We start from the raw sequence: 57671 nt of genomic DNA on the forward strand, positions 1-57671 counted from the left end.
AAAATATATGAAAAAAATTCTTTTGCAAAAGGTAATAAAATAACAATAAAAGCAAGTTGATATAATAAGTCAAAAACTAATAAATTTCTAAAACTTTTCTTTTTTAACAGTTTAAACATATTATCTCCTTTCTAAAAAATATATAGATAATAATACCATAAATAGAGATAATTATAAAGTAAATAATGTTTTAAGAATTTATTTATGGTATAATTGATTTGGAGGATGTTATGAGAATTAATTTAAAAAAAGAATTAAAAGGTGATATTTTAGATATTGGTGGTGGAAGAGAAGGAATAATAGGACGTCTATATACCAATCAGGTTATTTCAATAGACAATAGAAAAGAAGAGCTTGATGAAGCTCCTGATTTTTGTAATAAAATTTTGATGGATGCTACCAATTTAAATTTTAAAGAAAATTCATTTGATGTTGTAACATTTTTTTATTCATTGATGTATATGAATGAAGAAACTAAGAAAAAAGCTATATTTGAATCCTTCCGTGTATTAAAAACAGGTGGTATTTTATGTATATGGGATACAGAGATAGAAAATATTTATCCTAAACCATTTTTAGTTGAATTGGATATTCGTTTTGAAAATAATGAAGTTCATACAACTTATGGAGTAATAAGAAATGAAATACAAACGATTGATATGATAAAAAATCATGCAAAAGAATGTGGATTTAAACTAATTTTATCTGAATTTGAAGAAAGTATATTTTATTTAAAGTATTATAAATAATAAATTATGTAGAACAATTTATAATAAAAATATTTTTAAAAAATCATATTGACAAAATAGATTTTTCTTGCTATCATTTAGTTGTAAGTTAATTATGATAACTTAAATGAAATAAAATTAATGAGAGAAAGAGTATCTAGGGTTCCGAATCTATTTGCTGGTCCGAGCGATACGAATACTTTTTAAGTATTACACCTAAGGGAGAAAAGCCCAGGAGGTAGGTTTCGCTTGAAGCCTACTTGCTGGGCTTATTTATTTCTTATGTTTAATTTTAGGAGGTATTTTATGGAAAAAATTTACACTGGAAAGACAAAAGATATTTACAAGAGCGAAGATGGAAATTACGTTTTAAAGTTTAAGGATGATGTTACAGGAGAAAATGGAGTATTTGATCCTGGTGCTAACACTGTTGGTTTATCAATTGAAGGTGTAGGACATGAAGGTTTAAAGATTACTAAATTTTTCTTTGAAATTTTAAAGGAAAAGGGAATTAGAACTCATTATATAGATTGTGATTTAAAAGAGAATACTATGACCGTAAAACCTTGCAAAGTTTTTGGTAAAGGTATAGAGGTAATTTGTAGATTTAAAGCTGTAGGAAGTTTTATAAGAAGATATGGTTTATATGCAAAACCTAATGATGATTTAGATACTTATGTTGAAATTACATTAAAAGATGATGAAAGATGTGATCCTTTAATTACTAAGGATGCACTTGTTATGTTAAATATATTAACTGAAAAGGAATATGAAGACTTAGTAGCACTTACTAAAGAAATTTGTACTATTATTAGAGATGTTTTAAAAGAAAAGGGACTTACTTTATACGATATTAAGTTGGAATTTGGTAAAGTTGATGGAGAAGTTGTATTAATTGACGAAATATCTGGTGGCAATATGAGAGTCTATAATGGAGATAAAATTGTTGCACCAACTGATTTATATTCTTTTTTGCTTAAATAATCATAGCCGGAGAATATTCCGGCTTTTTATATTGTGAAACTACAAGGCTTTTAGATGCCAACCAGGTGATAAGAATTGAGAAAGGGATTAATATTTAAAATAATTTGGAGGTAATTATGAAAGTGGCAGTTATTATGGGCAGTATTTCTGATAAAGATATTGCTAAAAAAACTTGTGATATTTTAAAAAAATTTGGGATAGAATATGATGCAAGAGTTATCTCTGCTCATCGTTCTTTAGAATTTGCAATAGATTTTGTTAATAAAATGGAAGAAAATAAGATTGAATTAATTATAGCATTTGCAGGTAAAGCAGCTCACCTAGCAGGTGTTTTAGCTGGAATTTCAACGGCACCTGTTATAGGTGTTCCAGTTAAAGCTTCAACACTTGATGGATTAGATGCTCTACTTTCAACTGTTCAAATGCCTAAAGGAGTGCCTGTTGCAACTGTAGCAATAGATGGAGCTGAAAACGCCGGTATTTTAGCAACACAAATTTTATCATTAAAATATGATGAGTTAAAAGTTAAACTTAAAGAATATAAGCTTGAGATGAAAGAACAAGTAAAAAAAATGGATAATGATTTAGATATATAAATGGAGGATATTTTAATGGCATTAACATATAAATCTGCAGGAGTAAATAAACATGAAGGATATAATGAAGTAAATTTAATAAAAAAATTTATAAAAAATACTTATACAGAAGGTGTTCTTTCTGATTTAGGCGGCTTTTCAGGACTTTTTGAACTTGGAAAAGATTTTAAAAATCCTGTTTTGGTTTCTGGAACTGACGGAGTTGGAACGAAAGTAAAATTAGCTCAAATGATGGATGTTCATAATACAGTTGGAATAGATTGTGTTGCAATGTGTGTTAATGATATTTTATGTCAAGGTGCTAAACCTTTATTCTTCTTAGATTATATTGCTACCGGAAAACTTGTTGCAGAAAAAATGGCAAGTATTGTTGAAGGTGTTGCAGAAGGATGTATTCAATCAGGAAGTGCTTTAATTGGCGGAGAAACTGCTGAGATGCCAGGAATATATAAAGAAGAAGATTATGATATTGCAGGTTTCTGTGTAGGTGTTGTCGAAAAAGATAAAATAATTGATGGTAAGAAAAATGTAAAAAAAGGAAATGTTATTTTAGCATTACCATCTTCAGGGGTTCATAGTAACGGTTTTTCTTTAGTCAGAAAGATAATTTTTGATTGTAAAAACTTTTCATTAAACGATATGATAGAAACAGGAAAAACTTTAGGGGAAGAACTTTTGACTCCAACTAAAATTTATGCGAAATCAATAGTTAATTTGTTAGAAAAATTTAAGGTAAATGGTCTTTGTCATATAACAGGTGGAGGAATTTATGAAAATGTACCAAGAGTTTTAGGTGATGATGTTGATGCTAAAATTATAGAAAAAAATATTCCTCAAAAAGAAATTTTTTCACTTCTTCAAAGATGGGGAGAAATTTCAAAAGAAGAAATGTATGGAACTTTTAATATGGGGATAGGTATGTTAATCTTTGTAGAAAGAGAAGATGTTGAAGGAATAAAAGACTTATTTAAAGAAATGAATGAGGAAATTTACGAAGTTGGAGAAGTTGTAGAAGGAAATTCTAAAGTAATTTTATGTTAGTAAATTTTGGAGGAATTATGGATAAGAGAATTTTTGTTAAGAAGAGGGATGGATATAATAAGGAAGCTTTAGATCTTAAATACAATTTAAATATTGAATATAATTTAGGAATAAAAGATTTAGAGCTTTATATTATATATGACATTTACAATATCAATGAAAAAACTTATGAATTAGCTAAAAATTCAGTTTTTTCAGAAGTAATGATTGATGAAGTAGTTGAAGACATAATACTACAAGATGGAAGATATTTTGCTTATGAAACATTACCTGCTCAATATGATCAAAGAGCTGATAGTGCAGTTCAATGTGTATCTCTTTTAGATAACAATTCAAAAATTACTGTAAGAAGCGGAAAACTTATAATTTTTGATAGAGTTTTAAATCAAGATGAAATGGATAAAGTAAAAAAATATTTGGTTAATCCTATTGAATCAAGAGTTAAAGATATGAATATTTTGAGTTTTTCAATGAGTTCAGAAATGAAAAAAATGAAAGACTTAAAAGGCTTTTCTTCTTTTTCAAAAGATGAATTAATTGATTTAAAAAAAGAAATGTCTCTAGCGATGAATATTGAGGATTTAATTTTCATTCAAGATTATTTTAGGAATGAAGGAAGAATACCTACTGAAACTGAAATCTACGTTTTAGACTGCTATTGGAGTGATCATTGTAGACATACAACTTTTGAAACTGTGTTAGATGATATTAAAATTGAATCTAAGCTTTTCCAAAAAGAAATGCAAAATGCTTTTGATATTTATTTAAATGTTAGAAAAGAATTAAATATTACTAAGCCTATAACTCTAATGGATATGGCAAGTATATTCGGTAAATATCATAAAAGAGTATTAAATGATCAAAATATAGAGGTTAGTGAAGAAATTAATGCTTGTTCATTTTTTACTGATATTGAAAATAATGGAGAAACAGAAAAATGGTTAATTCAATTTAAAAACGAAACACATAATCACCCTACAGAGATTGAACCTTTTGGTGGAGCGAGTACTTGTGTTGGAGGAGCAATTAGAGATCCATTGTCCGGAAGAAGTTATGTTTATCAAGCAATGAGAGTAACAGGTTGTGGTAATATTTTACAAAAAAGAGAAGAAACTTTGAAGCATAAATTACCTCAAGTTGATATTTCTACAAAAGCCACAAGTGGCTACTCATCTTATGGTAATCAAATTGGACTTGCAACAACTTATGTAAAGGAACTCTATGATGACTCTTATGTTGCTAAACATATGGAAGTTGGAGCAGTTGTTGGAGCTGTTAAATACGGAGATTTCAAAAGAGAAACTCCTGTTAAAGATGATATTGTAATCTTAATTGGAGGAAGAACAGGTAGAGACGGTATTCAAGGAGCAAGCGGTTCAAGTTTAATTCATACAAATGATTCTCTTGAAACAGCATCAAGTCAAGTGCAAAAAGGAAATGCCATTGAAGAGAGAAAAATTCAAAGATTATTTAGAAAACCTGAAGTTACAAAATTGATTAAAAAATGTAATGATTTTGGTGCTGGTGGTGTTTGTGTTGCAATCGGAGAATTATCTGATGGAATTGAAATTCATTTAGATAAAGTTTTATTGAAATATGAAGGGTTAAATCCGACAGAAATTGCCACAAGTGAGTCACAAGAACGTATGGCAACTGTAATATCACCAAATGATTATGAAATTTTTATAAAAGAATGTGAAAAAGAAAATATAGAATATTCTAAAGTAGCAACTATAACCGATAGAAGAAGACTAGAGATGTATTATTATGATGATAAGGTTATGGATTTAAGCGCAGACTTTTTGGCAACAAGTGGAGTAAGACAACACTCAAAAGCATTATTATGCGATAATAATGGAAGCAATCCTTTTGAAAATAAGCTTATTTCTAAAGAAAATGTATTAAATGAATTATCATCATTAAATGTAGCTTGTCAAAAAGGAATTGCTCAAAGGTTTGATGCTTCAATAGGTGCAACAACCGTATTAATGCCCTTCTCAGGTAAAAATCAATTAACTCCTGTTCAAGCTGGTATTCAGGCATTACCTACAATTCATTCAACAAGTGATACAGCTACAATTTTGAGTTATGGATTTATTCCAAAGATATCTCATTACTCACCATTCTTATCAGCTATTTATGCTGTTTTAGAATCTGTTGCCAAAGTTTATGCTGTTGGTGGAGATAAAAGTAATTTATATTTTTCTTTCCAAGAATATTTTGAAAAACTTGGAAAAGACAGTAAAAAATGGGGAAAAGTTACTCAAAGCTTACTCGGAACTATCTATGCTCAAAATGAGATAGGATGTCCAAGTATCGGAGGAAAAGATAGTATGTCTGGAACATTTAACGAATTAAATGTCGTTGAAACATTGATATCTTTTGCATGTACTCCTGTTAAAATTAAGAATGTAATTTCTCCAGAATTAAAAACAATTGGAAATTATATATATTATGTTCCTATTGTAAAAAATTCGAAAGGATATCCTGAAATTAAGGAAACATTAAAAAGCTATGAACTAATAAATGAACTTATAAAATCAGGTAAAATTTTATCAGCATATGTTCAGGAAGAAGGTAGTGTAGTAAGTTCTCTAGTAAAAATGGCAGTTGGAAATGGTTTAGGTTTTACAGTTAATAAGGAAAATATTTTAAATTTTGATCCTGCATCAATTGTTGTAGAATCAAATTGTGAATTACCTTTTGAAAAAATTGGAATGGTTAGTGAAGAAATATCTATAAATGGAATTAAATTTGATTATGATGAAATATATAATGCATATACAAAAACATTAGATAAAATCTATCCTTTATATCAAAATTTAGACTGTGGAAATTGTGAAAATTTATCTAATTATAAAATTGAAAAAAAATATTTTAAAGAATATATTGAAAATGTAAATGTCTTAATTCCTGTATTTCCTGGAACTAATTGTGAATATGACGTAGAAAAAGCATTTATTGACGTAGGTGCTACAACAAAAACTGTTATATTTAGAAACAAAAAGGAAGATGATATTGAAAAATCAATTGATGAATTAGTAAATGGAATAAAAGATGCACACATTATTATGATACCAGGCGGATTTTCAAGTGGAGATGAGCCTGATGGAAGTGCAAAGTTCATAGTAAATGTTTTAAAAAACGAAAAAGTTAAAGATGCAATTCATAAACATTTAGATGATAAAAAATTAATTTTAGGTATTTGTAACGGATTTCAAGCATTAATTAAGTCAGGACTTATACCTTACGGAAGAATAAAGTCTTTAACTGAAGATGACTTAACATTATATAGGAATGACAGCTATCATCATATTTCAACAAGTGCTATAACTCGTGTTGCAAATTTAAATTCTCCTTGGACTCAAGATTTTGAAATTGGACAATTGCATGAAATTATGTTTAGTCATGGTGAAGGAAAACTTGTTGGAAACAATATTGAGAAATTTAAGGATTTATGTGCCTTCCAATACTGTGATTTTGAAGGTAATGCAAGTAGCAATGGAAAATTTAATCCTAATGGTTCACTATATGCCATTGAAGGTATGATTAGTGAAGACGGATTGGTTTTAGGAAAAATGGGACATAGTGAGCGTTATGGAACCGGTTTATATAAAAATAAAACTATAAAAGAAATTCAAAATATATTTGAAAATGGTGTAAACTATTTTAAAGGAAATAAATAATATATATTAGCATAAAATCAATATTTTTATATAAAAATATTGATAATAAAAAAGATTTTTAAGGAGAATAACAAGTGCGTGGAATAAATGAAGAATGTGGAGTTTTTGGTGTCTGGAATCATAAAGATGCTTCAAAGTTAACATATTTTGGACTTCATAGTTTACAACATCGAGGACAAGAAGGGGCAGGAATAATTAGTTCTGATGGAGAAAAATTATATAGTTATAGGAATTTAGGATTGGTTTCTGAAGTTTTTAAAGATAAAGAGCTTTTATATAGCTTAGTTGGGACATCTGCGATAGGACATGTAAGATATGCAACAGCGGGAGATAATAGTGTAAGAAATGTTCAACCATTTCTATTTGATTTTTATGATATGAGTGTTGCTATTTGTCATAATGGAAATTTAGTAAACGCTAAGAGCTTGAGAGTAGAGTTAGAAAAAAAAGGAGCAATTTTTCATTCTTCATCAGATACTGAAGTGTTAATTCACTTAATCAGAAGGAGTAAAAAAGAATCTTTCGAAGAAAAACTAAAAGAAAGTTTGAGTAAAATTAAAGGTGGTTTTACTTATTTAGTTCTAGTTAAGGATACTTTATATGGAGCAGTTGATCCAAATTCTTTAAGACCTCTAGTTATTGGTAAAACAGAAAATGGAACTTATGTTATGACGAGCGAAACTTGTGCTATTGATAATATTGGTATTGAATTTGTCTGTAATGTAAAAGCAGGACAATTGGCTATTATAAATAAAGATGGTCTTAGAATAGAAAATTACACTACTCCTGATAGAATTTCAATTGCTGCTATGGAATATGTTTATTTTGCAAGACCGGATTCTAATATTGCAGGAATTAATGTTCATACTGCAAGAAAAAATACAGGAAGAACTCTTGCAAGAGAATGCCCTGCAGATGCAGATATAGTTGTTGGTGTACCTAATTCTTCACTTTCTGCAGCAAGTGGATTTGCAGAAGAAAGTGGTTTGCCTTATGAAATGGGATTGATTAAAAATCAATATATTGCAAGAACTTTTATTCAGCCTACTCAGGAGCTTAGAGAGCAAGGTGTAAGAATGAAATTATCTGCGGTTAAAGGGGTTGTTAAAGGAAAAAGAGTTGTTATGGTTGATGATTCAATAGTTAGAGGTACAACATGTAAAAGAATTGTTAAACTTTTAAAAGATGCAGGAGCATCTGAAGTTCATGTTAGAATTGCATCTCCTCCTTTTGCATTTCCTAGTTTTTATGGAATAGATATTTCTACTTCAAGAGAACTTATTGCAGCTAATAAAACATTGGAAGAAATAAAAGAAATAATAGGAGCTGATTCATTAGGGTATTTGAGTGAGCAAGGACTTGTAGATTCAATAGGTCTTAAATTTGATGCTCCATATAATGGATTATGTATGGATTGCTTTAATGGAGACTATCCTGCAGGATTGTACGATTATGAAGAGGATTTTAATAATTCTTTAACTGATATTCAAAGAAGAATTTTAGAAAGAAAAAATAAATAATTTAAGGAAAGGTAAATTATGTTGAATATAGCTGTTTTTATTTCCGGTGGAGGAACAAATTTACAAGCCATAATTGATGCTGTCAAAGAAAATAAAATTAATGGAAAGATAAAATTGGTTTTTTCAAACAGAAAAAATGCTTATGGGCTAATAAGAGCACAAAGTGAAAGTATCTATACATTTTATTTGAATAGAAAGAACTTTTTTAGTAATGAAGAATATGATGAAAGAATACTTGAAGAGCTAGAAATAAATAACATTGATTTGATTGTACTTGCAGGTTATTTGAATATTTTATCTTCAAAGTTGGTTTCAAAGTATTCAAATAGAATTATAAATATTCATCCATCTTTGATTCCTTCTTTTTGCGGAGACGGATTTTATGGAGAAAATGTTCATAAGGCAGTTATAAAATCAGGTGTTAAATTTACCGGAGCTACAACACATTTTGTTGATGAAAATGTAGACACCGGAGCTATAATATTGCAAGATGTTGTTCCGGTTTTTATAAATGATGACTTTGAAACTGTTGCTAAAAGGGTTTTAGAAATAGAACATGAAATATTGGTGAAGACAGTAAAGGCATTTTGTGATAATAAGATTGTTTTTAAAGATAATAGAGCATTCATAGTGGAGGAATAAGATGTCAAAAAGAGTGTTAATAAGTGTTTTTGAAAAAGAAAATATTGTTGAATTTGCAAGTGAACTTGTAAAATTAGGATGGGAAATTATTTCAACTGGAGGAACTTATAAAATTTTAAAAGAAAGTGGACTTAATGTTATTGAAGTTGATGAAGTAACTAATTTCAAGGAAATTTTAAATGGTCGTGTTAAGACTTTACATCCATTTATACATGGTGGAATTTTATATAAACGTAATGAACAAAGTCATGTTGAAACGGTTGATAATCTTGGTATTTCTTCAATAGATATGGTTGTAAACAATTTATATCCTTTTGAAAAAGTTTTAAATAGTGAAAATAAAACACATGAAGATTTAATTGAGAATATTGATATAGGTGGACCTTCAATGATTAGAGCTGCTGCTAAAAACTATAACGATGTATCTATTGTTGTTGATCCTAAAGATTATTCTGAGATTATTGAAAGATTGAAGGAAGATAAATTGGATAAAGATTTTAGATTGTATCTATCTTGTAAGGCTTTTAATTATACTGCATACTATGATGCTTTGATTTCATCTTATTTCAATGATTTATTGAATATTGATTTTCCAGAAAAATTAACAATGACTTATAAAAAAGTTAATGATTTGAGATATGGGGAAAACCCGCATCAAAATGCTTCTTTTTACGAAAAAGTATATGTTAAGGATGATGAAAAAGCTGATTTCAAGCAATTACATGGAAAAGAATTGTCATATAATAACTTAACTGATATGTACTCAGCTATTAAAATTGTTAAAGAATTTGATGAACCTTGTGTAGTTGCGGTCAAACATAACAATCCTTGTGGACTTGCAATTTCAGATAATATTGATGATGCTTACGATAAGGCTTATGCTTGTGATTCAGTTTCGATTTTTGGAGGAATTATTGCTTTAAATAGAGAAGTGACTAAATATATAGCAGAAAAGATTAATAGTTTTTTTGTAGAAATTGTAATTGCAAATAAATTTTCTAAAGAAGCTATAGAAATTTTAACTCAAAAGAAAAATATTAGATTAATTGAAGTAGGAAATATTTCAGATTTCAAACTTCCAAAAACAACAATAAAAGAAGTTTTAAATGGTATTGTTGTTCAAGACTATGATAATATTTTATTTAAAGAAGATTTAAAAGTTGTTACAAAGAGAAAACCAACTGAAGAAGAGTTAAAAAATTTAATTTTCGGTTTTAAAGCTTGTAAAACAGTTTCTTCAAACGGAATAGTAATAGTAAAAAATAATGCTACTATTGGAATAGGACAAGGAGAAGTTAGACGTTCTTGGGCAGTTGAAGAAGGATTGGAAAGATCAAAAGAAAATCTTAAAGATGCAGTTTTAGCATCAGATGCATTCTTCTTCGAAGATACTGTTGAATTATTAAAAGAGAATGGAATTAAAGCAGTAATTCAACCGGGGGGGTCTATAAAGGATGAGAACGTAATAAAATTATGTGATGAATACGGCATAGCAATGGTATTTACATCTACAAGGCATTTTAGACATTAGGAGGAAGTCATGAAAGTTTTAGTTATTGGTAATGGTGGAAGAGAAGATGCTATTTGTAAAAAAATATCTGAAAGTAATAAATGTACTGAACTCTTTTGTTCAAAAGGTAATGCAGGAACTCTTAGATATGCTAAAAATGTCGAATTAAATACAAATGAAGAAATTTTTGAATTTTCAAAGAATAATGATATTGATTTAGTAGTTGTAGGACCGGAAGCTCCGCTTTGTGAAGGTATTGTTGATTTGTTTAAAGGTAGTAATATAAGAGTTTTTGGAGCGGATAAAAAAAGTGCAAGACTTGAAGGTAGTAAAGATTTTGCAAAAGAATTTATGAAAAAATATGATGTTCCAACTGCAAAATATGAAACTATAAAATCGATAGAAGAAGGAAAAAAAGCTATTGAGAATTTTTCATATCCAATAGTTATAAAGGCTGATGGACTTTGTGCAGGAAAAGGTGTTAGAATTTGTAATACTAAAGACGAAGTTTTAGATTATTTCAAAGAACTTTTTGAAGATAAGATTTTTGGAAAAGAAGGAACCACAGTTGTTATTGAAGAATTTTTAAAAGGGAAAGAAGCTTCTTTACTTTGTTTTGTATCTAAAGGAAATTTAATTCCTATGGAAAGTGCAAGAGACTATAAGAGAATTTTTGATAATGATGAAGGTGAAAATACAGGGGGTGTAGGCTGTTATTCGCCAAGTGAGTTATTTAATGAAGAATTAAAATTAAAAATCGAAAAAACTTTAGAAAAAATTTCAAATGGATTAAAAAACGAGCATTTAGAATATTCAGGAATACTTTTTATTGGATTTATGATTGATGAAGATGCTAAAGTATTGGAATTTAATGTAAGATTTGGAGATCCTGAAACGGAAGTAGTTTTACCTAGAATGGAAAGTGATTTACTCTTAGCTATAGAAAAATCTTTAGATGGTAGTTTAAAAAGAGAAGATTTAAAATGGAAAAAAGAAAAATGTTTAACAGTTATTTTAACTTCCAGAGGTTATCCTAAAAAATATGAAAAAGGAAAAGAGATATCTGGAATAGATTTGGTTGACAAAGATATTTATGTTTATCATAATAATACTAAGGTAAATGGAAGTAAAATATTGACTGATGGAGGTAGAGTTTTATCAGTTACTGCGCTTGGTAACAGCTATGATGAAATCAGAGAAAAAGTTTATAAAAACATTGAAAAAATATCATTTGAAACAAAACAATATAGAAAAGATATCGGAAAAATGTAGCATTCTATAAATCTCTAAAAAATATATGTGATTTTTTAAGTAAAAACTTTACATATATTTTTTTTTGTGATATAATATATTGGTAAATCCTTGCTCGATAAAAAGAGCCAGAGACCATAAGGAGGTGAATGTAATGAGAAAATATGAAGGAGTTTTTATTTTCAAACCAAATTTAGAAGATGAAGTAAGAAACCAAGCATTTGATAGAATTAAAGCTGCTATTGAAGCTAATGGAACTATTACAGAAATTAACGAATGGGGAAATAGAAAACTTGCTTATGAAATTAACTACATTAGAGAAGGATATTATATTATAGTTAATTTTGAAGCTGCTGCTGAAGTAGTTGCTGAAGTAGAAAGAAGATCAAGAATATCTGATGCTGTCATTAGATATATGGTTGTTAAGCAAGAAGCTTAGTGGAGGAACTTTATGAATAGTGTAATTTTAATAGGTAGATTAATTAAGGATCCAGAATTAAGATATACTCAAACATCTAGTAGCAGTTATGCTAGATTTACCATTGCAGTAGATAAGGGAATGTCTAAAGAAAAAAAACAAGAATTAGAAGCTAAAGGTCAACAAACTGCTGATTTTATAAATATAGTAGTTTGGGGAAAACAAGCTGAAAATTGCCAAAAATATCTGCAAAAAGGTAGAAATGTAGCAATTCAAGGTAGACTTCAATCTGGAAGTTTTACTGCTCAAGATGGAACTAGAAGATTTGTTACAGAAGTTTGGGCTGAAAGAGTTCAGTTTATTGACTGGGGAGATAGAGTTCAAAAATCTGCTACAACACAAGGATTTGGTTCATTTGATACAGGTATGGATGATGGATTCGATTTACCTTTTCAAGATGCATCAGATGAAGAAATTCCATTTTAATTTTTAAAGGAGACAAAAATATGCAAAGAAAATTTAGACCAAGAAAAAAAGTTGTTGCATATTTCTCAGATAACAGTAAACCACTTGATTATAAAGATGTAAACACTCTAAAAAAATTTATTAGCGAAAGAGGTAAGATTTTACCAAGAAGAGTGACTGGTGCTACTGCTAAACAACAAAGAGAAATTACAGCAGCTATAAAAAAAGCTAGACAAGTTGCGCTATTACCATATAGTGCAGAATAATAGATATTAAGGGGAGATGAAGTCTCCCTTTTTTATTGTGATAATGGCACTTAATATTATTAGGAGAAGTTATGAATACGAAAAAAAGAAATTTATTTATTATTGCAGGACTATTATGGTTATTTGCAGGAATAATGGTTATGAAAGTTGGAATACCTTTTTTAGTTAGTGATGATAAAATGTTCATATTTGGATTATTGGGAGCAATAGCTATATTTTTAATATTTTACATAATGATATTTTCAAAATATGTACATAAGCACAAAAATAGGATTTTAAATGATAAAAGAGAACTAATGAAAATTTGGGAGTTTTTTGATAAAACAAGTTATATTTTGATGATCTCAATGATGACTTTTGGAATGGTATTAAGATTTAGTGGTTTGTTACCAAATTTTTTCTTTGAATTCTTCTATACAGGATTAGGATTTGCACTATCACTAAGCGGAATTTCATTTTTATTTTTAGCTTATAAATATATTGATATTTAAATCAATTGACTTTTAAAACTATTAATGATAAAATGAATGTATAATAAGACTTTAATTTGATAATATGCTTATTGAGAAAGAGGTGAGCTTATGAATAATAAATTATCCGTAAAGAATAATGTTGAAAAATTTAGAGTTGAAAAGGAATTTTCACAAAGGGAATTAGCTAATTTGATTGGAGTTTCAACTGATATTATCGTTTCAATAGAAAATGGAAGTTTAATTCCTGACATAAGACTTGCTCTTACCATATCTACTGCATTAAATAAAAAATTTGGAGAGGTTTTCTTCTTCAATATTGATTGTAAAATATTTTAACTAAAGTACACTCGCATGAGTGTATTTTTTATATAATAATAATTTTTAAAGTGTCTCTGATAAATAGCTTAGATTATATTTGTTTTTATATATTATTTTATGATACAATTAAACTAGTATAAATTAAGGAGTTTTTATGAATCAAAAAGTTATTACTGTTACTGTAAATATAGATATGAATGAAAAGACTTTAGAAGATAAAGTCATTGAACTTGAAAAATTAGTTGAGGCTTTGGACGGAGAAGTAGTTTTAAGTTTGACTCAAAATAAATCCTATATAGATAAGGCTTTTTATGTTGGAAAAGGAAAAGTAAATGAAATTAAAGATTATTGTGAAAAATTAGAGGCTGAATTTGTAGTTTTTAATAATGAATTAACAGGTTCTCAAGTAAAAAATCTTGAAGAAATTATAGGGATTAGAGTTATTGATAGAACTAATTTAATTTTAGATATTTTTAGTGAAAGAGCAAGAACAAAGGAAGCGAAGCTTCAAGTTAAACTTGCAAAATTAAAATATACTTTACCTAGATTATCTGCACTTAGAAGTGGCTTTTCAAGACAACAAGGTGGAATTGGTGGTAAGGGTATAGGCGAGCAACAAATAGAATTGGATAGAAGAACTATAAATAGAGAAATTTCAAGTATCACTTCGCAACTTAAAGAGATTGAGAAAAATAGAAATGAAATTAGAAAAAAGAGAATTAATTCAAAAGAGCCGATTATTTCTCTAGTAGGATATACAAATGCTGGAAAGTCAACTTTGATAAATAAGTTGATTTCATATGGTAAAGATGAAAATTCTGAAATTAAAGAAGTTTTTGTTAAGGATATGTTGTTTGCAACACTGGATACTTTTGTTAGAGAAGGTTCACTTTTAAATGGTTCAAAAGTAATGTATGTAGATACTGTAGGATTTGTTTCTGATATTCCACATAATTTAGTTGAAAGTTTTAAAGGCACGCTTGAAGAAATAAAATATTCGGATTTGATTTTGCATGTTGTTGATATTTCTAATGTTAATGTGGATGAACAAATAAAAATAACTAATGATATGATAAAAAAACTTGAATGTGAAGATAAAAATGTAATTTATGTTTTCAATAAAGTAGATAAATTAATAGATGAAAATATTAAATTGCAATACGCAAATATTGAAAACAAGGTATTTATAAGTGCAAAAAAAGAACAAGATATTGTTTTGCTTCTAAAAGAAATCGAGAAAAATTTGTTTTCATCATTAGTTAAAACAAGATTGTTGATTCCTTATGATAAGCAAAAAATTATGAGTAATATTTTAAATGTTTATACACCGGAGTTTGTTGAGCATGGGGAAAATGGTAGTTTTTTAGAAGTGTTTTTAAAAGCGGAAGACTATTCAATTTATAAAGGATATGAAGTAAATGGAAAATAACGAAACTTTTTTAAGTATTCATAGTAATCAATCATATAGTTTTATAGTAAATAAATCAGAATTTATCGGACATGCTTTTTATGTTGAAAGTGTTGATGAGGCAGAAAAGTATATTTCTGAAATAAGAGATAAATATAAAGATGCAACTCATAATTGTTTTGCATATATAATTGGAGTTGATAAGTTAATACAAAAATATTCTGATGATGGAGAACCATCAGGAACAGCAGGGATTCCAATGCTGGAAGTTTTAAGAAAAAAAGACCTAACTAATTGTTTGGTAATTTCTACAAGATATTTTGGTGGAATTTTACTTGGTGCAGGAGGTCTTGTTAGAGCATATACTAAATCCACTGTTGGGGCACTGGAAGAATCAATAATTGTAAAAAAAGAACTTTTTTATAATATAGACATAATTTTAGATTATGTTTTTTGGGGGAAAATTGAAAATATTTTAAAAAATTTCGGACTTGAAATTATAAATATTGAATACCTTGAACAAGTTAAAATCAATTTGTCGGTTAAAAAAGAAAATTTTAAAAGGTTAAAAAATATTATTACTAATGAAACATCGGACAATTGTATTATAAAGATTAATGGAGAAAGTTATGGCTCAGTTTTTATCTAATTATATATAAATATTTTACAAGTTGATTAAACAAGTGTTTGGTTATATATTATTTAATAAGATTTATATTATTATTCCTTGTATTAAAATAACTTTTATTGTATAATATCTAGTAATGATATAAAATTTGAATATTATTTTGAGGAGGGTTTTGACTTGTCTGATAACAAAACAAATGACAACATTGTAGTTATGAAAGGCATTACTAAAATTTTTGGCAAGAACAAAGTTTTAGATGAAGTTGATTTTGAATTAAAAAAAGGAGAGATTCATGCTCTTCTAGGAGAAAATGGTGCCGGTAAAACTACTTTAATGAATATTCTTTATGGCTTATATTCACCAAATTCTGGAGAAATTTATATTAAGTCAAACAAATATACCAATATGACACCGAAGATTGCAGTTGAAAATGGTATTGGAATGGTTCATCAGCATTTTATGCTTATAGAGCCTTTTACTGTTATCCAAAATATCGTTTTAGGAACAGAGGATACTAAAGGTTTGTTTATTGACCTTGAAAAATCACGTAAAAAAGTTCTTTCTATAATTGAAAAATATGGTTTTAATATAGATTTAGATTCTAAAATTCAGGATATTACAGTTGGTTCTCAACAAAAAGTTGAAATTTTAAAAGCTCTTTATAAAGGTGCTGAAATTATTATTTTTGATGAACCTACAGCTGTTCTTACACCACAAGAAATTGAGGAATTTATAAATATCTGTAATAATTTAAGAAATGAAGGAAAATCTATTATAATAATTACACATAAGTTGGACGAAATTAAAAAGATGGCAGATTATTGTACAATTATTCGTCGTGGAAAGTTTATCGATAAAGTTACTGTTTCTGAATCTTCACAAAAAGAACTTGCTGAAAAAATGGTTGGTAGAGAAGTTAGTTTCAGTGTAAATAAAAAAGAAACTGAAATAGGGGAAGTTGTCTTAGATGTTAAAGATATTAATGTTCTTAACAATAGAGATTTACCTGCTTTAAGTGGATTGAGTTTAAATGTAAGAAAAGGTGAAATTTTAGGAATAGCGGGGGTTGATGGAAATGGTCAATCAGAACTTATTGAAGTTATAACTGGTTTAAGAAAAGTAGAGTCTGGGAATATTTTTATTCTTGGAAAAGATATAACAAACAAATCTGTTTATGATATTATTGAAAGTGGAATTAGTACAATTCCTGAGGATAGACATAAACATGGCTTAGTATTAGATTTTTCTGTTTCTGAAAATATGATTTTAGAAAAAAGAGGTAAAGCTCCTTTTTCTAAAAAAGGAATTTTAAATTTTAAAGAAATTGAATCATATACTCAAAAAATGATTGATAAATTTGATATAAGACCGAATGATATTCATGCTACTGCAAGAGGATTATCTGGTGGTAATCAACAGAAAGTAATTTTAGCAAGGGAAATTGATAACAATCCCGACTTGTTAATAGCTGCACAACCTACAAGAGGTCTTGATGTTGGAGCTATTGAAATAATTCATAAATATATTGTAGAACAAAGAGATAAAGGTAAGGCTGTTCTATTAATTTCATTTGAATTGGATGAAGTTATGGACTTATCAGATAGAATCGCTGTTATCTACAAGGGAAAAATAGTTGGAGAAAGATTAGCAAAAGATGCCAACGAAAATGAATTAGGACTTATGATGGCTGGAGGTGTTATTAATAATGAACAGTAGAAAAAAGATATTAATGCTTTTATTTTCCGTATTGATTGGATTTGTTGTAGGATCTATTGTTATTATGATAGCCGGATTTAATCCTATTGAATATTATAAAATAATGATAGAAACAACTTTTTCAAGACCAAAATTTTTTGCTAGAACATTAGTAGATGCTGTACCTATAATAATTGGTAGTATAGGTGTTTCATTGGCATTTAAGACTGGTGCCTTTAATATCGGTGCAGAAGGTCAATTTATAATTGGTTCTTTAACAGCTGCATTCTTTGGTTACTTTTTGAAATTACCTCCGATTATTCATCCTATAGTATGTATTATATTAGCTGGTTTAGCAGGTATGGCTTGGGGTGGATTTGCTGGTTGGGTTAAATCAAAATTTGGAGTTCATGAAGTAATAACTACAATTATGTTGAATTGGATAGCATTATATTTTTCTAATTTAGTTGTAACTTTTGGAAAATTTTATAATGAAACAGGACAAACTTCAAATGATATTCAATCAACTGCAAGTATAAAAATGTTTCAAGGTTTAAAGAATTCTTCTATTCCGTTTATAAAAGATTTCTTTTCAGCTGATATAAATTTTGGAATTATATTAGCTATTATTTTAGCTTTTGCAGTTTATTATCTATTAAATAAAACTTCTAAAGGTTATGAATTAAAAGCTGTAGGCTTAAATCCAAATGCTGCAGAATTTGGTGGTATAAATGTTGGAAGCAATTTAGTTTTATCAATGGGGTTATCTGGAGCATTATGTGCCATAGCGGGAGCGGTTAAAGTACTTGGATTTGCGGGAAATGTTGCAAGATTGACTGTTGCTGAAGGTAATGGTTTTGATGCAATGTCAGTTGCTCTTTTAGCAAATAGTCATCCGATAGGATCAGTATTCTCAGGCTTCTTCTTTAGCGTTTTGAAAAGAGGGGGATTCAGGGTTCAACAATTATTAGGTGTTCCTTATGAAATTGTTCAAATTATTATAGGTATTATTGTTTTATTCATTTCAATGCCTTTAGTTATAAAAATTATATCAAGTAAATTTAAAAAAATTGGAGGTAAAAAGTAATGAGTTTATTAAAAATAGCTTTATTTATATCTGATACATTATTATTTGCAACTCCATTATTATTTACTGCTTTAGGTGGAATGTTTACAGAAAAAGCAGGTGTTACTAATATCGGTTTGGAAGGTATGATGACGATAGGGGCTTTTGCTGGAGCTGCGGTTGGATATTTCACAAAAAGTGCATTATTAGGATTTTTGGCAGGTGGAATTGCAGCATCATTAGTTGCTCTTATTCATGCTATTGTTAGTATAACATTTGGTGCAGATCAAGTAGTTTCGGGGATTGCTATAAACTTCATTGGTCCAGGAGTTGCATTATTTATTTGTTCACTTCTATTTGATGGAGCAAAGCAAACTATTCCTGTAGCTGAAGGTGAAGGAAAAATGCTAAAAATATTTGATAATTTAACAGGTGTTGACTTTATAGATAAAATATTAGGACAATATGTTACTACTTATATAGCTTTAGGATTGGTTGTATTAATATCAATATATTTATATAAGACAAAATTCGGCTTGAGATTAATCGCAGTTGGAGAACATCCAAAAGCTGCAGAAACATTAAATGTTAATGTTTATTTGTATAGATATTTTGCTGTAATAATTTCAGGTTTATTAGCAGGATTTGGTGGGGCAACTATGAGTTTGGCTACTGTTTCAAATTTTTCACAGTCACTTGTATCAGGACATGGATTTATAGCATTAGTTGCTGTTATTTTTGGAAAATGGAAACCATATGGTGTTTTAGGAGCATGCCTGTTTTTTGGTGCAGCTCAAGAATTGGCGATTTTATTGCCTGGATTAAATATTAATATTCCGGAGCCGATTTTACCAATGGTTCCATATATCAGTACATTATTGGTACTTATTTTCTTCGTTGGAAAGTCAAAAGGACCTTCTTCAGCGGGAGTTCCATATATAAAATTGGAAGATTAATTAAGAAAGGCATACTGTTCGGTATGTCTTTTTGTTGTAAAACAATGATGGATTTAGTAAATAAACTAATAAGAAATATTTAACTTTTTAATTTAAAAAATTGGGGGATAATTATGATAACAATAAAAAGCAAACAAGAAATAGAGGGAATGAAAAAGTCTGCTGAAATTCTATCAAAAATTCATATAGGTTTGAGAGATATAATAAAGCCAGGAATTACAACCTTAGAGATTGATAAATTTTGTCATGAATTTATGTTAAAACATGGAGCTAAGCCAAAACAAATAGGATATCACGGATATCCTTATGCAACTTGTACATCTGTTAATGACGTAATATGTCATGGGTTTCCAAGTAAACAAGTTTTGAGATCGGGAGATTTAGTTACTGTAGATATGGTTGTAGATTTAAATGGTTATTTATCAGATAGTGCATGGAGTTATGCAGTTGGAGAAGTGTCTGATGAAGTTAAAAATCTTATGGATGTTACAAAGGAGGCAATGTATAGAGGAATTGAAGCTGCTGTAATTGGTAATAGGATTGTTGATATAGGAAAAGCGATTCAAAGTTTTGTTGAGCCTAAAGGATATTCAATAGTTAGAGATTTTTGTGGACATGGAATAGGAGTAGAAATGCACGAGGATCCCCAAGTTCCTCATTATATTACTGCTACAAGAGGAGTTAGACTTGTTGAAGGTATGGTGATAACTGTTGAACCTATGATTAATACAGGTGATTGGAGATGTACTATTGATGATGATGGTTGGACAGCAAGAACGATTGATGGTGGTCTTTCTTGTCAATATGAACATACATTTGTTATTACAAAAAATGGTCCTTTAATTTTAACAGATCAATCATTGTATGAATAGTATGATAAATATTTAGTAATATATATAAAAATATTATTTATTATTGCATTTTTTAAAAAATAGGAGTATAATCATATTATAGATATTGTAAAATTAATGAAAAATATAATATAGGGACAAAAAATAAATGATGGGACAAAAAGATATAGATTATATAAAAAAGTTTGCTCCTGACTTAGTAGATAAATTTATTTTTAGATATAAAATTTTAGAATATATTTCACTAAACGCCCCTGTCGGGAGAAGAAATATATCAGCCTATTTAGGAGTTGGAGAACGTATAGTTAGAAATGAGCTGGATTTTTTTACTGATGAAAAAATTGTTGAAGTAATAAAATCAGGAACATTTATAACTAATCTTGGATTATCTATGCTAGAAGAACTTAGAGAAATAATTAATATTTTTAATGAAAATCAAGCTATTGCAGATGATTTAAGAAAAAAATTAGAAATAAAGAAAGTTATAATTTGTGATTCCTATGAGGATGAATTTCTTGGAAAAGAACAAATTGCTAAAGTTGCATCTGAATATTTCTTAAATATCATTTCTGAAAATGACGTTATTGGAATATCCGGAGGAACTACAGTTAAATCTTTTGTCGATATAATGAATGTAAAAAAATTCTTTAAAAATATTTCTGTTATTCCAGCTAGAGGAAGTCTAGGTAATGGATTGGAATATCAGTCAAATGTTGTGGCTAATAATTTATCAAAAAAGCTTGGTGCGAATTTTTTTGGAACTTTTTTACCAGATTATTTAGATGATTTAACATTTGATAGATTAAAGGATTTAGAAGAAGTAAAAACATTAATTGAGTATTTAAATAAAATAAATATATTAGTTTTTGGGATAGGAAGAGCTGATGCTATGGCAAAACGACGTTCTTTAACTGAAGATGAAATAAATATATTAAATGAAAAAAATGCGGTAAGCGAGGCGTTTGGAAATTACTTTGATATTGATGGAAATATAGTATATAGTTCAAATACTATAGGATTAGATATGGAACAATATTTAAAAATCAAAGAAGTAATTGCAATAGCAGGTTATGGAGAAAAGTATAAGGCGATAGTTTCTATTTGTAATATCAGAAAAGATATGACTTTAGTTACAGATAAAGAAACGGCTAAAAAGATTTTAAATATATTATAAGCGAAAGCTTTTTATAAAATTTTAAGGAGGAATCGAAATGAAAGTTGCGATTAACGGATTTGGAAGAATAGGAAGATTGGCATTTAGACTAATGCATGATTTAGAAGGAGTTGAAGTTGTAGCTATAAATGATTTAACAGATGTAAATATGTTAGCTCATTTGTTAAAATATGATTCAACTCAAGGAAGATTTGAAAAGGAAGTAATTGTAAAAGAAGGATGCTTTTCTATAGATGGAAAAGAAATTAAAGTTTTCTCAGATGCAGATCCTAAGAATTTACCTTGGAAAGAATTGGATATAGATGTAGTATTGGAATGTACAGGTTTCTTTGTTGCAAAGGAAAAAGCACAATTCCATATTGATGCCGGTGCTAAAAGAGTTATTATATCTGCTCCAGGAAAAGGCGATATGAAAACTGTAGTTTATGGTGTAAATCATGATATATTGGATGGAACAGAACAAATTTTATCAGGAGCATCATGTACAACTAACTGTTTAGCTCCAATGGCTAAGGTGTTACAAGATAAATTTGGTATTATTCAAGGTATTATGACTACTATTCATGCTTATACAGGAGATCAAAATACTTTAGATGCTCCACATAGAAAAGGTGATATGAGAAGAGCAAGATCAGCAGCAATAAATATAGTTCCTAATACAACAGGGGCAGCTAAAGCTATTGGACTTGTTATTCCTGAATTAAAAGGAAAATTAGATGGTTCTGCTCAAAGAGTACCTGTTGCTACAGGCTCATTGACTGAATTGGTAACAGTTTTAGAAAAACCTGTTACAGTTGAAGAAATTAATAATGCGATGAAAGAAGCATCAAGTGAGTCATTTGGATATACTGAAGATCCTATAGTTTCTACAGATGTAATCGGAATAAAATACGGTTCTTTATTTGATGCTACTCAAACTAGAATAGTTGAAGTTGACGGTAAACAATTAGTTAAAACAGTTGCATGGTATGATAATGAAATGTCTTATACTGCTAACCTAATTAGAACTTTCCAATATTTAGTTAATCTTTCAAAATAGTTTATAAATAAGAATTTCCAAAATTTAATTATTTTTGCATCCAATGATGCTTTGGAATCTTATTATTTCATAATAATATGAGGTGGAGATTTTCACCTCATATTGTATAGTAAGGAGTAATTATGAATAAAAAAGTTATTACTGATTTAGATGTAAACTCAAAAAGAGTTATTGTAAGAGTTGATTTTAACGTTCCAATGTCAAAAACAGAAGAAGGTAAAATTACTGATAATGCTAGGATAGTAGCAGCATTGCCAACTATTAAATATTTAATTGAAAACAATGCAAAAGTAATATTATTATCTCATTTGGGGAGACCAAAGGGAGAAGCTAAGAAAGAATTTTCATTAGCACCTGTAGCTAAAGAATTATCTAAACTTTTAAATAAAGATGTTAAATTTTTACAAAGTAATTTAGTAGTAGATGATAATGTAAAAACGGAAGTTTTAAAATTAAAAGATGGAGAAGTTGCTCTATTAGAAAATACAAGATTTAGAAACGAAGAAACAAAAAATATCGATGATTTTTCTAAAGAATTGGCTGAACTTGGTGATTTATATATTAATGATGCTTTTGGAACAAGCCATAGAGCACATTGTTCAAATGTTGGACTTTGCAAATTTTTACCATCAGCTGTGGGATTTTTAGTAGAAAAGGAAATTTCTATAATGGGAAAAGCTCTTTCTAATCCAGAAAGACCTTTTGTAGCAATTTTAGGAGGAGCAAAAGTATCTGATAAAATTACTGTAATTGAAAATTTAATTGAAAAAGTTGACAGTATAATAATCGGAGGAGGAATGGCATTTACATTCTTAAAATCTTTAGGTTATTCAGTAGGTAAAAGTTTATTGGAAGAAGATAAAGTTGATTTGGCAAAAGAGTTGATTGAAAAAGCAAAAAGTAAAAGTGTTAAGATATTATTACCAATAGATGTGGTTGTTAGTAAGGAATTTTCTAATGATTCTGAATTTAAAACAGTTAGTATTGATTCAATTGGAGACGATTATATGGGTCTTGATATTGGTGAAAAAACAGTTAAACTATTTTCAGATGAAATTTATAATGCAAAAACTGTTGTTTGGAATGGTCCTATGGGAGTTTTTGAAATGTCAAATTTTGCAAAGGGTACATTTGAAATTGCAAAGGCTATTGCAGAAACTGATGCAATTAGTATTATTGGTGGAGGAGATAGTGCATCCGCTGCAGAAAAATCCGGTTATAAAGATAAAATTACTCATATTTCAACCGGAGGGGGTGCATCTTTAGAATTTCTAGAAGGAAAGATTTTACCTGGAATTGATTCTATAGATAATAAATAGTTGGAGGTAATATGAGAAAACCTGTTATTATTGGAAATTGGAAGATGAATAAAGATTTGGAAGAAGCCAAAATTTTAGCAAAAGAAATTATATCAGAAAAGTTAGATAATAATGTTGAGAAAGTAGTATGTGTTCCTTTTGTTTATGTTACTGAAGTTAGAAAATTATTAGAAGGTACAGACGTAGGCTTAGGAGTTCAAAATATGTACTTTGAAACTAAAGGCGCATTTACAGGTGAAATTTCTCCTGTAATGTTGAAAAGTTGTGGAGTGTCATATGTAATATTAGGACATTCCGAAAGAAGAACTATTTTTAACGAAACTGATGAAATTATTAATAAAAAAGTAAAATCTGCATTACAATATAAATTAATTCCAATATTATGTTGTGGTGAAACTCTTGAAGAAAGAAATTCAGGAGTAGAAAAAGAAGTTGTTGAAAAACAGATAAGAAATACTTTAGAAGGTATTAGTGAATTTGATATTGAAAAAGTAATAATTGCTTATGAGCCTATATGGGCTATAGGAACAGGCTTAACTGCATCTTCTGATGATGCTGAAAATATGATTAAATTTATAAGAGAAATTTTATTTGACATTTATGGAAATTTATCTATGAATGTAAGAATTCAATATGGAGGCAGTGTTAAACCAAATAATGTAAAAGATTTAATGCAAAAAGATAATGTAGATGGAGCTTTAGTTGGTGGAGCTTGTTTAGAAAGTACAAGTTTTTGTGAACTAATAAATTATAATTTATAAGGAGAATATTATGAGCTTAATAGTTGAAATTTATGCAAGAGAAGTTTTAGATTCAAGAGGAAATCCTACTGTTGAAGTTGAGGTTACAACTGAGAATGGGATAGTAGGAAGTGCAATTGTTCCTTCGGGAGCATCAACAGGAGTACATGAAGCTGTTGAACTTAGAGATGGAGATAAAACAAGATATTTAGGCAAAGGAACTTTAAATGCAGTTAACAATGTTAATGAAATTATAGCTGAAGAATTGATTGGGTTTGATGTTTTTGATCAAGTTGGAGTTGATAGAGCTTTAATTCAAATTGATGGAACTGAAAATAAATCAAAATTAGGTGCAAATGCTATTTTAGGAGTTTCTATGGCAGTTGCAAGAGCGGCAGCTATTGAATCAGATACTCCTCTTTATGAATATATAGGTGGAGTTAATGCAAAAACTTTACCTGTTCCAATGATGAATATTTTAAATGGTGGAGAACATGCTGATAATAATGTTGATATTCAAGAATTCATGGTTATGCCTGCAGGAGCTTGCTCATTTAAAGAAGCTCTAAGAATGGGAACTGAAGTTTTTCATAATCTAAAATCTGTTTTGAAATCAAAGGGATATAATACAGCTGTTGGTGATGAAGGTGGATTTGCTCCTAATTTAAATTCTAATGAAGAAGCTTTAAAAACAATTATGGAAGCTATTGAAAAAGCAGGATATGTTGCAGGAAAAGATATATTTTTAGCTTTAGATGTGGCATCAAGTGAAATGTATGAAAATGGAAAATATAATTTTAAAGGAGAAGGAAAAATTTATTCTTCAGAAGAATTAGTAAATTATTATTGTGATTTGGTTGAAAAATATCCTATTATTTCTATCGAAGATGGATTATCAGAAGATGATTGGAATGGATGGAAACTTTTAACTGAAAAAATTGGAAATAAAGTACAATTAGTTGGTGATGATTTATTTGTTACTAATTATTCAAGATTAAATATGGGAATTGAAAAAGGAATTGCTAATTCAATTTTAATAAAATTAAATCAAATAGGAACAATAACTGAAACATTAAATGCAATAGAACTTGCTAAGACTCATGCTTATACTTGTGTAATTTCACATAGATCTGGAGAAACAGAAGATACTACTATCGCAGATTTAGCTGTTGCTGTAAATGCAGGACAAATAAAAACTGGTTCAGCATCTAGAACCGATAGAATTTGTAAATATAATCAACTATTGAGAATTGAAGATAGATTAGGGGAAAATTCTAAATTTTTGGGATTGTCTGCATTCTATAATATTGATAGAAAATAATAAACTTTATTTAGCTCATTATTTATATAAATGCTAGGATTATTTCATAAAATTATTTTAAATAAATAATAAATTTAATTGGTTTTATGGTATACTATTATTGATATGTTTATATAAAATATATGAGCTAATATTTTGATTATTTTTAACAATTATGGAGGAAATATGTCTATTTTCATTTCTGTTTTAGGAGGTTTAGGTTTGTTCTTGTATGGAATGAATCTAATGGGATCAGGACTACAAAAGTCTTGTGGTGAAAGATTAAAAGGAATAATTGCTGCAATAACTAAAAATAGAATTTATGCTGTTTTGGTTGGTATTTTTGTTACAATGATTATTCAATCAAGTTCAGCAACTACAATAATGACAATTGGTTTTGTAAATGCAGGGTTTATGACTTTAGCTCAATCTGTTGGAATAATAATAGGTGCAAATGTAGGGACAACTATTACTGCGCAAATTATTGCATTTGATATTGCAAAATATGCACCGTTGGTTATAGCCATAGGAGTTTTTCTATGGATGAGAGCTAAAAACGATAGAAAAAAAGATATATCTGAAATTTTAATTGGATTTGGTATTTTATTTTTAGGTATGTCCATTATGAGTAATGGTTTAGCACCACTTGCTCAAGAAGAATGGTTTAAAGAGATACTTATGAAATTGAATAATCCTTTTGTAGGAGTGTTAGCCGGTCTGATGTTAACTACAATATTACAATCTTCATCAGCTTCAATAGGTTTATTGGAAGCGTTAGGAATGCAGGGAGCAATAAATATAAATCAGGCATTTGGTATTCTATTTGGAGATAACATAGGAACAACTACAACCGCTATGATTTCAAGTATAGGAGCTAGCAAAAATGCTAAAAGGGCTGCGTTTATACATTTTCTATTTAACTTAATTGGAACTTTAATATTTATGACTGTATTAAGAATACCTGTTCAATATTTAGTGGAATATATCTCGCCAGGAAATGTTCAAAGACAGATTGCTAATGCTCATACATTTTTTAATATAATTAATGTTTTAATTCAATTGCCTTTTTCAAATTTTTTAGTTAAAATTTCTCAATTAGTTATTAAGGGTGATGATATAGTTGAAGAACGCTATTCTGAACATTTAGACAAGAGATTTTTTGAAACGCCAAGTATTGCAATTATTCAAGCGCAAAAAGAGGTTATAAGAATGGGCGAAATTGTAATTGAATCTCTTGAAAAAACTATAGAAGCATTTAAAACTAAGAGTAGTAAGAATATAGAGTTTGTTCTTAATAGGGAAAAGATGATAAATGGACTGGAAAAGGAAATTATTGATTATTTAGTTCCTTTGGCAGATAAAAATTTATCAGATGAAGAAAAGCATAAAGTATTTGTGATGATGTATTCAATAAATGATTATGAAAGAATTGGAGATCACTGTGAAAATATTATTGAGTTGATTCAGGAAATAAAAGATGAAAATTCAGTTTTCAGTAAGACTGCTTTTGATGAATATGATAAAATATCATCTGATGTAATGAAAATTGTTGTTGATACAACCAATGCATATAAAGATAATAATCTTGAATTAGCAAAAGATTGTATCAATATAGAAGAAGAAGTGGATATGCTGGAAGAAAATTATAGAAGAAATCATATGGATAGAATTAATAGAGGTATATGTGATACAAATTCAGGTGTAAAATTTTTGGATATATTATCTAACTTAGAAAGAATTGCTGACCATGGTGTAAACATTGCAAATTACACATTAGGGAAGGAATTGTAGAAGATTGTTAAAATTATATACAAATGCTTAAAGTTATAAAAAAGTTTTATTATGATTTTACCAAAAAATGCTTTACAATTGAGTAAACTTAATATATAATAATAAACGGGTGTGGTTTCATTACAGTTTATTATTTTATACTGTAATTGGAGGTAAATTATGTACGATTGTATAATAATCGGTGCAGGCCCTGCAGGGATTAGTGCTGGAATATATGCAGCAAGGGCTAGTATGAAGACTATAATAATAGAGAAAGGTACACCAGGTGGTTTAATTGCAAAGACTGATGAGATAGCAAATTATCCCGGAGCAGAAGATGTACCAACAGGACCAGAGTTAATTGAAAGAATGGTTAAACAAGCAAAATCTTTTGGAGCTGAATTTATTACTGATACTGTTATAAATGTTGATTTTTCGGGAACTAATAAAGTGGTTTATGGTGAAAATAAAACTTATGAAGGAAAATCAGTAATTATTGCTACTGGATCTAATCCAAGATTATTAAATGTTCCTGGAGAAAAGGAGTTTACAGGTAAAGGTATAGCTTATTGTGCAACTTGTGATGCACCATTTTTTCAAGATTTAGATATTTATGTTGTTGGTGCTGGAGAAGCAGCTGTTGAGGAAGCAATGTATCTTACAAAATTCGGAAGAACTGTTACTTTGTTGGTTAGAAAAGATAAATTATCTGTTGCTAAATCAATTGAAGAAAAAGCATTAAAATGTGAAAAATTAAATATCATGTGGAATGTTGAAGTTGAAAGTTTTGAGGGGACTGGTTTGTTGGGAGCTATGAACATAGTAAATAATAAAACTGGTGAAAAGACTAAAATTGTTCCTAGAGAAGGTGACATGATATTCGGTGTATTTATTTTTGTAGGTTACATTCCAGAAAGTACAATTTTCAGCGGAAAGATTGATACTGATAGAAATTATATTATATCAGATGAAACAATGAAAACTAGTGTTGAAGGTGTATTCGTCGCTGGCGATGTTAGAGTTAAAGAACTAAGACAAGTTGTTACAGCGGTTAATGATGGGGCGATAGCAGCAATTAATGCTAGAAAATATGTCGAGAGTTTAGAATAATTGAATTTAATTCCGAAAGGATTAAATATATAAATTTTAAGGAGGTGAGTATATGCGTCTAGAATTAGGAAAAATCTTAATTAACGATGTTAAATTTTGTTCAGAAACAAAAGTTGACAAAGATGTTTTATACATTAATAAAGAAGAGTTAATAGCTCATTTAATGGATGATGAACACTTAAAATCAGTAGACGTAGATCTTGCAAAACCAGGTGAAAGTGTAAGAATTACTCCAATTAAGGATGTTGTAGAACCAAGAGTAAAGGTTAACGGAGCAGGTGGAGTATTCCCTGGAATGATTTCAAAAGTTGATGTAGTTGGTTCAGGAAGAACTCATGTTCTTAAGGGAGCAGCAGTAATGACAGTTGGTAAAATAGTTGGTTTCCAAGAAGGTATTGTTGATATGCAAGGACCGGGGGCTGAATATACACCATTCTCAAAAACTAATAATATAGTATTGATTGTGGAACCAGCTGAAGGAGTTGCAACTCATGCTTATGAAAAGGCTGTTAGAATGGCTGGATTAAAGGCTGCTACTTATTTAGGATTAGCTGGAAAAGAAGTTGAACCGGATGAAGTAGAAGTATTTGAAACTAAACCATTATTTGAACAAGCTGAAGAATTAAAACATTTACCAAAAGTAGCTTATGTACAAATGTTACAATCACAAGGATTATTACATGATACATATGTTTACGGTGTAGATGCAAAACAAATAGTTCCAACAATATTATATCCAACAGAATTAATGGATGGAGCTATCTTAAGTGGTAACTGTGTATCTGCTTGTGATAAGAATACAACATATCATCACTTAAATAACCCTGTTGTTAGAGCAATGTATGAACAACATGGAAAAGAAATTAACTTTGTTGGTGTTATTATCACTAACGAAAATGTATATTTAGCAGATAAAGAAAGATCATCAAACTGGACTGCTAAATTATGTGAATTTTTAAATCTTGATGGAGCTATCGTATCTCAAGAAGGATTCGGTAACCCAGATACAGACTTAATAATGAACTGTAAGAAAATCGAAGGTAAAGGCGTTAAAACTGTTATTATTACTGATGAATATGCAGGAAGAGACGGTGCTAGCCAATCATTAGCTGATGCTGACGTAGCTGCAAATGCAGTAGTAACAGGTGGTAATGCTAACGAAACTATCGTATTACCTAAGATGGATAAAGTTATCGGAACTTTAGACTATGTTGACATTATTGCTGGTGGATTTGATGGATCATTAAGAGAAGATGGTTCAATCATGGTTGAATTACAAGCAATAACTGGAGCAACTAATGAATTAGGATTTAATAGATTATCAGCTACTGGCTATTAAAATTTATTAAATACACGGAATATTATATAAAATTAAACGAAAATAAAATATATAGAAAGGATGTGTTAGCGATATGGCACTTTTTACAGAAAATACAAAAGTAATCATAATCGGTGATAGAGATGGTATACCAGGACCAGCTATGGAAGAATGTGTCGCTACAACTCCTGCAGAAATAGTATTTTCAGCAACTGAATGTTTTGTCTGAACTGCAGCAGGAGCAATGGACTTAGAAAATCAAAGAAGGGTAAAAGAATTAGCAGAAAAATACGGTGCAGAAAATTGTTTAGTTCTTTTAGGAGCATCTGAAGCAGAATCAGCAGCATTAGCAGCTGAAACTGTAACTACAGGAGACCCTACTTTTGCAGGTCCATTAGCAGGAGTTCAGTTAGGACTTAAAGTATATCACGCAGTTGAACCTGAATTTAAAGCAGAAGTTGATGAATCAGTTTATGATGACCAAATTGGTATGATGGAAATGGTTCTTGACTGTGATGCTATCATTGAAGCTGTAAGTGAAATTAGAAATTCATTATAATTTGTAATTAAGAAAAAAATCATATATAAATATATGATAGAGAGGTGATTAGTGTGGAAAAATTAAGAGTAGTTCACTATATAAACCAATTCTTTGCTGGTATAGGTGGAGAAGAAAAGGCAGATTATAAACCAGAAGTCAGAGAAGAAAAAATTGGACCTGGTTTAGCGTTAAATGCCGGTTTTAAGGGTGAAGCTGAAATAGTTGCTACAGTTATTTGCGGAGACAGCTATTTTGGTGAAAATATGGACCAAGCTAAAGCAGAAGTTTTAGAAATGGTTAAAAAGTATAATCCAGATTTATTCATAGCAGGTCCTGCATTTAATGCTGGTCGTTATGGAGTTGCTGCTGGTACAATTACTGAAGCTGTTCAAAATGAATTGGGTATTCCGGCTTTAACTGGTATGTATATTGAAAACCCAGGTGCAGATATGTTCAAAAAGAGCATATATATAGTTTCAACTAAAAATAGTGCTGCAGGTATGAAAGATGCTGTAAGCAAAATGGTTCCACTTGCAATGAAACTTGTTAAAGGAGAAGAAATTGGTTCTCCAGCTGAAGAAGGTTACATTGAAAGAGGAGTTAGAAAGAACATATTTAGAGAAGATTTCGGTGGTAAGAGAGCTGTAAATATGATGATTAAAAAGTTAAAAGGTGAGGAATTCGAAACAGAATTTCCAATGCCACACTTTGACAGAGTAGATCCAAATCCAGCTGTTAAAGATATTACAAAAGCTAAGATTGCTTTGGTAACATCAGGTGGTATTGTTCCTCATGGAAATCCGGATCATATTGAGTCTTCATCAGCTTCAAAATATGGTAAATATGATATTGAAGGTGTAATGGATCTTAAAGAAGGCGAATGGGAAACAGCGCATGGTGGTTATGACCCTGTTTATGCTAACCAAGATGCAGATAGAGTTTTACCTGTTGATGTTTTAAGAGAACTTGAAAAGAAGGGTGAAATTGGAAGTCTTCATAGATATTTCTATACTACAGTAGGAAATGGTACAGCTGTAGCTTCTGCAAAAGCATTTGCAGAAAAATACAGCAAAGAATTGGTTGCTGATGGAGTAGATGCAGTTATATTAACATCTACCTGAGGTACTTGTACACGTTGCGGTGCAACGATGGTAAAAGAAATTGAAAGAGCTGGAATTCCAGTAGTACATGTATGTACTGTAACTCCAATTTCATTAACAGTAGGAGCTAACAGAATTGTTCCTGCTATAGCAATTCCTCATCCATTAGGTAATCCTAAATTGAGCCATGAAGAAGAATATGCATTAAGAATGGGTATTGTTAAAAAAGCATTAAAAGCTTTATCAACTGAAGTTGATGGACAAACAATATTTGAATAATTTTTAAGTAAAAAAAGGTGTCAGGTATTGACACCTTTTTAATTTAGTGGTATTCTATTATGTAAGGGTAGTTGGCTTATATGCAATACATACTGTGCTATCTGTTTTTTATATTAAAGGAGGTAATTAAGATGAATTTTCCTGTATTAAAAGGAACTTCTTACGTATTAGTTCATGCGCCAGACATGATAATTCAAAATGGAACAACTCAAACTACTGAAAAGGCTTTAAATCCTAATTCAGAATATCTAAAAGAAATACCAAAACATATTAGAAAATATGAAGAAGTATTAAATTATTTACCAAATCAAGTTTATATTGGAAATAAAAGACCTGAAGATTTAAAGGCTGTACCACAACCTTGGTCAGATAAAGAAAAATATTTGACTGATTCTCCAAGAGTTGGTAAATATGGTGAAATAATGCCTGAAAATGAATTCATTGGCCTTATGAAGATTTGTGATGCTTTTGATTTAGTTTATCTTAATAAAGAATTCACTGAATCTGTAAAAGCTGATTTGGAAAAACATCCATTAATTAATGAGTCATTAATTGCTAGATTAAAAGAGGGTGTGGAACAATCTGTTCTTGAAGGACATATGGATAACCACGCTGAAGGTTTATATTTTGAAGATAAGTTGGTAGGTGTTGTTACTAGAGCACATGATGTTGATGTTAACTTGTCAGCACATGTTATGTTAGAAAATTTAGTTACTAAAGCATCTGGATTATTAGCTGCTTTACATTTAGTAGATAAAAATGATTTAGATCCTAATGATGTTGAATATATTATTGAATGTTCAGAAGAAGCATGCGGAGATATGAACCAAAGAGGTGGTGGTAACTTTGCAAAATCTATAGCTGAGTTAGCTGGATTTAATAGTGCTTCAGGTTCTGATTTAAGAGGATTCTGTGCTGCTCCAACTCATACTTTAATTGCTGCATCTTCCCATGTTCATTCTGGAACTTTCAAAAATGTTGTTATAGTTGCAGGTGGTTGTACTGCTAAATTAGGTATGAATGGAAAAGATCACCTTAAAAAAGGCTTACCTATATTAGAAGATTGTATTGGTGGATTTGCTGCATTAATTTCTGAAAACGATGGAGTTAACCCTGTATTAAGAACAGATATAGTTGGAAGACATACAGTAGGAACTGGTTCATCACCACAAGCTGTAATGTCTGCTTTAGTTACTGCACCATTAGAAAAAGCTAATTTAACAGTTAAAGATGTTGATAAATATTCAGCAGAAATGCAAAATCCTGATATTACTAAACCTGCAGGAGCAGGAGATGTTCCAAACGCAAACTTCAAGATGATTGGTGCATTAGGAGTAATGAAAAAACAATTAGAAAAAGCTGAAATTGCAAGTTTTATTGAAAATCATGGTATGGAAGGATGGGCTCCAACACAAGGACATATTCCTTCAGGAGTTCCTTATTTAGGATTCTGTCGTGAAGACTTAACTACAGGAGAACTAAATAGAGCTATGATTATTGGTAAAGGTTCTTTATTCTTAGGAAGAATGACTAACTTATTTGATGGTGTATCAATTGTTTTAGAAAGAAATTCAGGTAAATTAGAAGACAACTCTGGAGTTTCTAAGGAAGAAGTTAAGAAATTAGTTGCTGAAGCAATGAGAAATTTTGCATCTTCTTTAATTGAAGAATAGAGGTGATTTCATGTCTGATATTAAAAAAGTAATTGGTAATGTCTTTGAAGAAATAGCTACTGGTTTAGAAACTGGAGCATTTGGAAAAAGACCAAGAATTGCTGTTACAACTTTAGGCAGTGAACATGGATTAGATAATGTTGTTAAAGGAGCTGAATTAGCTCAATCAAGAGATAAAAGTGTTGAATATTGTATAATTGGACCTGAAGTTAATACTTCATTAAAACAATATGTTGTTGCAAATGAAGAAGAAGGTTACAAAAAAATGGAATCACTTTTAGATAGTGGAGAAGTTGATGGCTGCGTTACAATGCATTATAGTTTTCCAATTGGAGTTTCTACTGTAGGTAGAGTTGTTACTCCAGCTGCTGCGAAAGAAATGATTATTGCAACTACTACTGGTACTTCTTCTGCACATAGAGTAGAAGGTATGGTTAAAAATGGTATTTATGGAGTTATAGTTGCTAAAGCATTAGGAATTCAAAATCCAACAGTTGGAATTTTGAATGTTGATAATGCAGTTTCAGTTGAAAGAGCATTTAAAGAATTAAAAGAAAATGGATATGATATGAACTTTGCTGAATCTAATAGAGCTGACGGTGGAGTTTTAATGAGAGGAAATGACTTATTACAAGGAGTTCCTGATGTAATGGTTAATGATACTTTAACGGGAAATCTTTTGATGAAAGTATTCTCATCATACACTACTGGTGGTGGATTTGAAGCTATGGGATACGGATATGGTCCGGGAATTGGTGAAGGATATGATAGATTAGTTCTTATAGTTTCAAGAGCATCTGGATTTCCTGTTATTGCTAATGCAATGACTTATGCTGGACAATTAGTTAAAGGAAATATCAAAGAAGTTTCAAAAAATGAGTTTGAAAAAGCTAATAAAGCAGGATTAAAAGCTATTTTAGAAAAAATTACTTCTGCAGGAGCTAAAAAAGCTGAATCAGAAGAAGAAGTTAAATGTCCTGCTGAAGAACAAGCTACTGCTACTATTGGTGGTATAGATATTCTTGAACTTGAAGATGCTAAGGTTGCTTTATGGAAAAATAATATATTTGCAAAAACTGGAATGGGTTGTACTGGACCAGTTGTAATGGTTAATGATGCAAATCTTGAAAAAGCCAAAGAAATCTTAACAAAAGAAGGTTATATTGCTTAATAAAAAATAAAAAGAGAGTTTTTACTCTCTTTTTTGTTTGAAAATATTTAAAAGTGGTATAATAAATATGTCTTAGTAAAAAAAGACAAATATAGGAGGTATTAAAATGAGTTTAATTGGAAAAAAAATTGAAGAATTTCAAGTTCCTGCATATTATGATGGGGATATAATAACAGTATCAAACAAAGATTTAGAAGGCAAATGGAGTGTTTTCTTCTTTTATCCAGGAGATTTTACATTTGTATGTCCAACTGAATTAGAAGATTTAGCATTAAGCTATGATAAATTTAAAGCAATAGGTTGTGAAATTTATTCAGTATCTACTGACTCTGAATTTGTTCATAAAGCTTGGTGGGATGCTTCTGAAACTATTAGAAAAATTCAATATCCAATGATTTCAGATAGAGCTTTAGCTCTTTCAGAACAATTTGGCGTATTAATTGAAGGCGAAGGACAAGCTTTAAGAGGAACTTTCGTTGTAAATCCTCAAGGAGAAATAGTTCTTTATGAAGTAAATGCTAATGGTATTGGAAGAAATGCAAAAGAATTATTAAGAAAAGTTCAAGCTGCACAATTTGTTGCTAAACATGGTGATAAAGTATGTCCTGCAAGATGGGAACCAGGTGATGAAACTTTAACTCCAGGATTAGACTTGGTAGGTAAATTATAATTATAAATTACTTTAGATCGGAATTTAATTCCGATCTTTTTTATTGCGAAGCAATAAGGTTCCCGGGTACTCACCTGATGCGAAGCATCATGGAAGGGTGGGGTTCTTATTATATAATACTAATTTTTTTAGAAATAGTTTGATTATAATTATACGAAAACATTCAAATTAATGACACTATTTTATTGAAATTTAATTATTTTCGTGTTATAATATATCTAATATTTTTATATAAGTATAAAATTAAATATAGGCATATAAAAGAGGAGTAACTTAAAAGGAATTTTAAGAGAGAATTTGTTTGGTGTAAAAATTCAGTTTGTTTTTTGTGAAGGTAGCTTTTTAGCTTTGAAAAACGGGTAATTTCGTTATAAATTTAGAGAGTCATTTTATGAAAATTAGGTGGTACCGCGATAACTTCGTCCTATTTATTGGATGAAGTTTTTTTATTACTATGAAATATTGTTATAAAAAATAAAATGATTATATCTATAATATAAATTTATAGGAGGTATTATGAAAAATTTAGAAAAAAATTACAATCCAAAAGATTTTGAAAAAAAAATATATGATAGTTGGTTATCTGATAAAGATTTTGTTGCGAAAGTAAATCCAAATAAAATACCATATACAATTGTTATGCCACCACCAAATGTAACAGGTAATTTACATTTAGGACATGCACTTAATAATACTATTCAAGACATTTTAATTCGTTGGAAAAGAATGAGTGGTTGTGAAACTTTATGGGTTCCAGGGACTGATCATGCATCTATATCCACAGAGGCAAAAGTAGTTGAAAAAATTAAAAAAGATGGAAATTCTAAAGAAAAACTTGGCAGAGATGGGTTTTTAAAAGAAGCATGGGATTGGACAGATAAGTACGGTGGAAATATAAAAAATCAGTTAAAAACTTTAGGAGTTTCTTGTGATTGGTCAAGAGATGCATTTACTTTAGATGAAAATTTATCTAAAGCAGTTGAAGAAGTTTTTATCAAAATGTATAATGATGGATTAATTTACAGAGGAGATAGAATAGTTAATTGGTGTTGTAATTGTGGTACAGCTATTTCTGATGCTGAGGTTGAACATAATGATGAAGATGGAAATTTCTATCATATTAAATACTTTTTTAAAGATAGTGAAGAATATCTAACGATTGCAACTACAAGACCTGAAACAATGTTAGGTGACCTTGCAGTTGCTGTTCATCCTGATGACGAGAGATATAAAGACAAGGTAGGAAAAACTTTAAATTTACCTATTTTAAATATTGAAATTCCTTTGATATCAGATGAATATGTAGATATGGAATTTGGTACAGGTTGTGTTAAGATTACACCTTCTCATGATCCAAATGACTTTGAAGTTGGAAGTAGACATAATTTAGGTCAAAAGTTAATTATGGATTATGATGGTAAGATTGCTGATGGCTTTGGTAAGTTTTCTGGTTTAGAAAGAGATATTGCAAGAAAAGAAATTGTAAAAGAACTTAAAGAAAATGGATATTTAATTAAAATAGAACCACACAATCACGCTGTTGGCCATTGCGAAAGATGTAAAACAACTATTGAACCAATAATTTCAAAACAATGGTTTGTAAAAATGGAAGAATTGGCAAAACCAGCTAAACAAGCATATTTAGATGGAAAGTTAAATATTATTCCTGAAAGATTTGGTAAGGTTTATATAAATTGGTTAGATAATATAAAAGATTGGTGTATTTCTCGTCAATTGTGGTGGGGACATAGGCTTCCAGTATATTATTGTAAGGAAAGTGGAGAGGTTGTTGTAAGTAAAGTAGAGCCTAAAGAAGAAGGCAAGACTTTTATAAGAGATGAGGATACATTAGATACTTGGTTTTCTTCTGCTTTATGGCCTTTTTCAACATTGGGATGGCCCAATGAAACTGAAGATTTAAAATACTTTTTCCCGACTAGTACTTTAGTTACAGGATATGATATTTTATTTTTCTGGGTTATTAGAATGGTGTTTTCAAGTTTATATAATCTTAATGAAGTGCCTTTTGAGAATGTTTATTTTACAGGATTAATTAGAGATGAACTTGGAAGAAAGATGAGTAAGTCTTTAGGAAATGGAATAGATCCGATTGAAATAATAGATAAATATGGTGCAGATGCTTTAAGATTTACATTAGTTGGCGGTAATACTCCAGGAAATGATATGAGATTCTATGAAAAGAGAGTGGAATCTAATAGAAACTTTGCAAATAAATTGTGGAATGCATCTAGATTTGTTCTTATGAATTTAAATGATGATGAGTCTTATGAAATTGATTTTAGTAAGATAGAAATAGAAGATAAATGGATTTTGACAAGATTGAATAGAACAATCAAAGAATTAACAGAGAATCTTACAAAATTTGAATTTGGATTAGCTTCTGCAAAAATTTATGATTTTATCTGGAATGAGTTCTGTGACTGGTATATTGAGTTTTCTAAAACTAGATTATATGGAGATAATATTGACAAAAAAACAGTTGCGAAATCTGTTTTAGTTTATGTTTTAAATAATATTTTAAAACTATTACATCCATTTATGCCATTTATAACAGAAGAAATTTATTCTTTTATGCCTAATGTAAATGAAAAATTGATTAATGCGAGTTTTCCTGTATATAATGAAAATAGTATGTTTATAGAAGAAGAAACAGAAGTTGAAAACTTAATAGAAACAATTACTGCAATTAGAAATAAGAGAAGCGAAAAAAATATTCCACCTTCAAAGAAATCCGACTTGTATTTTGTTTCAAGTAGCGAAGTAACAAAAAAATATACTTCATCATTAGAACATTTATATAGATTTTTGGCTTCTTGTTCTAAAGTTATAGTAATGGATAAAGATGAAGAAATTACAAATTCTATGGTTGTGATTTGTAATAATCAAAAAATTTATATTCCATTAGATGGGCTTGTAGATTATGAAAAAGAATTAGAAAAACTAAATTTAGATTTACAAAAATATGAATCAGAAATAAAAAGAGCATCTTCTAAACTTTCAAATGAAAAATTTGTTAATAATGCACCTGAAAAAGTTGTAAATGAAGAAAGAGAAAAACTAAAAAAATATCAAAATATTTATGATGAAATATTGTCAAGTATTGAAAAAATAAAGAATAATTAGGTGATTTTATGAATATAGATTTTAATGTTATATTTATGACTTTTTTAATTGTGATACTTGTTAGTATTCAATATACTTTAAATAAAATATTGATAATTTTAAAGGAAATTAAGGATACTGAAAAGAAAAAAATAGAATTTGAAAAAAATAAAAATAATAAAAAAATTGCTAAGGGGGACTATTTTGATGAACAAAAGAGAGGTTACTAGATTTACAAGAGAAGAAATTGCTAATAGAGTGAAAGAACTTGGAAAACAAATTTCTAAAGATTATGCAGAAAAAGAGTTAGTTGCAATAGGTCTTTTAAGAGGCAGTTTCGTATTTCTTGCGGATTTAGTTAGAGAGATAGACAATCCAATAGTAGTAGATTTTATAACAACTTCATCTTATGAACATTCTGAAATTTCGACAGGTACAGTTAATATTATTTCTGATTTGAGAGAAGATATTGAGGGAAAAGATGTTCTTATTGTAGATGATATTATGGATTCAGGAAATACTTTAAAAAATATTAAGGAGTATATTTTTAGTAAAAATCCAAAAAGTGTTAAAACTTGTGTAATGCTTGATAAACCTTGTAGAAGAGAAGTAGATATAGTTCCGGATTATTTTGGATTTGAAATTGAAGATTGGTTTATAGTTGGATACGGTCTTAACTATGGAAACAAGTATAGAAATATTCCTTATATTTTTTCTTATGAGGACTAAATATGTACGATAAATTTTCTTATATTTATGATGAACTTATGAAAAGGCAAGTAGATTATAATCTACTTGCCTCTAATGTTATACAAATATGTAATGATAATAATATTGATGTAAAAAATATTTTAGAATGTGGAATGGGTAGTGGAAATTTAACAGAACAATTTTTAAAAAGAAAAATTGATGTTGACGGTTTTGATATTTCAGATAATATGTTATCCATCGCTTATAACAAATTGATAGATTATAATAATGTTAATATTCTGAAGGGGGATATAAGAACTTTTGTTTCTAATAAAAAATATAATTTAATATGTTGTTTTTTTGATGTTTTAAATTATATAAAAAATTTAGATGAAATTGAGTTATTCTTACAAAATGCAAAAAAACAGATGAATGAGAATTCTATTTTAATGTTTGATGTGAATTCAGAATATAAGCTTAAAGAGTATTTGGGAAACAATACTTTTGTAGTTGAAGAAGATGATATTTATTATGTTTGGAGAAATTCTCTTTATAAAAAATATATAGATTTTGAAATTGATTTTTTTATAAAAAAAGAAAAAAATATCTATGAAAAAATTAAAGAAACTCAAAGGCAATATATTCATTCTGAAAATGATATATTAAAACTAATTGAGAAAAATAACTTTAAAATTTCAGATATTTTAGATTTTGAAACCTTTAAAAATAAGAGAAAAAACACTTATAGAATACTATATATCTTAAAAATTTGAGTTTGACAAATATAATAGATGAGTATATAATAAAGAAGGATGTGAAAAGCATTCCATATATTTTTAAGGAGGTATTTATATGTTATATTTTGCTCAAGAAGTGACAAAACAACAATATTGGTCACTTATTAAGACAGATAATACATTGGTGTTATTAGCTATTTTATGTGCAATAGCCGCTTTCAGTATTTATCTTGAACAAACTTACAGCTGGGCTGGTAAAATTACAGGTTGTATTTTGGCATTAGCTTTTACAATGGTTTTATCAAATGCTAAAATTATTCCGGCAGAAGATACAAAAGCATATGATATAGTATGGGGTTGGGTAGTTCCTCTTGCAATTCCTATGTTGTTATTTAAAGCAGACTTAAAGAAGGTTTGGAAAGAATCTGGAAGACTTATATGGATTTATTTACTCAGTGGTCTAGGAACAATTTTAGGAGCATTTGCTGCTTTTTTCCTATTAAAAAACTTTATTCCGGAACTTTATAAATTAAGTGCAATGATGGTTGGTACTTATACCGGTGGTAGTATGAACTTAACTGCTATGGCAGATGCATTTCCTTTAGATGATAAAGGATTACTTGGTTCTGCAGTTGTAGCTGATAACTTGTTTATGGGAATTTACTTTGTGAGTTTAACAATTATTCCTACAATGAAATTTTTTAGAAAACACTATTCTCATCCTTATGAAGATGAAATGGAAAAATTAGGCTCAGCCGGAGAAAACAAGGCAGCTCAATTTTGGTCAAAAAAGGATGTTTCTTTGTTGGATGTTGCAAAAGTAGTATCTTTTTCATTTGCAATAGTTGCAATTTCTACAGAATTAGGTGCATATATTTCAGGATTTAAGCCTGATACTAATAGTATGGGTACAGGATTGAAATTTATAGTTGATTTATTCTTTGGTTTAATAGGTAGTAAATATCTGTTAATGACTACAATTACTGTTCTTTTAGCTACTTATACTAAAGTTCTAGCTAAGGTATCCGGTGCCGAAGAAATTGGAACATTTTTAATTCATATTTTCTTTGGAGCTATCGGAGCACCTGCTTCAATTGAAATTATTTTAAAGAAAGCACCTTGGTTATTAGTATTCTGTATTCTTATTGTAGTTATAAATATGCTTGTTTCATTTATTTTCGGTAAGATTTTCAAATTTTCAATTGAGGAAGTTTGTATTGCATCAAATGCTAATATTGGTGGCCCAACAACAGCTGCTGCACTTGCTATAGCGAGAGGCTGGAATCAATTAGTTGTTCCTGCAATGTTAGTTGGTATTTTAGGATATGTTATCGGTAACTATTACGGTGTATTTATTGGTAACATATTGAAGTTGTTCTAGTTATGATTTGTAATATAAGATTAGATAAAAATGGAGAGATGATTTTATCCAGTAATGGACAGGAGATAATAACACATAGTTTAAAATGTAAAGAAATAAATTCCGGATATATGTCACCGGGTGCTATGTTTATGGGAGCCCTTGCAGGCTGTAAGGTTTTAACTTTTATGAAATCTGCAAAGTATTATAAAATTAAATTTGAAGATTTAAATATTGAAGTTGAAGCTTATGTTGTAAGTACTGATAATATAGGAGATACTCCATTTAAAAATCAAGAATATTCAGAAATAAGAACAAAATATTCTTTGAAAACAGATGCAAGCATTGATCAACTTGATAGAGTAATTAATCTTGCAAATAAAATATGCACCGTAAATTTAGCTGTTGATAAGAATATAAAACAGTTTCATACAATTGAATTATTATAAATTTAAAAAATCACAGATAAAATATTCTGTGATTTTTTTATAAGATGTTTTAATCTTTACAATAGTATTTATTAATGGTATAATACTCGTATATAGGACTGGAGGAAAATATGAAAAATAAATTTTTACTCATGATAACGTTACTTTGCTTTTTATTGAGCAATTCTTACATAACTAAAGCTGAAGGAAGTAATTTAACTGATAACTATAGAATTTATGAACCCTTTAATTTATCTGATACTAAAAATTTAGAATTAACTGGAGATTCAATAATAGATTTTTCAAATGCAAATTCAAATGAAAATAAATTAGATGGAATATATAAAGCAAATTATACTCTTAAAAGTACAAATAATGGAAATTCAACTTTAAAAATGGGATTAACATTTAATAGTAGCATCGAAAAGCTAAGTAATTTTTCAATTAAAATAGATGGAGCAGAGGTACCATATTCTTTTAAATTTTTAAATGATAAATTTAAGACGCCAACAGGAAGTGAATTTTATAAAGAAATAGTTAGTAATATAGATTCTCCAATTTATGAACCTGTTAATTTTAAAAAAGAAGATGTTGGAACTCTTAGAAAATTTAATTTAGAGTCAAGCAATGCAGAAAATTTAAAATATGAGATTACTATTAAATATTCAACTGATAAAACAAAGTTGTTTTTGTCAGGTGGTGAAGATGTCAAAGTTGAAGAAAATAAAAATAATAAAACTTTAATCTTAACGCATGAGTTTAGCGGTAAAAGCAAAACTCCTATTTTATATACAATTGGAAATGATGTAAATATAACAACAAAGGTATTTTTAGGAGATAAACAAGTTAACTCAGGATATAAAGAAAATATTGAAAAATCAACAATTAATGTTGAAAATTTTTTAAAGACTATTTTTTTAGGAGAAGTTCCTGAAAATGTTCGACAAAGATTTTCAGAGGATAATTTATATGAAATATTTGTTGAAAATTTTGATAAAATTTTAGGTGGTATTGGATATGACAGTTTAGGAGTTTTGAAATCAACTGCAGATAAACAAATTGTTGTAACTTTTGAAACTTCAATTGAACCTAAAGTTGAAAAAAAATTAAGTGTTGAATATCCAATTTCAGCGACTCTTACAACTGTAAATAATATTAATGTAATGAAATTAAATTTAGAAAGTTCTTCACTTTCTACTTTTGATAATTTTAAAAGTTTTAAATATAAATTTTTAGGTAATGATGATTACAAGTATATTATAAATTCAAATACAAAATATATTAATACTAAAAACGGTTCAGAAATAACATTAAAAAAGTCTAATTTAGAACTTATTACAAACTTAATTTATAAGGAAAAATATGTAAAAGGAATTAGTGAAAAAGATGTAAAATCTTATACTAATTATGCATTAATCATATTAGGAATTTCTGAAGTGGTTGGAGTTTTGTATTTAAAGAATATGTATTTTAAAGATAAAAAAATTAATAGAAGAAAAAGATAAAATCGAAATTCATTTTCGATTTTTTTCTTTTTATTGCATTTGCAACATAAAATAAGTAAAAAATATAGTAATATAAATATATTATAAGGAGGTAAATATGAATAAAATAAATTTTGATGATAAATTATATAATATTTTAAATGGAAATGAAAAACTTTTACAATTTTTTATTAATAATGGGTTTGATCAATTAAAAAATGAAAAAATGTTAAAAACAATGGGTAAAATGGTTTCTTTAAATATGGCTTTAAAAGTTAGAGGAATTAATAAAGCTGCTTTCGAAGAAAAGCTAGATTTGTTTTTGAATGACGAACATAGTTCTGTTGATAAATCACTTGAAGAAGAAAACTCATTAACAGGGGATGTTATTGTAAAAGGTGTTTTACCATGTCCTTTAAAAATTCCTATTCTAGATGCTCTTGATAAATTTGTTGAAGATGAAAAGACGAATGATTTAACAATTGGATATGAACTAAAGTCAGCAAATTTAGGTTTAGATTGGATTGAAAATGATATTGATTCCGGAGATATTAATAAGGTTGCAGATATTATGATTTCAGCAGGTTTTGAGTTATTTTTTGATAAAGATAAATTTGGGAAATTTTTTGAAGAGGATAAATTTTATATAGAAAATAAGCAGATGAATAAAGACTTTGATAATGAAAAAATCTGTTTAAGAGATCCAAAAAATATCTACAATATTATTGCAGTAGTTCCTTGTGTATTTTTAGTGAATGAAAATAATCTTAATGGAAGAAAAATTCCTACTTCTTGGGAAGATTTACTTTTTAGCGGAGATTATATTGATAGTGTAGCGATACCGTTATCTGATTTAGATATGTTTAATGCTTTAGTTGTAAACATTTATGCAAAATGGGGAATTAAAGGAATCAAGGCATTGGCAAAAATATATAAGAAGAGTTTACATCCTGCAGAAATGGTTAAGAAAAAAGGAGATTCAAAAAATAATCCACTTGTTAGTATAACACCATATTTTTTTACACAAATGGTATCAAGAAGTTCTGCACTAAAAGTTGTTTGGCCAAAAGATGGTGCAATTGTCAGCCCTGTGTTTATAATGGCTAAAAAGGATAATGAAAAAGCTCAAAAAGTTGTTGAATTTTTTAGAAATGAAGATGTTGGAAAATTACTTTCTTCAAATGGAAAATTTCCTACTACAGTTTATGGTGTAGATAATATGATGAATAAAGACTATGGATTTTTATTCTGTGGTTGGGATTATATTCATAATAATGATATAGTAAAGGTTATGGAAGAATCTGAAAGGATTTTTAATGAAGAAATATTAAAATAGAGGTTTATATGAATTTAGTAGTATTTTCAGGTCCTCCTTCATCAGGGAAGACCAGTGTAATAGTAAAGACAATTGAAAACTTAAAAAATAGAGGTATTAAAGCAGGAGTAGTTAAGTTTGACTGTTTATATACTGATGACGATTTAATTTATAAAAAAAATAATATTTTAGTTAGAAAAGGACTATCTGGTGCTTTGTGTCCAGATCACTTCTTTGTTTCAAATATTGAAGAAGTTGTTCAATGGGGAATTAGTAATGAATTGGACATTTTAATAACAGAATCAGCTGGACTTTGCAATAGATGTTCACCATATATTAAAAATATAAAAGCTGTTTGTGTTATTGATAATTTATCTGGTATAAATACACCTAAAAAAATTGGTCCAATGTTAAAAAGTGCGGATTATGTTGTTATAACAAAAGGAGATATTGTTTCCCAGGCTGAAAGAGAAGTTTTTTCTTCAAGAGTTGCTTCTGTTAATCCAAGTTCTATAGTTATGAATATAAATGGACTTACAGGACAAGGAACTTATGAATTAAGTACTTTATTGTATGATGAAAAGAATTCAATAAATACAGTTAATGGTATGGAATTAAAATTTGCGATGCCAACTGCATTGTGTTCTTACTGCTTGGGAGAGAAGAAAATAGGAGCAAAATATCAAATGGGAAATATCAAAAAAATGAAATTGGAGGATAAAAATGCGTAATCTAAAAATTGAAAAATTAATTGAAAAATATCCTTTTGTTGAAGTTTTTTTTGAAGAAAATAACTTTGATATTTCAAATAGTAAACATTTATCATTTGCAGAGTATTTACATTCATTTTCTGAAGAAGAAAAAGAAGAACTTGCGATAGACGAAGAACTGCTTTGTGATTCATTAGAAATATATATAAATCAAATGAAAAGTTTTTTAGGACTAGAAGATGATGAAGTAAATTCAATAACTTTACTAGCTGGTACAGATAAATTTGGTAATAAAGAAAATTACGATGAATTTATAGTAAATAAATCAGAAATAATTTCAATTGTTGGTCCTACAGGAAGTGGAAAATCAAGACTATTAGGAGATATTGAATGGGTAGCAGATAGAGATACTCCCACTAATAGAAAAATTTTAATAAATGGGAAAGACGCTGATAAGAAATGGAGATTAAGTGCTAATAATAAATTAGTATCTCAACTTTCTCAAAATATGAATTTTGTTATGGATTTATCCGCTTATGAATTTATAGAACTTCACGCTAAAAGTAGAATGGTTGAAAATGAAGAAGAAGTAATTAACAAAATAATTGTAGAAGCAAATAAACTTGCAGGAGAAAAATTTGACTTAAATACTCCTATAACTTCATTAAGTGGTGGACAGTCTAGAGCTTTAATGATTGCAGATACAGCAATTTTAAGTTCATCTCCGATTGTTTTGATTGATGAGATTGAAAATGCAGGAATTGATAGGAAAAAAGCTTTAGATTTACTAGTAAGTGAAAATAAAATTGTTTTAATGGCAACACATGACCCGATATTAGCTTTGATTGCTGATAAGAGAATTGTAATAAATAATGGAGCTATAGTTGCGATACATAAAACAACTGAAAAAGAAAAGGAATTACTTTTAGAACTTGAAAAAATGGATAATGTTATTCAAGATTTAAGAAAAGAATTAAGATATGGCAACTCACTTTCAAATTTTAAAATAAATTCTAAATGATTGACTTTTTTAATTTGCTGTATTATAATACTTTTATAAAGTATACATTGTACAGTGAAATAGGAGGAAATTATTATGAAATCGAGAACAATTTCTGTTTTAAGCATATTTTTGTTTATAATATCATTTTTTCTTTTAGAAAATATAATGTTAAATCAAGAGTTTACATTTAATTATTATAGATATATATTAATTAATATTTTTAGAGTGAATAAAATATTTCCACAGCCTGAATATGGTTTGACTCATATATTTTTTTACAGCATATTACTTTATTCGATTTTAAATTTAATTTTCTGTTCAAACAAAATATATTTAATTATAAATCAAATATTTTTGAGTATATATTTTATTCTCAATATATATCCAATAACTATAGGACGTGCCGGTTTTGAAGATAATATTTCAATGATGTATTTTTTTACAAATATATTGATAATAATTTTGCTACATCTTATTAATTTATACCAATTTAAACATCTTAAAAATTAAGTTTTAATAAATAACAGATTTTATAGTGAGGTAGTTGTTATGAATATTGCTAAAAAATTTTTTATAAAATATTTATGGATTGTAAATTTTGTTATATTTATTGTTCTGATGTTTATGCTGGATTATGTCGATTTAAATAATGAGTATATATACAGTGTTGATAAATATTTATTTCTAATGGTTTTGCCGATAATTGATGAACTTAATGGAGGGACATTCATTGTCATACTCTTATTATATATGACATTTTCAATTTTGTATAAGATAAATTATAAATTTTTAATTATAAATTTATGCTATGTAATATTTCAATTATTAGTAATATTGTATCCAGTTGTATTCGGGAAAGTCGAATTATTAGGCTCTAAATCAATATTCTTGTTTATAATTATAATAATAATTCATTTTATTTTGATTTTTATTAATACATTTCTTATAAAATTTAAATATGATTGAATATTTTAAAAGGAGGAATTTTAATTTCTCCTTTTATATTGCAAAAAATGTGGTATAATAATCATATCTTTACACATTTTATGAAGATATATTTTTTATTGTGAGGGATTTTATGTTTGAACTTTTATCTCCGGCGGGTTCTATGGAATCCTTGAAAGCCGGAATTCAAAATGGTGCAGATGCTGTTTATTTAGGGGGTAGCAGTTTTGGAGCAAGAGCCTCTGCAACAAATTTTGACAATGATGAACTAATAGAAGCTGTAAAATATGCAAAACTTAGGAACGTAAATATATTTGTTACGGTTAATACATCTATTAAAGAAACTGAAGTTGAAGAATTGATTTCTTATACAGATTTTTTATATAAAATTGGTGTGGATGCAATTATTTTGTCAGATATTGGAATTGCAGAAGTTTTAAGAAAAAGATATCCAAATATGGAACTTCATGCATCAACTCAAATATCTGCACATTCTTTAAATGACGTTTTAGAATTAAAAAAAGTTGGATTTGATAGAGTGGTTATTGCAAGGGAGCTCGGTATAGAAGAAATTAAGGAAATTTGTGATAATGTTGATATAGACATTGAGGTATTTATTCATGGAGCTATTTGTGTAAGTTATTCAGGTCAATGTCTTATGAGCTCAATGCTTGGAGATCGTTCAGGAAACAGAGGTCGTTGTGCTCAACCTTGTAGACAAAGTTATAAATTGATTAACAAAACAACAGGAAAGGCAATTGATGTAAATGGAAGTTACTTATTGAGTCCAAAAGATTTATGTAGTATAGAAAATATCGAAAAAATATTAGATACGGGTGTTAAATCTTTAAAAATTGAAGGAAGAATGAAGAGACCAGAATATGTAGCAGTTGTTACATCAAGATATAGAAAAGCTATAGATAATTACATAAATAATAAAATTACAGATGATAAAAAGGCTTTAAAAGAAGATTTAGAAGCTATTTTTAATAGAAAATTCACATCAGGATACCTTATGAGTAAAAACGGTTCTGATATTATTAATTTAGATAAGCCTAATAATGTTGGAGTTAAAGTAGGAGAAGTTTTAAGTTTCAATACCAAAAAAAAGAAATTGAAAATAATATTATCCGGTAAACTTTCAAAGGGAGACGGCATTAATTTAGGTGGAGGAAATGTTGGCAGAATAATTAAAAATGGAGAAAGTTTTGACTTTGGAGTAGCTGGAGAAATAATAGAAATTGATTTCTTAAAAGATATAAAGCCAAAAACTCCAGTTTACAAAACTTCCGATAAATTACTAGTAGATAGTGCTAATAAATCATTTAGAGAAGGAATTGAAAATAAAAAAATAAATTTAAAATGTGAAATTTTTATAAAAGTTGGTGAAAAAGCAAGGTTTGTTTTAGAAAATATCGAAGTTTATTCAGATGAAAAAATAGAAAAATCAAAGAATAAAGAAGTTGAAATAGATAAGATTATTGAAAAATTATCTAAAACTGGAGGAACACCTTATATTTTTGTTTTTAAGAATATTTGTATCGATAAAGATGCCTTTATTCCGGTTTCAGTATTAAATAATATGAGAAGAAAAGCAGTTGAAAAATATGAGGAATATAAACTGAATTTTTCAACAAAAAGAATTATATGTCCTTCTCAAAATTTTAGTTATCAAAATGGTAAAAAGGTATTTAATAAAAAGATTACATTAAAAGTACGTAAAAATACTCAACTGGAAAAAATTATTGAAAATCCAAATATATCAGAATTTATAAAAGAAATTTACACTGAAGATTTTACTTTGCTTGAAAAATATTATAATAAATTTAAAACTATGGGGATAAATATAATTTACAGTGCTCCAGGTGTTATAAGAAACGAAGAGTATTCTCTATTAGAAAAATATTTATCCAAAATAAATGATGAAATTTTTAATAAAGTTCAAATATCAACTTGGGGTTCAAAAAACTTTTTTAAATCAAAATTTGGTACTAAAAAATTTAATATAGACACATATTTTAATATCTATAATTCATATTCATTGAAATTTTTTGAAAAATATTTTGATGCTGAAGATATAACAATTTCACAAGAAATAAATAAATTTGAAATAAAAAACTTGTTGGATAAGTCAAAAGAAAGAAATTCAAATGTCGATATGATTATTTATGGACATACAAGATCAATGCTTACAGAATATTGTGCAATGGGAGTTTTGACAAAAGATTGTCATAAAGACAGATGTTGTGCTGAATGTGCAAGAAGTGATTATGTTTTAAAAGATATGGAGAATAGAGAATTTAGACTATTTCAAGATATGTTTTGCAGAACTGAAATAAGAAATCATATTGCGCTGGATTTAAGAGAAAATATAAAAGAAATATTTGAATTGGGAGTTGACAGAGTAAGACTTGATTTTACTTATGAAGATTCTGATATGGTCTATAAAATTTTAAAAGAATGTATTGAATGTATAAAATATTCAAAAAAAATAAAAGATACAAATGCTTTTAAAGGCCATTATATAAATTCAGTTAACTAGTTTTTTTTTTAATACAAAGGTAGTATTTTTAAAATTTTAAATACTACTTTTTTTATTGAATGATAACAAAACAATTAGTTACTTATAATATGGAAAACCGGTATTAAGTAAAAAGTAATATTTTCATAAAAATGGACTATGTTTTATGAAAAAAATTTTTAAAACATTGAAAAATGGATAAATTTTTGATAAAATTAATGTCAAGGTGAAAAGTATACCTTTTTAAGATATGTTTTATAAAGTATGTAATTAAAGAATTTTGTGATTTTATAATAAAAATAGGGAAGTGTATATGAAAAAAGGAGATATTATCGTTATTTTTAGTTTGATTATTATTTTTTTCTTTTCATTTGTATATATAAATAAAAGTTTTATAACAACTGAAGATAAATATATAAGTGTTCAAGTAAACGGAGAGGAAATTAAACAGATAACATTTGGCAAGGAAAAGAAAGTTTATCCGATAAGAACATCTTTTGGAATTAATGTTTTAGAAGTTGACAATGACGGGGTTAGAGTTATTGAGGCAAATTGTCCTGATAAACTGGATGTTAAGTTTGGTAAAATTAGTAAAGTTGGACAGGCAATTATTTGTATGCCTAATAGATTGGTTATACAAATTAAATCAAGACAAAATAATGATTTGGATGTGGTAAATTAATGAATGTAAAAAAAGTTATTTTAATTTCTTTGTTTGTTTCAGTTGCTTTAGTTGTATCTTTGCTTGAGTATTATATTCCAATACCCATTCCAAATGTAAGATTGGGCTTATCAAATGTAATAATTATAAACTCAATTATACTTTTCGGTTTTAAAGAAACATTTTTTATTTCGTTTTTAAAGGCGGTTTTATTGGTAATAATATTAGGTAATCCGGTAAGTTTTATATATAATTTTTCTGCAGGATTTACAAGTATTGTTGTTATGTATATATCAAATAAATTTTGTAGTAGATTTTTAAGTTTAATAGGAATAAGTGTTTTAGGGTCTGTTTCTCATGTTATGGTTCAAATATTAGTTTCTATGATACTTTTAAATACAAATACTTTGGTCAATTTTATTCCTTTCCTAGGTATAATAGGAATTTTTACCGGAATTTTAGTTGGGATTATTTCTAATTATATGTATAAAATTTTAAGAGGTAATTATGTCAAGCTATAATTATGAAGATTTTTTAAAAGATTTAAAAATATTTTTGAATGATGAGAAACTAAAAGATAAAAAAATATTTGAAAAAGAAATCAAAGAAGAAGAGTTGTCTTTTGTAGATAAAACTGTAAATGAAGTTAATAGTGTAAAAAATATAGAATATAAAGATATAGATACTTTTACTATTTCTATAAAAGAATTACAAGAAACTGATAAACCAAGAGAAAAACTTTATAAATTCGGATCTGAAAAATTAAGTGAATACGAGCTTATAGCAATTTTAATTCGTAGCGGATCAAAAAAAGAGGATGTTTTAACTCTTTCAAAGAAATTATGGCAATATATGAATAAATTTCATAGGATAAGTGAAATTACAATTAATGATTTGATGAAAATAGACGGAATAGGATTGTCTAAGGCATGTTCTATAATTTCTGCATTGGAGCTTTCTAAAAGACTGAATATGAGAGAATGTGTTGATAATTTTTCATTTTGTTCTCCAAAAAGTGTTGCAGATATTTTTATGAATATATTAAGGGATGAAATGAAAGAACATTTTTATGTTCTTTTGCTAGATACTAAGAATAAAATAATTTCTTGGGACGAAATATCAAAAGGTGATTTAAATTCATCAATAGTTCATCCTAGAGAAGTTTTTAAATATGCTTTGAAATACAGTGCAAACAGTATTATTTGTTTGCATAATCATCCAAGTGGAGATCCAACTCCAAGTTCTCAAGATATAGATATAACAAAAAGATTGGAAGAGGTCGGAGATTTGGTAGGAATAAGATTGTTGGATCATATTATAATCGGATATAATAAATATATAAGTTTAAAAGAAAAGGGATTAATGAGATAAGAGAGGTAGAAAAATGGGTTTTTCGTGGATTTTAGGGGAAGATTTAACTTTAGATTTAGGTACATCTAACACTCTGATATACTCAAAAAGAAAAGACGGTAAAGTTATTGAACCTTCTGTTGTTGCTGTCGATTTGAATAATTATGAAATAGTTGCAGTTGGGGAAAAGGCAAAAAGTATGGAGGGAAAAACTCCTGATAATATAATAACATTAGCACCTATTAAGGGAGGAAAAATAATAAACTTTGAGATTGCTCAAGTAATGCTTACAAATTTATTAAAAAAAGCAAAGTCAAGTTTTTCAATTTTTCATCCAAAGGTGTATATTGCAATATCAAGTGGAATTTCTGAAGTTGATAGAAGGGCTATTGAAGATTGTGTAATATATTCTGGAGCTAGAAGTGTTGAATTTATTCCCAGTGCAGTTGCATCTGCAATAGGAATGGGACTTCCTGCTTTAGATCCTTCAGGAAATATTGTTGTAAATATAGGTGGAGGAACTGTAGATGTTTCATTGGTTAGTTTAGGTGGGGTCGTTGCATCTAAATTTGTAGATATTGGGGGAGATTCTATTGATTATGATATCGTAAATATTGTTAAAAATAAATATGAGTTAATGATTGATAAAGAAACTGCCGAATTTATAAAAATAAATTTATCTTCATTTATTAGTAGTAATATCAGTAATAATCTATCAATTTTTGGCAGAGATATAAACAGTGGAATGCCAAGAAATGCTATGATATATGGTAAAGATATAACATCTTCATTATTTCCACTTTTTAATGCTGTATCTGATGCAATAAAAGTTATTTTGGAGAAAACACCACCTTCAATGGCAGGAAATGTTTTAAGAAATGGAATATTTTTAACTGGAGGTTGCTCAAAAATAAATGGTTGTGTTGAATATTTACAAAATGAGTTAAGAATAGGGATTAATGTGTCCGAAAGTCCACTGACTTGTACCTGTGAAGGAGCAAGTATTTTAACTAATAATATGAAAGGTAAAAGTAATAGGAGAAAGAATAATGAATAGATTTAGAAATATTAAATCCCGTAAAAAGAAAATCTCTTTTTTTACAACAGTAATAATTTTAAGTTCTATAATTTTTTTCAGTAACAATTCTTCTATTATGAATATAGGAGAAAATGCGATAGGGACTGTTACAAGTTCAATTTCAAGGATTGTATATTCTTCTATTGCAAGTTCAAAAGAAGTTTTTAAAAACATTTTTGGATCAAGAACTATTAGAGAAGAGAATGAAAAATTAAAAATTGAAAATGCAGAACTAAAAGAAAAGAATGTAAGTATGGAAAATATAATAGCAAAAGAAGATTTTTTGAAAAACGAATATAATTTGTATTTAAAAAACAAAGAAAATTTGTTGAGTGCTAATGTTATTGCTTTAGATAATAATAATTTGTTAATAAGATTTAATATTAATAAAGGAAGTAAAGATGGTGTAAAAGTTGGAGATATTATAGTACAGGGAACTGTTGGTGATAAAGAAAATACTTATATAACTGCTGTTGTAGGAAAAGTTGTAGAGGTTGGTTATAATTGGAGTAAAGTTTCAGGTTTACTGGATTCAACGAGTAATGTTTCTTTTAATGTCGTGAGAACCCAATCATATGGAGCTATAAATGGTCAAGAAAACAATTTTTTATCAGGTTTTATGTACAAATCAGATGCAGATGTTGTAGTCGGAGATAAGTTGGTTACTTCCGGTAGAGGCGGAGTTTTTCCCGGAAATTTATATATTGGAGAAGTTACAGAAGTAAAATCTTCAGATAATAATTTGGAAAAAAAGGTTAGTGTTAAATCTCCTGTTGATTTTACAACTTTATTCAGAGTATTTGTCTTAAAAGGAAATGGTGGAGCTAATGAATAGATTAAAAGTTGTATTGATGTTTTTTGCAAGTATAATGATACAAACAGCTATATTGCCAAATTTTAGTATATTTAATTCTAAAGCTAATATGAGTATAGCACTTGTTGTAGCGATAGCTATGAATTTTGGATCTTATGTTTCTGGATATTGTGGAATTGTACTTGGATTTTTTGAAGATATTCTATTTTCTAGAGTAATTGGAATAAGAGCGTTGATATATTATATGATAGGCTTCATAGTCGGGTATAGTGAAGATTCTATAAATAAAGGAGATATACGTTCAGGTTCTATAATTACTATTGTAGCAACATTATTTTATTGGATTATGAATACAATAATTTATATGTTTTTGGAAAATTCTTCTGTAAATGTTCTTATAAAATATTTAAAAGGTCCAATAGTTATAGAGTTGATTTTAAATGTTTTATTATATTTGGTATGTAATTATGCTTTGAAAAAAGTATTTAAAAAGAGAAAATTTAGATTTTAGTAGGTAATTATATGAAAATTTTTGATAAGAATAAATTAGAGAAAATTAATGATAGACAATTGAGATATAAGATAGTTTATTCTATTTTATTTTTTTTGATGGGTGCACTTGTTCTAAAATTATTCCATTTAACAATAATAAATGGAGATGATTATAGAAATAAAGCAGATAATAATAGACTTAAAGATGTAAAAATAACTGCTCCGAGAGGTAATATTTATGATAGAAACGGTAAATTATTAGCGGGAGTAAAAACAAGTCCGGCTGTTCAAATTTTAAAAGATGAATTTAATAGGCTGAGTAAAGATGAAAAGGTTGAAAAAATTGAAGAATTAACAACTATACTTAATAAAGATGGAGCAAGTTGGGATACTGATGATTATTTTTTAGGAATTAATTACTTTGTATATTCTTCAGATGTTGATTATTTCACAGAATTAAAATCTCCTAAAGAAAAAGTTTTGGATATAATTTTGGAAAACAAATTAGTCGAAGATATTTTAAAACTAAGAATTGAAAAAAATTCTTCTTCTAATTTTTCCTACTATATCATAAAAAAAGTTATAAGAGATTTACAACTTAAAGGAATATATGTTCCAAGTGATTTCTTTGATGTAGATAGTGGAGACATCACCTTTACTAAAGGAGATAAATATAATGAATACGCAAAGGATAAAGATCTTTCTAAAGGAATTTATTCACATGTTGCAAATTTAGTAAAAGACGATAAGTCAATAATAAGAAAAATATTAGATCAACCTTTGGCTAGAAAATTGGTTTATGATGAATTGAAAAGTAGAAACCTTTTGAAAAATATTGAATTAAGTCCATTGGTAGATTTAAATAGATATAATTTGTTGTTAATAAAGTCGGAATTAAATAAACAGAATTCAAAAGTAACTTTGGAAACTGATGCAAAAGATGATTTTTATAATATGGTAAGAAAATTTACTATGGATAAATTATTGAGTTATGTTAAAGTTGATAAAAATGGAAATAAAGTAATTCCAGCAGAGGTTTTATTAAAAAAATTAGAAGAAAAGAATATAGATGCAAATGTTGAATATACTTTAGTTAAAGATGAAAAAGACAAAGAAACAGTACAATTTAATTATAAAGATAATGAGAAAAAAGATATTGAACCTTTAACTCATTTAATTTCTATTGCAGAAGAAAATAATCTACTTTATGATTTTGTTCTATCTGATGATATTAAGTTTGTTGCTCAAGAAGTAAATACTGAAAATAATATTATTTTAAGAATTTCTATAACGAGTAAATCATTTGACTATGTTTATAATATCAATAGGACAGAAATAAAAAATAGATATAAAATAAAAGAAGATTATACAGCTGAGAGCTTATTTTCAACATTAAAAAAGACATATTCTATTGATAATTTAGATGATTATATTGCATATAGTTATTTAGTTTTAAATAGAAAAGTTGAGTTGCAAGGTGATAAGGCATATATTCCTATTACTTTAACTTATGGAATATCTGAACCTTGTATATCTCATATAAAAGAAAAATTTGAAAATAATAATGGATTTACTGTTTCTATGGAGCCCATAAGATACTATCCTAATGGTGAATTAGCATCACATATCTTAGGATATATAGGGAAAATTTCACAACAGGATGAAATTGATAAATATACAAAAAATAAAGGATACTCATCAGATAGTTTTATTGGAAAAACTGGAGTTGAAGAAAGTCAAGAAGTTTCACTAAAAGGAAAAGATGGCTTTAAAAAAGTAATGGTGGATAATAGAGGAAATAGGACTGAAACAATTTCGGAAACTCAGGCAGTTCCGGGAAAAAATGTCTATTTGTCTATCGATTCGAATTTACAAAAAGTTGCTGAAGAGTCTTTAAAGAATACTTTGGAATCTATTAGAAATGCAAGTGAGTACAAGAGTAAATGGGGAAGTTATACACCGCATGAAAGACATAGAAATGCAACAAGTGGAGCGGTAGTAGTTCTTGATGTTAAAACTGGAAAAATTTTAGCACTTGCAAGTTATCCGTCTTATGATCCAAATCTTTTTGTAACAGGTATTTCAAACAGCGATTGGATAAGCTTATTTCCTGAAGATCCAAGAGATTTTCTTGCTCCTAGACCGCTGTATAATATTGCAACACAAAGTGTTTCACAACCCGGTTCTACTTTTAAACTTGCAAGTGCATTAACAGCACTTGAAAAAGGTTTAAATCCTAATGAAAATATTAATTGTCAAGGGATTATGGATGTCGGAGATACTAAATTTGGATGTTGGATATGGAACCAGTACCAAAGAACGCATGGTAATGAAAACTTGAGAACTGCATTAAGAGATAGTTGTAACTATTATTTCTATGCTTTGGCTTTAGGAGAAAATCCTAAATCAAATAAGAAAACAGGTACAAAGATAACTATTGAAGATTTATCTAAAACTGTAAAGGAATTAGGTCTTGGAGAAAGAACTGGTATAGAAATCAATATTCCAAGAGAAAGTAAAGGTGTTGTACCAGATTCTAATACAAAAAAATCTTTAACTAAAATTATGTTAAAACAGAAGTTGGAAAAAGAAATTGAGAAGTATATTTTAGATGGTAAAAATAAAGAAGATTACGACTTTAATAAAATAATTGATACTATAGTAAATTGGACTGAAGAAGAATCTGTTCCATCTAGGACAGAAGTAATTAAAAGATTAAAACAATTGGAATTAAATGCTGAAGAACCAATTGGTAATTCAAAAGTTTCTTTAGCTGATATGATAAAATTCGACTATTTAAATCAAGCTTCTTGGTCTAATGCGGATTCATTAAATACTGTAATTGGACAAGGTCAAAATGCCTATACTCCAATTCAAATGGCAAGATATATGGCTATGATTTCTAATGGTGGTCAAAAAGTAAAAACTTCAGTAATTGAAAAGATTGTAAGTTATGATAATAAAACTGTTTCATTTCAAAACAATCCTGAAACTGAAAAATCAACTTTTAATCCTAAAAATTTGAAATATATTTTAGAAGGAATGAATATGGCTTCTAAAACTTCAGAAAATGCTAAAATCTTTAAAAATTTACCAATAGAAATCGGTATAAAAACAGGTACTGCACAAAAAAGTGGAACTAATCCGGTTACTGGTCAAGCGTATGATAACTATGCTTGGAATGTTTCATTTGCACCTTATAATAATCCTGAAATTGCTATAGCGACAGTAATATTTCAAGGTGGAGCTGGTGC

Annotated in this window: 52 protein-coding genes and 1 other annotated feature (2 of these 53 running past the window's edge); of the genes, 51 read left to right on the plus strand and 1 reads right to left on the minus strand. The window is 28.3% G+C overall.

Features of this window, described 5'->3' with window-relative positions:
• Window positions 1–119: the 5' end (the start) of a glycerophosphodiester phosphodiesterase family protein gene (locus tag ACMX2D_RS01765; protein WP_414972501.1), read on the minus strand. The gene continues 1642 nt to the left of window position 1, outside the view; only the first 119 of its 1761 coding nucleotides appear in the window; its start codon is at window positions 117–119; its stop codon lies beyond the left edge, outside the window.
• Window positions 120–230: 111 nt separating this feature from the next.
• Here ACMX2D_RS01765 and ACMX2D_RS01770 point away from each other — a divergent pair, with 111 nt between their 5' ends.
• The 51 genes from ACMX2D_RS01770 to ACMX2D_RS02020 all read left to right on the plus strand — a co-directional run.
• Window positions 231–749, plus strand: a complete 519-nt coding sequence (locus ACMX2D_RS01770) for a class I SAM-dependent methyltransferase (protein WP_414972503.1) — start codon at window positions 231–233, stop codon at window positions 747–749.
• Between the two features lie 285 nt (window positions 750–1034).
• Window positions 1035–1712 (plus strand): phosphoribosylaminoimidazolesuccinocarboxamide synthase, encoded by a 678-nt coding sequence (locus ACMX2D_RS01775; protein WP_414970817.1) that lies wholly within the window; start codon window positions 1035–1037, stop codon window positions 1710–1712.
• 116 nt (window positions 1713–1828) lie between these two features.
• Window positions 1829–2308: a 5-(carboxyamino)imidazole ribonucleotide mutase gene (gene purE / locus ACMX2D_RS01780; protein ID WP_009447968.1), complete on the plus strand. Its 480-nt coding sequence runs from the start codon at window positions 1829–1831 to the stop codon at window positions 2306–2308.
• A 15-nt stretch (window positions 2309–2323) separates the two neighbouring features.
• Window positions 2324–3349 carry a phosphoribosylformylglycinamidine cyclo-ligase gene (purM, locus tag ACMX2D_RS01785; protein WP_414972505.1) on the plus strand — a complete coding sequence of 342 codons (1026 nt, stop codon included), beginning with the start codon at window positions 2324–2326 and terminating at the stop codon, window positions 3347–3349.
• 17 nt (window positions 3350–3366) lie between these two features.
• On the plus strand, window positions 3367–7035 hold the full coding sequence (locus tag ACMX2D_RS01790) for a phosphoribosylformylglycinamidine synthase (RefSeq protein WP_414972506.1): 3669 nt from the start codon (window positions 3367–3369) through the stop codon (window positions 7033–7035).
• Between the two features lie 74 nt (window positions 7036–7109).
• Window positions 7110–8555: an amidophosphoribosyltransferase gene (gene purF / locus ACMX2D_RS01795; protein ID WP_414972508.1), complete on the plus strand. Its 1446-nt coding sequence runs from the start codon at window positions 7110–7112 to the stop codon at window positions 8553–8555.
• An 18-nt stretch (window positions 8556–8573) separates the two neighbouring features.
• Window positions 8574–9197 (plus strand): phosphoribosylglycinamide formyltransferase, encoded by a 624-nt coding sequence (gene purN / locus ACMX2D_RS01800; RefSeq protein ID WP_009448059.1) that lies wholly within the window; start codon window positions 8574–8576, stop codon window positions 9195–9197.
• Between the two features lies 1 nt (window position 9198).
• Complete coding sequence (purH, locus tag ACMX2D_RS01805) at window positions 9199–10728, plus strand: bifunctional phosphoribosylaminoimidazolecarboxamide formyltransferase/IMP cyclohydrolase (protein WP_414970815.1); 1530 nt, start codon at window positions 9199–9201, stop codon at window positions 10726–10728.
• Window positions 10729–10737: 9 nt separating this feature from the next.
• Window positions 10738–11979, plus strand: a complete 1242-nt coding sequence (gene purD / locus ACMX2D_RS01810; protein ID WP_414972510.1) for a phosphoribosylamine--glycine ligase — start codon at window positions 10738–10740, stop codon at window positions 11977–11979.
• A 133-nt stretch (window positions 11980–12112) separates the two neighbouring features.
• The gene (gene rpsF / locus ACMX2D_RS01815; protein ID WP_009447852.1) at window positions 12113–12397 is read left to right on the plus strand and encodes a 30S ribosomal protein S6; all 285 of its coding nucleotides are present in this window, start codon (window positions 12113–12115) and stop codon (window positions 12395–12397) included.
• 12 nt (window positions 12398–12409) lie between these two features.
• Complete coding sequence (locus ACMX2D_RS01820; protein ID WP_414970812.1) at window positions 12410–12862, plus strand: single-stranded DNA-binding protein; 453 nt, start codon at window positions 12410–12412, stop codon at window positions 12860–12862.
• A gap of 20 nt (window positions 12863–12882) precedes the next feature.
• The gene (gene rpsR / locus ACMX2D_RS01825) at window positions 12883–13107 is read left to right on the plus strand and encodes a 30S ribosomal protein S18 (RefSeq protein WP_004833472.1); all 225 of its coding nucleotides are present in this window, start codon (window positions 12883–12885) and stop codon (window positions 13105–13107) included.
• A 71-nt stretch (window positions 13108–13178) separates the two neighbouring features.
• Entirely contained in the window at window positions 13179–13598 is a 420-nt protein-coding gene (locus ACMX2D_RS01830; RefSeq protein ID WP_009448341.1) for a hypothetical protein, read from the plus strand.
• Between the two features lie 90 nt (window positions 13599–13688).
• Window positions 13689–13916: a helix-turn-helix transcriptional regulator gene (locus ACMX2D_RS01835; RefSeq protein WP_009448256.1), complete on the plus strand. Its 228-nt coding sequence runs from the start codon at window positions 13689–13691 to the stop codon at window positions 13914–13916.
• A gap of 136 nt (window positions 13917–14052) precedes the next feature.
• Complete coding sequence (hflX, locus tag ACMX2D_RS01840) at window positions 14053–15327, plus strand: GTPase HflX (protein WP_414972513.1); 1275 nt, start codon at window positions 14053–14055, stop codon at window positions 15325–15327.
• Window positions 15317–15955: a YigZ family protein gene (locus tag ACMX2D_RS01845; protein WP_414970809.1), complete on the plus strand. Its 639-nt coding sequence runs from the start codon at window positions 15317–15319 to the stop codon at window positions 15953–15955. The genes hflX and ACMX2D_RS01845 overlap by 11 nt, the downstream gene beginning before the upstream one ends.
• A gap of 156 nt (window positions 15956–16111) precedes the next feature.
• Complete coding sequence (locus tag ACMX2D_RS01850; protein WP_414972514.1) at window positions 16112–17650, plus strand: ABC transporter ATP-binding protein; 1539 nt, start codon at window positions 16112–16114, stop codon at window positions 17648–17650.
• Window positions 17640–18716 (plus strand): ABC transporter permease, encoded by a 1077-nt coding sequence (locus ACMX2D_RS01855; protein ID WP_009448360.1) that lies wholly within the window; start codon window positions 17640–17642, stop codon window positions 18714–18716. Before ACMX2D_RS01850 ends, ACMX2D_RS01855 begins: the two co-directional genes overlap by 11 nt.
• The gene (locus ACMX2D_RS01860; protein WP_009447907.1) at window positions 18716–19651 is read left to right on the plus strand and encodes an ABC transporter permease; all 936 of its coding nucleotides are present in this window, start codon (window positions 18716–18718) and stop codon (window positions 19649–19651) included. The genes ACMX2D_RS01855 and ACMX2D_RS01860 overlap by 1 nt, the downstream gene beginning before the upstream one ends.
• A 113-nt stretch (window positions 19652–19764) precedes the next feature.
• Complete coding sequence (map, locus tag ACMX2D_RS01865) at window positions 19765–20523, plus strand: type I methionyl aminopeptidase (protein ID WP_414972516.1); 759 nt, start codon at window positions 19765–19767, stop codon at window positions 20521–20523.
• 127 nt (window positions 20524–20650) lie between these two features.
• Window positions 20651–21676, plus strand: coding sequence for a sugar-binding transcriptional regulator (locus ACMX2D_RS01870; protein WP_009448435.1), 1026 nt, complete (start codon window positions 20651–20653; stop codon window positions 21674–21676).
• A 37-nt stretch (window positions 21677–21713) separates the two neighbouring features.
• Window positions 21714–22715: a type I glyceraldehyde-3-phosphate dehydrogenase gene (gene gap, locus ACMX2D_RS01875; protein ID WP_414972517.1), complete on the plus strand. Its 1002-nt coding sequence runs from the start codon at window positions 21714–21716 to the stop codon at window positions 22713–22715.
• A gap of 122 nt (window positions 22716–22837) precedes the next feature.
• Window positions 22838–24034: a phosphoglycerate kinase gene (locus ACMX2D_RS01880; RefSeq protein WP_414972518.1), complete on the plus strand. Its 1197-nt coding sequence runs from the start codon at window positions 22838–22840 to the stop codon at window positions 24032–24034.
• Between the two features lie 11 nt (window positions 24035–24045).
• Window positions 24046–24795, plus strand: a complete 750-nt coding sequence (gene tpiA, locus ACMX2D_RS01885; protein WP_414972519.1) for a triose-phosphate isomerase — start codon at window positions 24046–24048, stop codon at window positions 24793–24795.
• 10 nt (window positions 24796–24805) lie between these two features.
• Window positions 24806–26095 (plus strand): phosphopyruvate hydratase, encoded by a 1290-nt coding sequence (gene eno / locus ACMX2D_RS01890; RefSeq protein ID WP_414972520.1) that lies wholly within the window; start codon window positions 24806–24808, stop codon window positions 26093–26095.
• 165 nt (window positions 26096–26260) lie between these two features.
• Window positions 26261–27865, plus strand: a complete 1605-nt coding sequence (locus ACMX2D_RS01895; RefSeq protein WP_414972521.1) for a Na/Pi cotransporter family protein — start codon at window positions 26261–26263, stop codon at window positions 27863–27865.
• Window positions 27866–28024: 159 nt separating this feature from the next.
• Complete coding sequence (locus tag ACMX2D_RS01900) at window positions 28025–28954, plus strand: NAD(P)/FAD-dependent oxidoreductase (RefSeq protein ID WP_414972522.1); 930 nt, start codon at window positions 28025–28027, stop codon at window positions 28952–28954.
• Window positions 28955–29006: 52 nt separating this feature from the next.
• Window positions 29007–30293 carry a glycine/sarcosine/betaine reductase component B subunit gene (locus ACMX2D_RS01905; RefSeq protein WP_414972523.1) on the plus strand — a complete coding sequence of 429 codons (1287 nt, stop codon included), beginning with the start codon at window positions 29007–29009 and terminating at the stop codon, window positions 30291–30293.
• A gap of 73 nt (window positions 30294–30366) precedes the next feature.
• Window positions 30367–30831 (plus strand): glycine/sarcosine/betaine reductase complex selenoprotein A, encoded by a 465-nt coding sequence (gene grdA / locus ACMX2D_RS01910; protein ID WP_081446160.1) that lies wholly within the window; start codon window positions 30367–30369, stop codon window positions 30829–30831.
• Window positions 30832–30884: 53 nt separating this feature from the next.
• Entirely contained in the window at window positions 30885–32192 is a 1308-nt protein-coding gene (gene grdB / locus ACMX2D_RS01915) for a glycine reductase complex selenoprotein B (RefSeq protein ID WP_081446159.1), read from the plus strand.
• A 131-nt stretch (window positions 32193–32323) separates the two neighbouring features.
• Window positions 32324–33865, plus strand: coding sequence for a glycine/sarcosine/betaine reductase complex component C subunit beta (gene grdC / locus ACMX2D_RS01920; protein WP_324003318.1), 1542 nt, complete (start codon window positions 32324–32326; stop codon window positions 33863–33865).
• 10 nt (window positions 33866–33875) lie between these two features.
• Entirely contained in the window at window positions 33876–35036 is a 1161-nt protein-coding gene (grdD, locus tag ACMX2D_RS01925; RefSeq protein ID WP_414972524.1) for a glycine/sarcosine/betaine reductase complex component C subunit alpha, read from the plus strand.
• 106 nt (window positions 35037–35142) lie between these two features.
• Complete coding sequence (gene ahpC / locus ACMX2D_RS01930) at window positions 35143–35706, plus strand: alkyl hydroperoxide reductase subunit C (RefSeq protein WP_414970798.1); 564 nt, start codon at window positions 35143–35145, stop codon at window positions 35704–35706.
• Between the two features lie 247 nt (window positions 35707–35953).
• Window positions 35954–36136, plus strand: a binding site (T-box leader).
• Window positions 36137–36222: 86 nt separating this feature from the next.
• Entirely contained in the window at window positions 36223–38850 is a 2628-nt protein-coding gene (locus tag ACMX2D_RS01935; protein WP_414972525.1) for a valine--tRNA ligase, read from the plus strand.
• A gap of 8 nt (window positions 38851–38858) precedes the next feature.
• On the plus strand, window positions 38859–39059 hold the full coding sequence (locus ACMX2D_RS01940) for a hypothetical protein (RefSeq protein WP_414970795.1): 201 nt from the start codon (window positions 38859–38861) through the stop codon (window positions 39057–39059).
• Window positions 39037–39558 carry a hypoxanthine phosphoribosyltransferase gene (gene hpt / locus ACMX2D_RS01945; protein WP_414972526.1) on the plus strand — a complete coding sequence of 174 codons (522 nt, stop codon included), beginning with the start codon at window positions 39037–39039 and terminating at the stop codon, window positions 39556–39558. The genes ACMX2D_RS01940 and hpt overlap by 23 nt, the downstream gene beginning before the upstream one ends.
• Before the next feature lie 2 nt (window positions 39559–39560).
• Complete coding sequence (locus ACMX2D_RS01950; RefSeq protein ID WP_414972527.1) at window positions 39561–40292, plus strand: class I SAM-dependent DNA methyltransferase; 732 nt, start codon at window positions 39561–39563, stop codon at window positions 40290–40292.
• Between the two features lie 79 nt (window positions 40293–40371).
• Entirely contained in the window at window positions 40372–41637 is a 1266-nt protein-coding gene (locus ACMX2D_RS01955) for a DUF819 family protein (protein ID WP_009448004.1), read from the plus strand.
• A 2-nt stretch (window positions 41638–41639) separates the two neighbouring features.
• A complete protein-coding gene (locus ACMX2D_RS01960; RefSeq protein WP_414970791.1) occupies window positions 41640–42065 on the plus strand; it encodes an OsmC family protein in 426 nt (141 codons plus the stop codon).
• A gap of 110 nt (window positions 42066–42175) precedes the next feature.
• Window positions 42176–43549, plus strand: a complete 1374-nt coding sequence (locus ACMX2D_RS01965; RefSeq protein WP_414972528.1) for a hypothetical protein — start codon at window positions 42176–42178, stop codon at window positions 43547–43549.
• Window positions 43550–43646: 97 nt separating this feature from the next.
• Complete coding sequence (locus ACMX2D_RS01970) at window positions 43647–44864, plus strand: ABC transporter substrate-binding protein (RefSeq protein WP_414970789.1); 1218 nt, start codon at window positions 43647–43649, stop codon at window positions 44862–44864.
• Window positions 44865–44872: 8 nt separating this feature from the next.
• Window positions 44873–45574, plus strand: coding sequence for a GTP-binding protein (locus tag ACMX2D_RS01975; protein WP_009448096.1), 702 nt, complete (start codon window positions 44873–44875; stop codon window positions 45572–45574).
• On the plus strand, window positions 45567–46574 hold the full coding sequence (locus ACMX2D_RS01980; RefSeq protein WP_118058853.1) for an ATP-binding cassette domain-containing protein: 1008 nt from the start codon (window positions 45567–45569) through the stop codon (window positions 46572–46574). The genes ACMX2D_RS01975 and ACMX2D_RS01980 overlap by 8 nt, the downstream gene beginning before the upstream one ends.
• A 1060-nt stretch (window positions 46575–47634) precedes the next feature.
• Window positions 47635–50043: a U32 family peptidase gene (locus ACMX2D_RS01985; RefSeq protein WP_414972529.1), complete on the plus strand. Its 2409-nt coding sequence runs from the start codon at window positions 47635–47637 to the stop codon at window positions 50041–50043.
• A gap of 292 nt (window positions 50044–50335) precedes the next feature.
• Window positions 50336–50704, plus strand: coding sequence for a NusG domain II-containing protein (locus ACMX2D_RS01990; protein WP_414972530.1), 369 nt, complete (start codon window positions 50336–50338; stop codon window positions 50702–50704).
• Window positions 50704–51204 (plus strand): Gx transporter family protein, encoded by a 501-nt coding sequence (locus tag ACMX2D_RS01995; protein ID WP_414970785.1) that lies wholly within the window; start codon window positions 50704–50706, stop codon window positions 51202–51204. The genes ACMX2D_RS01990 and ACMX2D_RS01995 overlap by 1 nt, the downstream gene beginning before the upstream one ends.
• Window positions 51191–52054, plus strand: a complete 864-nt coding sequence (gene radC / locus ACMX2D_RS02000) for a RadC family protein (RefSeq protein WP_414970783.1) — start codon at window positions 51191–51193, stop codon at window positions 52052–52054. Before ACMX2D_RS01995 ends, radC begins: the two co-directional genes overlap by 14 nt.
• Window positions 52055–52067: 13 nt before the next feature.
• A complete protein-coding gene (locus tag ACMX2D_RS02005; protein WP_414972531.1) occupies window positions 52068–53090 on the plus strand; it encodes a rod shape-determining protein in 1023 nt (340 codons plus the stop codon).
• Complete coding sequence (gene mreC, locus ACMX2D_RS02010; protein WP_414972532.1) at window positions 53083–53946, plus strand: rod shape-determining protein MreC; 864 nt, start codon at window positions 53083–53085, stop codon at window positions 53944–53946. The genes ACMX2D_RS02005 and mreC overlap by 8 nt, the downstream gene beginning before the upstream one ends.
• Complete coding sequence (gene mreD, locus ACMX2D_RS02015) at window positions 53939–54436, plus strand: rod shape-determining protein MreD (protein ID WP_009448456.1); 498 nt, start codon at window positions 53939–53941, stop codon at window positions 54434–54436. Before mreC ends, mreD begins: the two co-directional genes overlap by 8 nt.
• An 11-nt stretch (window positions 54437–54447) precedes the next feature.
• Window positions 54448–57671: the 5' portion of a penicillin-binding transpeptidase domain-containing protein gene (locus tag ACMX2D_RS02020; protein WP_414972533.1), read on the plus strand. Its footprint extends 133 nt past the window's final position; 3224 of the gene's 3357 nt are visible here — the first part of the coding sequence; it begins with the start codon at window positions 54448–54450; its stop codon lies beyond the right edge, outside the window.

The sequence above is a fragment of the Parvimonas oralis genome, assembly GCF_047608425.1.
Taxonomy (GTDB): domain Bacteria; phylum Bacillota; class Clostridia; order Tissierellales; family Peptoniphilaceae; genus Parvimonas.

Coding starts and splice junctions, on each gene's coding strand:
- ACMX2D_RS01770 (WP_414972503.1), top strand. CDS start 231: ATGAGAATTAATTTAAAAAAAGAATTAAAAGGTGATATTTTAGATATT.
- ACMX2D_RS01775 (WP_414970817.1), top strand. CDS start 1,035: ATGGAAAAAATTTACACTGGAAAGACAAAAGATATTTACAAGAGCGAA.
- purE (WP_009447968.1), top strand. CDS start 1,829: ATGAAAGTGGCAGTTATTATGGGCAGTATTTCTGATAAAGATATTGCT.
- purM (WP_414972505.1), top strand. CDS start 2,324: ATGGCATTAACATATAAATCTGCAGGAGTAAATAAACATGAAGGATAT.
- ACMX2D_RS01790 (WP_414972506.1), top strand. CDS start 3,367: ATGGATAAGAGAATTTTTGTTAAGAAGAGGGATGGATATAATAAGGAA.
- purN (WP_009448059.1), top strand. CDS start 8,574: ATGTTGAATATAGCTGTTTTTATTTCCGGTGGAGGAACAAATTTACAA.
- purH (WP_414970815.1), top strand. CDS start 9,199: ATGTCAAAAAGAGTGTTAATAAGTGTTTTTGAAAAAGAAAATATTGTT.
- purD (WP_414972510.1), top strand. CDS start 10,738: ATGAAAGTTTTAGTTATTGGTAATGGTGGAAGAGAAGATGCTATTTGT.
- rpsF (WP_009447852.1), top strand. CDS start 12,113: ATGAGAAAATATGAAGGAGTTTTTATTTTCAAACCAAATTTAGAAGAT.
- ACMX2D_RS01820 (WP_414970812.1), top strand. CDS start 12,410: ATGAATAGTGTAATTTTAATAGGTAGATTAATTAAGGATCCAGAATTA.
- rpsR (WP_004833472.1), top strand. CDS start 12,883: ATGCAAAGAAAATTTAGACCAAGAAAAAAAGTTGTTGCATATTTCTCA.
- ACMX2D_RS01830 (WP_009448341.1), top strand. CDS start 13,179: ATGAATACGAAAAAAAGAAATTTATTTATTATTGCAGGACTATTATGG.
- ACMX2D_RS01835 (WP_009448256.1), top strand. CDS start 13,689: ATGAATAATAAATTATCCGTAAAGAATAATGTTGAAAAATTTAGAGTT.
- hflX (WP_414972513.1), top strand. CDS start 14,053: ATGAATCAAAAAGTTATTACTGTTACTGTAAATATAGATATGAATGAA.
- ACMX2D_RS01845 (WP_414970809.1), top strand. CDS start 15,317: ATGGAAAATAACGAAACTTTTTTAAGTATTCATAGTAATCAATCATAT.
- ACMX2D_RS01855 (WP_009448360.1), top strand. CDS start 17,640: ATGAACAGTAGAAAAAAGATATTAATGCTTTTATTTTCCGTATTGATT.
- ACMX2D_RS01860 (WP_009447907.1), top strand. CDS start 18,716: ATGAGTTTATTAAAAATAGCTTTATTTATATCTGATACATTATTATTT.
- map (WP_414972516.1), top strand. CDS start 19,765: ATGATAACAATAAAAAGCAAACAAGAAATAGAGGGAATGAAAAAGTCT.
- ACMX2D_RS01870 (WP_009448435.1), top strand. CDS start 20,651: ATGATGGGACAAAAAGATATAGATTATATAAAAAAGTTTGCTCCTGAC.
- gap (WP_414972517.1), top strand. CDS start 21,714: ATGAAAGTTGCGATTAACGGATTTGGAAGAATAGGAAGATTGGCATTT.
- ACMX2D_RS01880 (WP_414972518.1), top strand. CDS start 22,838: ATGAATAAAAAAGTTATTACTGATTTAGATGTAAACTCAAAAAGAGTT.
- tpiA (WP_414972519.1), top strand. CDS start 24,046: ATGAGAAAACCTGTTATTATTGGAAATTGGAAGATGAATAAAGATTTG.
- eno (WP_414972520.1), top strand. CDS start 24,806: ATGAGCTTAATAGTTGAAATTTATGCAAGAGAAGTTTTAGATTCAAGA.
- ACMX2D_RS01895 (WP_414972521.1), top strand. CDS start 26,261: ATGTCTATTTTCATTTCTGTTTTAGGAGGTTTAGGTTTGTTCTTGTAT.
- ACMX2D_RS01900 (WP_414972522.1), top strand. CDS start 28,025: ATGTACGATTGTATAATAATCGGTGCAGGCCCTGCAGGGATTAGTGCT.
- ACMX2D_RS01905 (WP_414972523.1), top strand. CDS start 29,007: ATGCGTCTAGAATTAGGAAAAATCTTAATTAACGATGTTAAATTTTGT.
- grdC (WP_324003318.1), top strand. CDS start 32,324: ATGAATTTTCCTGTATTAAAAGGAACTTCTTACGTATTAGTTCATGCG.
- grdD (WP_414972524.1), top strand. CDS start 33,876: ATGTCTGATATTAAAAAAGTAATTGGTAATGTCTTTGAAGAAATAGCT.
- ahpC (WP_414970798.1), top strand. CDS start 35,143: ATGAGTTTAATTGGAAAAAAAATTGAAGAATTTCAAGTTCCTGCATAT.
- ACMX2D_RS01935 (WP_414972525.1), top strand. CDS start 36,223: ATGAAAAATTTAGAAAAAAATTACAATCCAAAAGATTTTGAAAAAAAA.
- ACMX2D_RS01940 (WP_414970795.1), top strand. CDS start 38,859: ATGAATATAGATTTTAATGTTATATTTATGACTTTTTTAATTGTGATA.
- hpt (WP_414972526.1), top strand. CDS start 39,037: ATGAACAAAAGAGAGGTTACTAGATTTACAAGAGAAGAAATTGCTAAT.
- ACMX2D_RS01950 (WP_414972527.1), top strand. CDS start 39,561: ATGTACGATAAATTTTCTTATATTTATGATGAACTTATGAAAAGGCAA.
- ACMX2D_RS01955 (WP_009448004.1), top strand. CDS start 40,372: ATGTTATATTTTGCTCAAGAAGTGACAAAACAACAATATTGGTCACTT.
- ACMX2D_RS01960 (WP_414970791.1), top strand. CDS start 41,640: ATGATTTGTAATATAAGATTAGATAAAAATGGAGAGATGATTTTATCC.
- ACMX2D_RS01965 (WP_414972528.1), top strand. CDS start 42,176: ATGAAAAATAAATTTTTACTCATGATAACGTTACTTTGCTTTTTATTG.
- ACMX2D_RS01970 (WP_414970789.1), top strand. CDS start 43,647: ATGAATAAAATAAATTTTGATGATAAATTATATAATATTTTAAATGGA.
- ACMX2D_RS01975 (WP_009448096.1), top strand. CDS start 44,873: ATGAATTTAGTAGTATTTTCAGGTCCTCCTTCATCAGGGAAGACCAGT.
- ACMX2D_RS01980 (WP_118058853.1), top strand. CDS start 45,567: ATGCGTAATCTAAAAATTGAAAAATTAATTGAAAAATATCCTTTTGTT.
- ACMX2D_RS01985 (WP_414972529.1), top strand. CDS start 47,635: ATGTTTGAACTTTTATCTCCGGCGGGTTCTATGGAATCCTTGAAAGCC.
- ACMX2D_RS01990 (WP_414972530.1), top strand. CDS start 50,336: ATGAAAAAAGGAGATATTATCGTTATTTTTAGTTTGATTATTATTTTT.
- ACMX2D_RS01995 (WP_414970785.1), top strand. CDS start 50,704: ATGAATGTAAAAAAAGTTATTTTAATTTCTTTGTTTGTTTCAGTTGCT.
- radC (WP_414970783.1), top strand. CDS start 51,191: ATGTCAAGCTATAATTATGAAGATTTTTTAAAAGATTTAAAAATATTT.
- ACMX2D_RS02005 (WP_414972531.1), top strand. CDS start 52,068: ATGGGTTTTTCGTGGATTTTAGGGGAAGATTTAACTTTAGATTTAGGT.
- mreC (WP_414972532.1), top strand. CDS start 53,083: ATGAATAGATTTAGAAATATTAAATCCCGTAAAAAGAAAATCTCTTTT.
- mreD (WP_009448456.1), top strand. CDS start 53,939: ATGAATAGATTAAAAGTTGTATTGATGTTTTTTGCAAGTATAATGATA.